Source organism: Candidatus Ancaeobacter aquaticus (genome assembly GCA_030765405.1).
Lineage (GTDB): Bacteria > Auribacterota > Ancaeobacteria > Ancaeobacterales > Ancaeobacteraceae > Ancaeobacter > Ancaeobacter aquaticus.
Genome location: JAVCCP010000071.1, coordinates 115,343 through 173,013 on the forward strand (window position 1 = coordinate 115,343; position 57,671 = coordinate 173,013).

A 57,671-nucleotide genomic window follows, 5' to 3' on the forward strand; every position below is an offset into this window, starting at 1 on the left:
TCTTATACTCTTCTTTAATATATCTTCTCGATTTCCAATTCAATCTCGCGGCAAGCAATCATTTTACTCACAATGGCGTTATTAAAACTGATCAGCTTACCGCTTTTTACGGTATGTTTGACGGTATTTGCATCTCTGTTGCACTTCTTTTCCAGTTTTTTCTTGCGCAACGGTTTCTAAACGCTATTGGTGTTGCTAATTCACAGCTAATACTTCCCTCGGTTTTAACCTTTGGTTTTAGCAGCATTATGCTTACTCTCTTTGGCATGGGCGGCAGAGTACCCATTCAACCGTTCCTTTCTACAATATTAACTCGCATGGGACAAAAAGTGACTTCAAGTTCTATTTATCGTCTCTCGTATAACCTGCTCTACAACCCTATATCTAAAGAAAGGCGTGGAAGGGCAAAAACATTCACTGAGAGTCTTGTTCAACCAATAGGTGTTTTTTTAATCGGCATTGCGATCCTTGCGATAAAAGGCTTAAGCCCTTTTGTTATATGTGGAATTTCAATATTCTTTTCCATATTATACATACTCAATTCTCTGCGGTTAAAAAAAGCATATATTCAGTCTGTGCTCTCAATGTTTGAAGCGAAAGATTACAGTCAACTCGAATCATTTGCCGGTTTATTCGGCAAATTAGGTGAAAAAGAAATATTTAAAAAATTATATCAAGCGCTCGATGATAAAGACTTTAATATTCGCTGCTTTATTGTTGATATTATCGGTGCGATTAACAATACGACCGCCCAAACCCCTCTTTCTAAAATGTATGAGAATGAAGATAATCCGCGAGTAAAAGCCTCCATCATCAAAGTACTTGGAAAGCTCGGCGGAACACAAGCTGCGAGCATCATTAAAAAATCTATTTCTGACAGTAATGCGCGGATCAGAGCCAACACAATAGAGGCGCTTGCACTACTTAATGTACCGCAATTTTACAGCCTCATTCCAGAGAGGCTAAATGATACTGACCATAGAGTACGTGCAAATGCAGCAATAATAATCTTTCAGCTTACAATGACCGAACACTATGAAAATGCGATACGCACATTAGATACCATGTTTAAAAATGGCTCTGAAGAAGAAAAAATATCATCACTCTACGCATTTGGAGAAATAAAAAAAGAAGATTACCTCTCCTATTTTGAAGAAGGGCTTCATTCTTCAGAACAAAAAATCAAACAAAGAGCAATCCTGTCACTGGGAAATATCCATTGCGTACGATCAGCGAAAATCCTCATCTCTATTTTACGCTCAAAGACAACCAGCACAATTAAAGATACCGCAACACAATCACTTATGCTTCTCGGAACCATTGGCCAACAACACATTGTGGAAGAATTGCAAAACAAGGATGTGTATGAAAGAAAGTTCCTCATTAAAGCAGTTGCAGTATCAACAGACAAAAACATCAAATCAATTCTGAAGCACACTGCTTTTGAAGAGATTAAAACAATTAAACAAAATGAGTTTTATATAAGTGCCTTCGAAACTATGCCTGTAAAAAATAGCGTTTTGATCTTAATTGATTCTCTCAAGGATCAAATAACTGAAGCGAAAGAAAATATTATCAGCATTATAGCCCTTTTGGGAGGAAATACTCAGTCAATTAAATCTATTGTACGAAACCTCAGTCACCCGAACCGCTTCTACCGTGCTAACGCTCTTGAAGCCCTTGAGCAAATAGGTGAAAAAGATATCTTAAAAGAAATCATTCCAATCATCGAAGAAGCAACAACAATGCCCCCGCCTGATCTAGATGAAAAGAAATGCAAAAAGCTTGTTGCGGAACTCCTCAAATCTCATTATGGATGGATCCGCGCATGCGCAATATTTTCTCTCGGAAAACTGGGTGCACTTAATTTTACCGAACAAATCGTTAGTATGCTTGGTGATCCGTACGAACTCGCTCGGGCAAATGCAATTGAAGCCTTGACTAAATTTAATGATGCGTCTTCTCTTACCTATTATAAGACCGCATTAAATGATGCAAGCCCGCTCGTCCGCTCATATGCAGAAGCAGCACTAAAATAATATCCCAGAAGAGACTGCCTCTTACGGTGTTCACGACACATTCTTTGATTTGCCACCAAAACGAAATATAATTATCATCCACAATGTGTGCAGCAATTTTATCGGGGTAAGATTTGACTGTCCTTTTTTTCTATCCTCAAAGATAATCGGTATTTCCTTAAATGTGACGCCTATATGACTGCACCGCAAAAGCACTTCTTCAACTATCGATGGGCCACTCGAGATTAAAGAATCAACACCAATTCTCTCTAACACGCTCCTTTTAAAACAGCGATACCCAGACGTGCAATCACGAACAGGTACATTAAGAAGCACTCGAATAATGATCTGAGCACATTTTGTAACAACTTGACGAGCTATGCCTCTACCAATTTCTTTTCCGTTAGGCACGGCACGTGAACCAATAACAACATCTGCGTGGATGCATTCTCGAAGCAAAGACGGAATATATTTTGGATTATGTGAAAAATCCGCGTCCATTTCAATGATAAACTCCGGCTGCATCTTGATCGCTTTTATAAACCCATCCCTGCCAGCATATCCTCTTCCTTTATCATGACTTCTTATCATAACATGCACACGAGGATTGCGCTCCGCTATTTCTCTTACAATGTGCGCTGTACCATCAGGGGAACTGTCATCAACAACAAGTATATCGCAATCAATGTGCAGCTTACCAATATCATTGATAAGTTCAGCAATATTATCAGATTCATTATAGGTAGGAATTACAATAACCGCTTTCACTTTTCCCCATATTCGTCAGGAGGTTACAATCAAACGTTCAAACCCAATGGTTCTTTCTCTTTATTATGCGGATATATCTCTATTCCTTTATACTCTGCAATAATAAAGAAAATGTCACTGCCAGCATTATTTTCACAGTATTTCTGCAATTCTAATGAAAGAATATCTTTAAGATTCATGGAAGAAGATTCAATGTTTTTTAACAACATATCCATAAGAGTTTCCACCCCTAAACGCTTACCGAGAATATCTTTTATATTGATAAGGTTTTGATTGCACATAATAATTTTATCGCCGGAAGACAGCGCAGCGCGACCTACGAGAGAACCTTCTACCTCAGCACTGTCAATCACTCCAGAAGCCCCTTTAGGTTTAAGAAGCATGAAACTCTTATCGCTCTTTTTCCACAATATAAGCGGATGCGCCATATTTCCATAATGCCTCAATGAATTTGTATTATGGTCAATAACCACAACAAGCAACGAAAACAATGCTTCCTCAATATTTTCTTTTACGCCTTTTACAATTTCATCATACATATCATTCGGCAATCGTTTCTTATGTAAGCATTCTTTTATAATGTTCCCGATAATATTTATTGCAGCGATTGATTCATAGCCTTCTCTCCCCGTATGCCCCATCACCATATACACGTACTCTTCTGATGGATAAATATAGGCAAAATCCGCATGAGAATCACTATAAGGAATATACTTCACTTCAGCATCCAGTTTTGAATGCCGAAAAGATTTCGGGATAAATTCTTTACATGCGGCGTTCAAAAATTCCTTTTGTTGAGCAGTCACTTTTTTATAGTCGCGGATTTTCACTTTTAACGTTTCTATTTCTTGCCTCAAATCTTTCACCAGATGAGATATGCGAAACGTAACATTAAAAAAATATCCAAAACGATGATAATCGGTTTCTTGAGCAATATTCTCTTCGGTTTCAAGTCGATATACTTGCGCTGACATTTTATCAGCTGCATCAATTAAAAAATATTTAACAACAAAATATATGACAAGCGCAATGCAGAGAATGATCGCTGTTGCAATCGCCATAAAAGAAAGTGCCTTCTCATATGAACGCTCAACTGCACGTATACCTTTTATCCCTATCGAAAGCACGCCATATAGCCCATATTCTTTCATCCGTAACGGTTGGTACACATAAAGGTTTGAATGGTTATGCAAAAACGTGACTTCTTCCTTTCCTGAGGTTAAGACTGTGCTCACACCACTTTCAGTAACTGCGTTTTCCCTCGGTGTTGGATCGCTGGTAAAAATCAGTTTTCCCTTTTTGTTATACAAGGAAAGAGATTTGATCCTCCCTTTACTATAGACATTTCTTAAAGTCTGATGTACATAAGATGCAGTATGAGAGGTCATTTCACTAATAATACGCGGTTTCAGCACGCTGGCGTAAAAACGCGCTTCGCTAACGGCTTCATTGATGAGCGATTCCCTGGTTTGTCTCGTAACAACAAAATAGATAATACTATTTATTAATACTAACGATAAAACAAGAGCAACCGTAATCTGTGTAATTATTCTTCTATTACTATTCCCTGCATGCATTCTTGACAATAAAAACCTTTAAAGTTAGGATCCCGCACAATATTGTTTTGCGCCTGTTTTTTTGATGTACTGCATCCTGCACCCATACCCACCAGCACAACGATTAGCACACATACCACACTATGTCGAACATGCTCACATTTCATATCAGCAGTATACAACAAACATTATTATATTTACAACACTCTCTTTAATAAAAATATATCCATAGGGATTGTGAAATGATACTATCCCCATATCATGATAAAATGATTGTTATTATTATAAAGTTCTGGTAAAAAAAGAGTGCGGTATTGAGAAGTAATAATACGACCAACTTGGAGGCGTGCATGATACAGTATAATGATGAACTAAAAAGCAAACTACTATCCATTGTTCAGAACAAATCCGTCATTATTAAAAACGTAACGCTTGCATCTGGAAAAAAGAGCAATTATTACGTGGACGGAAAACAGACGACACTGAGTAGTGATGGCATCGTCATAATCGCAAAACTTTTTGCGGATCTATTAACAGATGTGCAAGCGGTAGGAGGCCCCACCATGGGGGCAGATCCATTTGTCGGTGCACTATTATATGAATGTCATAATCGAAACATCCCTATGGCCGGTTTTATCGTGCGAAAAGAAATAAAACAACACGGCACAATGAAAATGATAGAAGGGCCAGTAGCACCCGGGACAGAAGTTGCCGTTATTGAGGATGTTATCACTACAGGGGGATCGGTACTTAAAGCAATAGAGATTCTCCAGGAAAATAACTGTACCGTCAAAAAGGTTCTTGCACTTCTCGACCGTGAGCAAGGCGGACAGGAACTTTTTGAGGAAAAAGGTATTCCCTATTATCCTATACTTACGAAGAGTGATTTAACGCTTCCAGCGTAACTCAATTATAGCGGATAGCGTTTAGATTTTGCTTTAGTTTTTAACTATACGCTAAGCGCTAAACGCTATCTAGAACACGTAATCTTCTCATAATCTTAGTGTAGAGCATATCAGCAAGAGCATTATATCCTTTCGTATCTTTTTCAGATACATACGGGATTTCTCCCAAGATCGGAACCTTGGAACATTCAGAAATAATGCGTGGGCTTGTCTTCTGAGCCAACCCTTTCTTTGTCCTTGTACAATCATTATATATAACACCAAGAATACTTATACCGCGACGTTCGAGCTCATTAATGGTAAGCAGTGTATGATTAATTGTTCCTAAGCTCGATCGGGCAACAATAATGACTGGAAAACCAATATCTTTTATGAGATTACTTACAAAATAGTCTTTCGTTATTGGAACAGACACTCCTCCAATACCTTCAACTATGATCTGGTCATAATTCTGTGCAGCATGCTCTACGCTTTTTAACACGTTTTTAATATTGATCGTTTTCTTTTCAATACGGGATGCCGAAAGAGGGGCAAGGGGCGCAGAAAAACAAACAGGGTTTAATTCATTTTGTTGTTGAGGTAGGTTGAGTTTCTTTTTTAAGTATAGTGTATCAGGAGATATGCATTGACCTTTTAGTTTCCGTCCACCTGTTGCAATCGGTTTTACTACGATCGTTCTTATATTTCTTCTCAGAAAAGCCTGCGCAATAAGTCCCGATACAAATGTTTTCCCGATATCAGTATCTGTACCTGTTGCAAATATCCCTTTATGCATATATGGGGTTCCTTACAATGAAAGATAACGAAGAGAGGAAACAGGATGTCCTATCTTATGAAGATTTTGTCACCTTGTTTATTGCATTATATGTTACATCAAGAAGGTCTTTTAGTTCACTTAAGGTAATCGATAAAGGAGGCATCAAAACGATAACATCCCCTAACGGCCTTAAAATAACACGATTTTTTCTCGCCTCCATAATAACGTTATGGCCCATTTTTTCTTCCATTAAAAATGATTCTTTTGTTTTTTTGTCTTTAACTAACTCTATCCCAACCATAAAACCACATAACCTGACATCGCCAACATGTCTCAATTTTGCAAAACGCATTAACCCTTTTCTCAAGGCCTTAATCTTCGGAAACAATTTTTCAACAACATGCTCATTTTTAAATACATCAAGATTTGCCAGTGCAGCAGCACAGCAAAGTTGGTTTCCTGTATAGGTATGGCCATGGTAAAACGTTTTCTTTTGACCATACTCTCCACAAAAAGCGTTATATATCTCTTGAGTGGTGAGCGTCGCTGCAAGAGGCAAATACCCTCCGGTAAGCCCTTTTGCTATAATCATAATATCGGGCGAAACATCTTCATGTTCACATGCCCACATTTTTCCTGTTCGGCCAAAACCTGTTGCAACCTCATCAGCGATCATGAGTACATTGTATTTACTGCACAGCGCCCTGATTTGAGACAGAAAAGTTTTTGGCGCTTTCAGCATACCGCTAGCACCTTGCACAAGGGGTTCTACAATAAGACCGGCAACAGTTTCAGACTCGTTTTTTAAAATTTCTTCTAAACGTTTTAGGCACTCTCCACCGCACTCCTCTTTGGTGTTTCCATACGAACATCGATAACAATAAGGTGAAGGCGTGGTAATGGTATCGAACAATAGTGGTTTGTAAATGCCATGAAAGAGAGGGATCTTTCCGACACTCACCGCACCTACAGTATCTCCGTGGTACGCGTTTTCAAATGAGATGAATTTTGTTTTTTTGCCGGAAGTGTCATCAATCTGCCTCCAGTATTGTAGAGCTATCTTTAAAGCGATTTCAACTCCTTCTGAACCACTGTCTGAATAAAATACCTTTTCTAGCCCCTCCGGGGTGATTTCCACTAACCGTTTCGCTAACGTAATGGCAGGAATATTTGAGAGCCCTAAAAGAGTTGAGTGCGCGATCAGTTTTAATTGATCGATAATTGCCCTATCAATCTCTTTTTTTCTATGTCCATGCACATTAACCCACAATGAAGACACTCCATCAATATACCTTCTCCCATAAATATCCCATAGATGCACACCACTGCCTTCTTTTACAATAAGCGGGATTTCATGCTCGTAGTCCTCCATCTGCGTAAACGGATGCCATACATAGCGTTTATCTTCAAATTCTAATAGACGATTTTGCGTTGTCATATATTCACCCTTATTACATACTTGTTCATATTACGAATAAAATTTTTGTTTAATTTTCTCGAATGCACTTAAGAGTTTAATAATATCCTCTTGAGAATGTGTTGCCATCATAGTGAGTCGCACACGCGCTTCATTCTTAGGAACAGTAGGATATCGTATCCCCGGCGCTAGAATATTATTTTCGTATAGAAATTTTGATATTTCCATTGTTTTCTTCTCATCACCAATAATAACAGGTATTATTTGTGTAGATGAAGCTCCCGTATTATACCCCATAGATTTAAGACCATTGCGTATATAAGTCACCATGTCCCAATATTTTTGTCTCCGTTCGGGATCATCTTCAATAATATTAAGCGCTTCAATTGAAGCAGCGCATACAGCCGGAGGAAGAGCCGTTGTATAAATAAAACTGCGCGCTTTATTTCGCAAGAATTCTATTAAATCACTTGATCCTACAACAAACCCGCCTAATCCTCCTACCGCTTTACTGAGTGTCCCCATTTTTATATCAATGGTGTCCTCTACCCTAAAGTATTCGCTTGCCCCTCGACCGTTTTCTCCCAATACACCTGTTGCATGTGCTTCATCTATCATAATAATAGCATCGTGTTTTTTTGCAACTTCGATAATCTGCGGTAGCGGTGCAAGATCGCCATCCATACTGAACACTGAATCGGTAATCACCAATTTTCTGCGATGTTTAGAATATCTTTTTAAAGCAGCATTAAGTTTTGCGGGATCACAATGAGGATAGACTGCAATCTTTGCTTTTGATAATCTGGCGGCATCAATAATGCTTGCATGATTTAATCTATCGAGGAGAATGACATCATTTTCATCAACGAGAGATGTAATTGTTCCCACATTGGCGGTATAGCCCGTAGGATACAAAATCGCCGCTTCTTTCCCCTCAAAAAGAGCTATTCTTTTTTCCAGCTGATCATGAAGCTCCATCGTTCCAGAAATAAGACGTGATGAAGCCGCTCCGCAGCCATATTTTTTGATTGCCTCAATGGCAGCGTCTTTCACCCTCTGGTGAGTGGCAAGTCCAAGATAATTATTTGAGCTAAAAGAAAGATATTTCTTTTTTCCAATAATAACTTGCGCTTCCTGACTTGAAGAAATAATACGCAAACGTCTATACAAACCACTTTTCTCTAATTCTTCAAGCTCCTTCGTAAGAAAAGACAATTTCTTCATACAATACCTCTTTATATGTTATTTTATATTTTTCGGGCAATAATCGCCCCAATATGTCCCCCAAAACCATACGACAAACTCATAACACTCGCAATGTCTTTTTGCACCCCTCTCAGCGCCGTATAGTCCAAATCACACTCCGGATCAGGATCCACGAGATTTATTGTTGGCGGCACATAATTATTCTTCATAGCCAAAAGTGATAAAATTAATTCAACACTTCCACTTGCACCAAGCAAATGTCCCGTCATTGGTTTTGTTGAGGAAAGTGAGACTCCATTCACTGAGCAGCCAAACCCATCCTTTATTCCTCTGGTCTCTATTGTATCATTTTTCTCTGTTGCTGTCCCATGACAATTTACATAATCTACAGCACCCAATGCTGACTCATGCAAAGCTTTTCGAATAGAATGCGCAATCTGCCGTGCATTGCAATCAAATGATGTGATATGATGAGCATCATTTGACATAACTCCCGACGTAATGTGCCCATACATAGCGGCATTTCTTTTTTTAGCATGATCCATAGATTCTAATACAACAACACCAGCCCCCTCACCAATTACAAATCCGGATCGATTTTTATCATACGGTTTAAAAATTGTCTCATTATGTGAGCATGGTTGTGCCAGCACCCCCATCTTCTTAAACCCTGCCATTATAAAATCTGACAGTGATGCTTCAGACGCTCCCGCTAGAACAATATCAGCATCTCCAAACTCAATCATACGCATACCCTGTATAATCGAGTGTATTCCCGTGGCACACGCTGAGGCTATATGGAGGACCGGCCCATTAAGACCACATTCTCGTGCAATCGCATTCCCCGGATAACAGGCATCAAGGCTACACCTATCAAAACTTCCCTCCCTTACTGCACTCTGAAATCGCTCAGCGATATGAACATTGATTTTACTTGAACTAACAACCGTGCCGCATATTTCTTCTTTATAGATATTCTCATTGAGTTTAGCATCGTCCAGTGCGCGAAAAGCAGCCATAAGCGCAAATTGCACATTACGATTATACAAACGATACGCATCCGGAATCTTTTCTTTTACTTCAGCGCCAACAGAAACATAATATTTTTGTCTGTCACCTGATAAAATCCCTACAGCAGTTTTTCCCGATGATATGTGTCTCCAAAAAACATCTGGAGCACCTCCTAATGGGGTAACCAATCCTATACCGGTAACAACAACTTTTCTTTTCATAGTATCCGACTGTCTAAATTATATACCTGACCAGATATATTGTTTTTTCCTGATAATTCATAGACACTTTCCGCTATTTCATCAAGATCAGATAACCGTTCTAAACAGTTATCATTTATTGTCTTTTCTAAATACATATGGGTATTATCGAGCCCCATATCCGTCTTAAGCAATCCAGGCAAAACAACATTGACCTTTATGTTATATTTGCCATATTCTTGTGCTGCAGATTTCGAGAGACCAATCACTGCTGCTTTACTCGCAGCATAATGCGACTGTCCTGAAGATCCCTTTACCCCCACAAATGAAGAAATATTGATAACATGCCCGGCCCTTTGGGCAATCATGAGGCGTAATGCCTCTTTCATAATAAGAAATGTCCCTTTAAGATTTATTGAAATCACCCGGTCAAACTCATCGCTGGTCATTGAAATAACATGTTTTTTACTTGTCACACCGGCATTATTTATAACTACATCAAGTTTACCGTACGTGTTCTTAATTACCTTAAAAAGATTTTTCACATCATATGCACGAGCAACATTCCCGCGCACAACAATTCCATCACCACCGCTTTTTTTTACTTTCCGAAGCACCGCTTGAGCCGCCTCATCATCATGTTGATAATTAATAATAACCGTGTCGCCACATACGGCACATTTTAGCGCAAGTGCACGCCCAATTCCTCGTGAACTTCCGGTTATAAGAACAATACGTTTTGTTTCCAAAATATATTCCTTTACATCCTACCTATACGGATACTTTATCCAAAGAAGAACCACAGGTTAACCCACAATCAGATATCATCTGCCAATCATCAGCAGGTGGCCTTCCCTGTGTTGTCAGATAATTGCCTATCATTGCCCCATTCGCACCAGCATAAAATATCCAGCTTTGCATATCCCTCAAGTTTTTTTCTCTTCCACCACAGATACTAATATCGGCAGATGGCATAATAAATCTATAGATACTGATAATTCTCAATATTTCTAAGGGATGTAACGGCGACGTACCCCCTAAAGGTGTACCCTTAATCGGATTAAGAAAATTTAGCGGCACTGCATCAACTTGCAAATCCCGTAATATAACAGCTAACTCTATTCTGTCTTCCCATGATTCACCGAGTCCAAAAATTCCTCCGCAGCATATTTCCATGCCTGCACGTTTAACAATTCGCACGGTTTCAACACGCTGATCATAGTCATGAGTGGAACATATGCGAGGAAAGAAACTTCTCGATGTCTCAAGATTATGATGAACCCTTTTCACGCCCATCTCTTTTAATTTTAAGGTCTGAATCTTCGTAAGAATACCTAATGATGCACAGACATCAAGACGCTCCTGAGGAGTAGCTTTTATCATTTTGCATATCTCTTCAAAATCCCGATCGGTAAGTGCTCCGCCACTTGTGACAAAGCCAAATCTATTGGCTCCACTGTGCTCAGCATCTTTACATGCATTCAAAGATTCACTGCCATTTTTTAACGGATACTGTTCAAATGATACGTTATGATGCACTGATTGAGCACAAAACTTGCAATCTTCTTTACATGCCCCGCTTTTTGCGTTAAAAACCGAACAAAGAGATACAACATTACCTTTAAAATGCAATTTTATCTTATGAGCCCAATACATAAGATCATACAAATCTACTTCACTTACTAAGCATGATATTTCATCCTGTGTGACAGATTCTCCTACTACAATCTGTTCAGCCAACTGGGCAATATTCATATTAATCTCCTATTGTCAACTATAACCCTTATTTTACTTTACAATCAATTCAAAAAATTAGGAAGCGACATATAGTCACCCCATGCAAAAAGTATACGACACGAAGTGTCCTTTTGCAATATAACTTTACACGTTATTCGCATCTCGTATCTCGTATTTCGTTGAAGGTGTTTGTTAAATATTTACATCAATCGAGATACGATTCACTATTCACGGATAAGTCGTAGACGTCTTCTTTCCTATCGAAACATACAGAGGTAAAGACTGGAGAATCATGTTGAGAATATTAAGGTATTATTTTGATTCAGGCTTGCTTTTTAGGAAAGGTTTTACAATTATATAGAAAATAGAACGAAACTTCATATAGCGTGTGAAGAGATATAGCAATCGTATGGTTTGAATAGGGAAGTAAATTATCTTGTGGATAAAAAGACGACAAAAACCAATCTTACGCTGCTTGTTAATTACCTCACTGGGAAGGCAGGTAGGATCGATATCAGAACATTTGAAGTATTTATACCAATCAGCCTTGTCATCTATCAAACCTCGTTTCGTATATTCATCCCAAAGCGGTGTGGTACGGTAGACACACAGGCGATTGAAGTTAAAAGTATCCAGCGGAAGCTTTGATGCAAAGTCAAAAGTTGCTTTTATATCTTCAATCTTTTCATCGGGAGTACCAACAACAAAAAAACCGTGTACGCGTTCAATGCCTGCGCGTTTGGAATCAATGACAGCACTCTTAATTTTTGCTAGTGTCTGCTTTTTGTTCAACCGATTAAGAACATTTTGGCTACCGCTTTCTATACCAAACATCATTGATTTACAGTTTGCCTTAACCATGGTCGGGAAAAGATGTTGTGCTGTTGAATCGACTCGTCCTTCACAACCCCATTCAATTGTAAGGTTATTGTCTTGAATGCCTTTACAGATTTCCTCGATCCGTTCAGGTTGTAGAAGAAAATTGTCGTCAACGAAGTATACCGCACCGTAACCAAGATCAGTCAGGTGTTTTAATTCATTTATAATATGTTGCGCACTACGGGGACGCCACTTTTTCTTGGTGAGAATCGGGATGTTACAATATACACATGCCCACGGACACCCACGAGAAGTTTGCATAGTTGTAAAACGTTTTTTTGATAAGACTACTGGCACGTCCAGAGGCATAGCTTCTACAAACTCTAAAGATAAACTTTCGCGATCGGGAAACGGCCATTGATCAAGATCAAAATTTAATTCCCGGTCAGGGTTATTTATTATTTGGCCGTTTTTTGTCCAAGTAAGTCCCTTGACACTTGCAAGATTATTAAGGTTCTTCAAAAGATCAAGAATAAGCTCTTCACCATCACCTCGGCAAATAAAATCGACATCAGGACACTGAGTCTTGATTTCTTTAGCGTTTAGCGAAGCAAAGACGCCTCCAAAGGCTAGCGGCACCTTTATATTAGCGGTTCGGATATCTCGAGCAAGAGTCTTCGCGTGTGGATAGCTAGTTGTACTCAAGAAGCTTAATCCGACAATGTCCGGTTTTTCTTTTTGAATTTTCTCAATGATTACTTTATTTGGTGTTTCCGGGTTAGCTTGGTCAAACATGGTGCACTCGTGACCAGCTTGCTTGAGCACTGCAGAAAGTGTCATGATTCCAAGTGGTGGTGATGCAATTATATTGATCTTCCCATTTTCTGCACGCGGCTCTGACGCAAGCGTGTGGAATTGGGGATCACGAATATAAATTAAGAATACATGCATACAAGCGCCTTACCCTATAAGTCTTTTTATACTTTATTTATCTTTAGTTTCTGTTTTATTGTACAGATTTGTGGAGAAATGTATCTAACATCTTTAGGTTTTCCCAACGATTGAAATTACTATAGTAAATGTACCCTACACGTAAAGCCGAACTTCATATAAGAAAATTATATTTGGTAGAATTTAAGTATAAGATACACGAAAGGTTATGATAATGGACGAATCATGGTAATTAATCAACTTAAAAGCAACAAATAAATACGGTAGATTCATCTCACAAGCCATCAATCAAAAAAAACAAATCGCACTTCAATATTCCTTATAAAGATTTCAATCCTGGAAATGTAACCATAGCCAGTATTAAACCAAGTACGATGAGTAAGATAATCAATATTACTACAGGCAGCCTCTCTGACCGTAACGGAGTGTAACCGAAGTCTTTTACGAACTGCGCTATTACATCCCTTCGTTCCTTGTGTGCCCCTTTAGGTAGATTTGGTTCATGTGTAAAGAGTCGTCCCAAAGTAGCACTTAGTCGCATCTGCACATTGACTGCCCAACCTGAGGCTTCCAAGAGGACACTCATATCTCTTTTGCGTATCTTGATAAAACCCACAATTATGCCTGGCAATAAAACAACGACTGCTATTCCTACTAATGCGACAAGAATATGCGTTGGACTTACTTGAGATAGGGATTTGGTAACATAAGCAAAGGATGATCCGAGAGCAGCAATTGCGATGCCTCCACCTAATAAGAGATCGCGGGTCATACCCGATGCGCTAGGGGCAGCAAAACTTTTCTCTAACTTACTCTCGCCGGACTTGGTAAATTTATCTATTTGCGTCTTTATGAAACTTGTAAATTGCTGAAAAGGCGCTTTCACTGATTCATAGATGCTTATAGGGTTTTTCACGATATCCACTATCTGGGCATCCCATTCTCGGTCATCTACAGTAAAAAAAATGCCGCGTTTACCAATGCGCAACCTACCTGCAGTACCGGAAGTTACCGCAGCTACAATCTCAAATTTAATATCTTTATCCTGGCGGCCGGTAACCTCCACATACAATAGATACATACAACTCTTTTTCGCTATCTTTTTGTGTGCCTGCCTATCCTTAACTTTCATTGTAAATGTAATTTGTCTTCCATCAATTACTAATGTACCCATTTCAATAAGGGACCGAGTTTTGGGACAATAAAGATTTGAAAAACACACAAAATTGTTTACCAATTCCATCAACCATCTTTGGTAAAGGATTAACTTTTCCAAATTATGTATCTCGTTTAAATCATTAGCTACAGCCACATCTTTTGCAATAATCTCACTCACACGATTTCTGTAGTGTCCATTAAGATAAGTACGCAGTTTATCCGTGTCTAGCTGTTCTACTTTTATGCCCTGTTTACTTTCTAACCACGTCCGGTATGAGGCAAAGACATCTTTTACCTTATCCCACTGTTTTTGGGTAAGATGCTTGACCGGTTCCTCAAGAGTGCGATTTAGAACCTTCTCCCTAAGACAAAAAAGGCGTTCAACATATAAGGGGTTGATTGTTCCCTCTAAATCCAAGATACCTTTTGGGTTAGGCGGAGCCAATGGGGCATCATTAATTCGGGCTTCCATTATTGATTTATCTGTAAAATCAATTTCTTCGAGCTCATTTTGGCGAAGCTGCATCTGAGCTTGAGCTTTTTTATCAAACTCGATCATTGCACACTGTATAAAATACTGCTCGATCTTTTCTTCCAGGCCAGTCATTAACTCATAAGCTTCTGGTGTTTCGGTACCCCAAGGCATGACCTCGGTGGTATTATCCCCATTAGGGGTTTCCCCTTTTTCTTTCCATGCAAGATATCCTTCCGTCTCATTAAAAAATATCTTAAGCTGTTCTTGGCCAATCCCTGCTTTACCGCTGGCATCAAGAACAGGGCCAACAGTCTCTATGACTGCTGTAATGAATTGAGATAAATCGGTCTCAGATGTGGCGTCCGGAGGAATAATCCCATCGCCATTATTCGCTGCGTTAGCCATGATGCTTTGCACGTCACGTACCTGAGCTAGACTAATCTTCTCTGCGCCTGGTAAATTAAGATTGGTTAAAATAAGCTCTGCAGCTGCGCGTAATTTTTTACCTTCAGGATGACTGGTATCAATATCGTTTAAATCTAAGACATCACTACCTTCGGACAAATGGCTGCGATTGGCAAGAAATCGAAATAGCCAAGCCTGTGCATCCTTGATTTCATCTGTTCTGATGCGACCGTTTTGATCAGTATCTACATAAGAAGTAAATGCGGGATCACAGTTGAGGGTGTTGATCGGAACGCTGGTAGCTGCCCAGTGCGTTTCATCAAGAACTTGTATCTTCTCCAAATCTTGAGCATCCTGGATTCTAAGCTGATAGCTTTTACCGTAATTTTTGAATATCAATTGAGACATAAACAAATCTCCCTGGTTAATATTTCGATGCCATTTTGCCCTATCTATAAAAACGTCCTTATTATGAAAATACTAACGTTTATAGTATCCATTTCGACAATTTTAGCAAGCTGAAAATACTCTACAAATACAATAAATAATTATCCTTAGTCAGGCGGCTGAATGGGGGCAGCCGTCTGACAAAAAATCCCAATTCCCATTCATTAAAAATTCCTTATATTGGGTAGTCGGGTGGGAAAAGATCCTCAATCCATTTCTTATTTCCTTGGGAGGACTTCTTGGCTAAACCATAGCGCCTCTGTCCCGCCTTGAAGGCAGATCGCTCCATGTGTTCACTCATCGGCGGTACAACTGAAACATGGTTTACACTTTTTTAATGTTACTTGATGACTTTGTTCTTGCTTATATCAATAGCTACTATTATTGGTTTTGCACGTTCTAAGGGTCGTCGAGTGTATTTTTAAACCCTCTATGAGATGTAGTTATGAATAGTATTTGAGATTATTATACTAACGGTTTGGAGTAAATTTAGGTCCGGAGGTGTTTCCAAAATACGAATATTGAGTTACGAGTCACTATCCACGAACACCGAACCACTAATAATATTCACTTCATGGCTCATTCATGATAGAATGCACTTATGGATAAAGTTACTCTCTTAAAGAAAGCAGCTACCGCACTCAAGCATGCAAAAGCGCCATATTCGTCTGTTAAAGTAGGGGCAGCGCTCCTCACAAAAGAAGGAAAGGTGTACACTGGATGCAATATTGAAAACTGTTCTTATGGACTCACCATGTGCGCTGAACGAGTTGCACTCTTTAAGGCATTAAGTGAAGGATACTCATCATTTCAATCTCTTGCTATCTTCAGTAATGATATCGATGACATTGTTCCCTGCGGAGCATGCTTACAAATATTATGTGAGTACGCGCCAAAACTTACTATTATAACTAAAGATCGTTCAGGAAAAATCAAAACAAGTAGAATCAATTCATTCTTACCAAAACCATTTTTACTCAATGATAGATAAAAAAACAAGAATTTTTCTTATAATATTAGATAGTGTAGGTATCGGAGCTCTCCCCGACGCTGAATCATATGGCGACAAAGGAGCAAACACCCTTTACAATATCGCAAAAAAAACTAAAGGGTTTAGTCTCCCCCATTTGCAAAAGCTTGGCCTCGGCAATATCACTCCATCAAAACATATAAAACAAACACCACGCCCGATTGGTTCGTATGGTTTAATGGCAGAAAAATCAGCCGGAAAAGATACATCAACCGGTCATTGGGAGCTCTGTGGTGTACTGACAAAAAAACCGTTTCCGACATACCCGAATGGTTTTCCCAAAGAAATCATCAATCCATTTAAGGAAAAAATAAAAACAGATATATTGGGAAACTGCGCTGCGTCAGGAACAGAAATCATTAAAGATCTCGGCGCCGAACATGTAAAGACCGGATATCCGATCGTATACACATCAGCAGATAGTGTTTTTCAAATTGCCTGTCACGAAGAAGTTGTTTCGGTAAAAAAACTCTACGAGATTTGTGAAATTGCCCGATCATTACTCAAGGGGAAACATAATGTGTGCAGGGTTATTGCACGTCCCTTTACAGGAAAGCCAGGTTCATTCACACGAACTGAACGTAGAAAAGATTTTGCTATTCCCCCTCAAGGAACAACACTTCTTGATCTTATTGCGCAGAAAAAAGGCACCACATTAGGAATAGGTAAAATTAGTGACATATTCTGCGGCAGAGGAATTACTCGATCTATCCATACCTCGTCAAATGCACATGCTATAGATGAAATTATGTTTTCTATACAGAAAAAACGCTACACGCTTACATTTGCAAACCTTGTAGATTTTGATACTGCATACGGACATAGAAATAATGTCGAAGGATACTACAAAGCCCTCAGACACTTTGACCGGAAACTCAACAATATTATGAACTCGCTTAAAGATAATGACATACTGGTCATTACAGCTGACCATGGATGCGACCCCACACACCCTGGTACTGATCACACCCGTGAATATGTTCCACTTTTGCTATACGGAAGAAATATACAACAAGGCATAGATATTGGAACACGTACAACCTTCGCTGATTGCGGGCAAACTTTAGCTGATATATTAAATGTTGGTAAGACAAAGATAGGTAAGAGCTTTAAAGACATGGTGGTCATTTCACGTTGAACGGTGTCCGTTTTAACCATTTTTATCTATGAACGATGAACCATGAACTATAATAAGGACTATTATTATGAAAAAAACGAGCATACATACATCAAAAATAATTTCATCGATCAAAAAGAAAACCTCTATCAAACCAAAGATAGGTATCATAAGCGGTTTTGATGTTCTTCCGTCACCTATACCGCTTTCCAATAAAACTATTATTCCTTTCTCTACTATTCCACAACTGCCAAAACCATCTGTTCCGGGACACTCCGGTCGTTTCGTTCTGGGAAATACAGAAGGAAAAGATGTTATTATTCAGGAAGGACGATTCCATGTATATGAAGGCACTCCACTAGACACCGTACGATTACCTCTGACAATTATGAAAAAACTTGGGGTTCAATCAGTAATAATTATTAATGCCGCCGGGGGGATACACCCAAAACTTACACCGGGAGACATAATGCTTGTCACTGATCACATCAATTTTATGGGCACGCACCCTCTGATTGGGCTGCGGGACAATGACAACGCAATTCCTTTTCTTGAGCTGACACATGCCTATAGCACCATACTCAGGAAGATTGCACAACAATCAGCGCGCACTCTTTCTCTACAACTAAAAAAGGGAGTCTACCTTGGAGTATCAGGTCCCACATATGAAACACAGGCTGAAATAAGAGCGTTTCGATCATTAGGTGCTGATTGTGTGGGCATGTCCCTTCCTTTTGAAACAATTTTCGCACGATTTCTTAATCTTCATGTATGTGGGTTATCTATTATTACCAATATTCACCACAGTCATACTAAAAAGAAGGTACACGCGTCTCATACTGATGTCTCACGTGTTTATAAAAACACTCAAAAGAAACTGTACCCGCTCATTCAATCAATCATAAGGAACATACAATGACACTTACCATGAAAGAATGGAACAGATACGAACAGGAATTTCTTGCACCCTACGCACAGAAATCAAAGAACTCCAAGGGGAGAATATATCCTGAATCAGCCCATGCGTTTAGGACTATTTATCAGCGTGATTGCGATAGAATTGTACATAGCAGAGCATTTAGGCGCCTTGAATATAAAACGCAAGTGTTTGTTAATCATGAAGGCGACCATTACCGTACCCGTCTTACCCATACCCTTGAAGTCGGTTCAATTGCCCGCACCATTGCACGCGCACTGAAACTTAATGAAGATCTCACAGTCGCAATTGCCTTAGCACATGATCTTGGGCATCCTCCTTTTGGCCATACCGGAGAACACGCACTTGCTGAACTAATGTCCGATCAGGAAGGGTTTGAACATAATAAACAGAGTCTTCGTGTTGTCGAAGTTCTTGAAAAAAAATATCCCACACACCCTGGCCTTAATCTCACATGGGAGGTGCGTGAAGGGATAATGAAACATAAAAGCACCTATGACAAACCCGATATGTCCGCTTTTAAAAAAGATACGTCTTCATCACTTGAAGCACAAGTTGTCGATATTGCTGATGAGATTGCCTATAACTGTCATGATGTCGACGATGGGCTTTCATCAGGTCTTTTAACAGAAAAAGAATTGCACTCCGTACCTTTATGGAATGCGTGCCTCAATGACATTAGAAAAGCGCATCCTCGCGCATCAGATGAAGTCATTCGTTATTTCAGTGTACGGGCTCTCATCGACACACAGGCAAAAGATGTGATATTTAATACCGAAAAATTAATTCGATCGTTACGCATCAAAAGTGCCAATGATGTACGCAACCATCACGAAAACATCGTTGTCCCGAGCAAAAATCTCCTCAAGGACGGAACTATCCTCAAAAAATTTCTCTTAAATAAACTGTACACACATCCTCGTGTACAAAAAATGAATAAGAACGCAACAAAAGTAGTTACATATTTATTTGAAACGTATAGAAAGAATGAAGAACTGTTGCCAGTACAAACAAAGAGAAAACACTCGGAAGAAACAAAAAAACGATTTATTTGTGACTATATTGCGGGAATGACTGATCGTTTCGCTCTCGATGAATATCGACGCCTCTCAAAGAAACGCTAACGCGCACTTCAGGATACCGTTACACCGGCGTACCCGACAACGGAACTATAATCACCTATGGCATCGCCACTATTCATATATGAGACAAGGTGTGCTTTTTTTGCGCCAAGTTCTTTCGCGGCAATAAGCATAATCGCCGTGGGGGCATACCCGCACATGGTAATATTATAATCACTTACTGTGTGCAGCATTTTCTTTTCATCGAGTTTTAATATTGCCTGCAAGGCCATTTCATCTTTTTCTTTTGCAGCTTCTGCCGACTCATAATGTGTCATGTCAGAGCTCGCAATAATTAATACTTTTGACTCCGTCTCTTTAATAGACTCAGCAATACATTTTCCCACACACTCAAACACCTCTTCATCATACCCACCAATACATATCGGTACAATCCTGACATCTTTTTTCACGTACTGCAAAAAAGGCACCTGCACCTCAAGTGAGTGTTCGTGTCGGTGAGCATCTTCGTCCTCTTTGATATAGGAGCACTTTTCTCTTATCTTATATGCAAGCGTTTGATCTATATCGACCGTGCCAAGAGGAGTCTGCCACTGACCTTCAGACATAATAGCATAATCCGATCCGAGACCCCGGTGATTTGGTCCAAGTATAATAACAGTATCAGGAACATGTATTTCGGAAAACAATTGCCCCGCAACCATTCCAGAGCACATATATCCCGCATGCGGACTCATAACCCCAATAACATTGCTCTTATCTTTTTTAGGATCAATATATTTTTCTATCTCAATTTTGAGTAATTTCTCAGTGTCTGGATAAAACTGACCGGCTACGGCAGGAAGACGTTTCATGCTATAAACCTTTCTTAAGCTATAAGCTGTAAGTTGTAAGCTTTAAGAAAAAAATAATACCTATAATTTGAGACTAAAGACCTCAGACCAGAGACTACAGACTAAAAACACAACATAAAAAAAACGCCTAAAATCTAGCCCCTAGCACAATCACTAACAACGTGTTATCCCCTTCGGAGACTAAACCCAGAGAAATTTATTTACAAATTTCGTGAGTACGAGTTACGGTCTTTTTCCCCATGATTGCCAGCTGCCGTTTGCTGGATACCCTGGTTCGGGCTTGGTGTAGGCATTCTTCGAGAACCACTCAACATGTCCGTCGGCAAAACCAAGATTGCTGCCACCTGTATGGCGTGGATTCGCATCATTGTATATAGTGTCAATTAAGAGCACCGTATGACTGAGTGCTATATCAGGGTTATCAGCTGCAGTATCAACCAAATGCGTACTCGGATTATAATCATAATGGGTATAGTTCCCATTTATCGGTCCTCTTTTTTCTCCCGCTTGATTACGAAAGCTCGGGCATTTGAACACATCATAACTCTCAACATAGGTTGGATATAAAGTACTGATTAACTGACCATTATTGGCAACTGTTGGGAATACCTTATGATCCTGCTCAAACAAATTTATCCCAATCAATATCTGACGCATATTTGATGCACATTTTGCCTGATTCGCTTTTTCTTTTGCAGAGAATATTGCTGGAAGAAGAAGCCCAACCAAAACCACTAAAATACCAACCACAACCAACAGTTCTACGAGAGTAAATCCTTTTTTATTCTTTTTATGTGTCATACGTATTCACCGTCAAAAATTAATACTAATTTTTGAAAATCCTTCCCTATTTATGAACTTTAAAGATATCTTCTTTCCTGCACCTGAGAATAATATTTTCTTATTATTATATAATACTGATTTAGGCTTAGATTGCAACTCAAGATCAAGCTCACCCTGTTCGGACGGAATACCTTTTACATCAATGATGAGTTGTGCTTTCTTTACTTTTGAATTATACACTTCAACTGTTGATGACACGATACGACCTTTCTCTTTTGGCAGCGGCAAACATACCGGTAGCATATATGCAGTCATGGGGGGAATTGTCATACGCCCCTTTTTCGGCAAACACAATTCTTTTCCTGTAATCGGATCCGTATAGAACACTTTCGTTGTATGTGCCATATTGTGGTAATTTATTATAAAAAGATACGCGTAATCAGTACCAAACCGCTGAACGACTCTTATATCTTCATTATCCGCATATGCATTTTTCTTTATATGGCCAAAACTCAATATTTTCTCGTATGCAAGCCTGTGTTCGTGAATGCAATTTGTAAAACCTGTTCCCAAAAAGAGAACCTTCCCTTTGCCACACTTAATATTAAACCCACATGGCTTACCATCATCGCTCACACGGGCAATTACTTTTCCTGCATTACTCTCATATTCGTTAATCCTTGAAAAAACATATTGATCAGTCATTCCCATAAAATCAATTTTTGGAGAAGCAGGAGTAATACTGGCAATCTCCTTAAGCTTTAAGGCATCCTTTAGAATTGTGCATTTATTAAGGAACAGGTCAAAATGCGGTACTGTAGGCATCAAAATAAGATTACCGCCGCGCCTTACATAATCGACTATTTTTCTCTGTGTCTCGGGGGACATATACTCAAGTGATACTACTGAGAGCTGCTTGTATTCCAACAATTCTTCAACCGTTGTTTTTTCAAGATCATATATATCGATGTCATAGTTAAGCATCTGTACCGCTTTTAAGAGTCCATCAAAATAAATTTGGTCCCGTACCGGCTTGGTATCATATTTCAATCCAATACCATATGGATCAAACAGAAAAGCACCGCCAAAAGGATGTGTGAACTCGGTTTCATAGTACGGAGCATAAAAACCTACCGCCATATTACTTTTTCTTTCCGAACGCAACAAGAATTGCCCGTTATAGCCTAACCAATACCCCATATCCTTAATTACAGAGTATAGCGGCAATTCTTTACCTTCTACATCAAGTGCGGTATCCCAATAAAATGTCGGGCCATAATGCCCTTTCCCTTGCGGATTCTTCCCTTGCGAGAACATATAAAAATTCATCCCGAAAAGCCCGTTACCTAAGCTTGATTTATAAAAGAGTTCTAATTCTTTCGGATATGTTCTCACGCAATACTCTCTTGACCCAGCCTGAAATTCAGCGGCAAAGATCGGTCCTTCTCTAAACCGCATCGCCTTTAATATTTCATTACAGGGGAAATCATCGTGCATATTCCGATATGAAGGGTTCTCAGGAATATGATCAACGCCAAAAACAACATCTTTATGTTTCTTGAATACCTCATCATACATAGTTATATTCAAAGGAAAATCTTTTGCGCGACTGTACACCCATCCGGGAACATTATGATAGAGCAGTACATTTACATCATGGCTGCGCACTTCATCGATAATCCAATCAAGATACAATGCATAATAATGACGATGAAATAAATGCCATTGCCTGTGTAAATTAAAATGATGTTTCGTACACGCAATCCCTGAAGGCGCTTCAACCTCATCAAATGTTTTGTAATGTGTAGACATTATCGAATTCATCTCGGCAATATCTTTATATTTATCTTTGAGGTATTGATGATAATATTGCAACGTGACAGGGCTGTAATCTCCTAACCCCCCAAGCCATTGATTAAGTCCAACTTCATTACATACCTGCAGCATGGCAATTGGCCCATTGTTCTCAACCTGATAGTCGCGCACAATCGCAAGCACTTTGTCATACCATCTTCTGATACACGCGAGAAAATCAGGATGCATATAGGAAACAATAAATGGAAATACATTTATTCCTTGTGGTGTTAATGCCAGGTGATCAGGATAGTTTTTTGACAACCAGAGAGGAAGACCCTGATTGATATATTCTGCAATAATGTACGGACCGGGCTTTATAGTCACATACAGATTCATTTTCTTAGCAAGTTTAATAAATCCGATCAAATCTCTTTCAGGAACCGTTTTCCCCTCGAAATCAAATTTACCTTCTTCATATTCGTGCCAATCCCATGGGACATAGGTTGACACAAAATCGCAATTTGCCTTTTTTAGTTTTTCGAGATGAACCCGCCATAATTTCTTTTTGATTCTGTAATAATGAATTTCTCCCGAATACAAACAATATGGTTTATCATTAAGAACAAAACTCTTGTTATTTGCAGTAAATTCCATGTATGCGTTTCCTCCTTACATGCACAATATAATAATTATCTTTATTGCTTCGCCTTATCCTTCTTTATAAATTCAATATCATCAATATATATCGTTCCTTCAGACGAAGTAACCTTATTCTTCTCAAACACAAGAATCAATTCTGTTAACGATGAGAGATCTTTCATTGGTTTATCTTCCCCGTCTCTAAACATTTTAAGGGGAATATAAAACCTTCTCCACCTTCCTTGTATGCCATCAATGTATAGCGATGCCTTCTCGCCAACATTATTCTTTATTTCAAATTTGCATACATGTGTATAATCTCTTTTCTTATCCCCTTTTATACCGATAGACATTTTATCGACATCTCTTAGATCAATTTTATCGAGCTTAAACCATACACCATTAAAGACAGGGTATCCTGTTGAGGGAATATCTTCTTCCGGATACGAAAGATCATAATCAACCTGCAAGACTTTACCCCTTTTGCGCGCTTCATTCTCGTTTTTTGGCGTTATAACGTTAGCATCAGCAATGTAACTCGGATGAGTTTCCCACGTGCCATATTCAATATTCTTCTTTTTTACAATATCATTTTCCTGAAAATCGTAGAGTGTTATTTTTTCCTCTGAAGCAGACATCGCCTCAAATGAACCAACAAAAAGAATACACACGCTACATAAAATATACATGGCATATTTTTTCCTCATACTATGAGCTCCTTCTCGTGAGCAAATATATGCTCAGGTCGTTTTTGTTATATTATTACACAAGAGTATTATCACATAAACTATCTGCAATATACACTCTACTTTTTACTGTTTTTCTTTTTATCCGCATAGGGATTTTTAAGTGTTTTTACGTTTGTATTCGATTTCGACGACTTAAAGCCGCATGAACGCAATGCACTTCGTACCGATTTATTTTTCATGAAATATTTCCAAATCATGCCCGAGCGATAATTTTCGATCATTAAAAGTATTGGGCCCTGATCAATACCGATATTCATTTTTGAAAACCATTTCTCTGAAGGATTAAATGCATCAATAAATCCGAACTTGCCCCATATTTTTTTGCCATATTTCTTGTACATATGCTTCATTGCAGATAGTGAATATTCTGGAGTGAACACAAAAGAACCCAGAGCAGCAGTTGGAGCTATTGTTCCGTCACAAAAACCGTTCGGAGCACCATATATCGCATATCCACGAGGACCATCAGACGCAGTAAGCCCCCAACAATCTTTTTTAAATCCCTTATAATAATCACTATTATCTATACACCACTTTCGGTTTGCCATTGTCGCAAGAATCGAATTTTCAAAATAGTCCATAAATGCATCTCTTTTATTCTTAAAATTAATCCATATATGAGAATATTGATGAGTAAATAAAGGTAAAATACCAACAAATGAGTACTCTCCATATTTCATTTCCGGTCTTTTTAATCGCATCCATGCATCAGCACTTATGGGGTGCGTTGGAGATCCAATAGCCAGAATATAGAGTATCGCTAATTCATTATATGAATCCCAACTATAACTGATCCGCTCTTCGTCACAGGTGTACCCCATTGATATAAACCCTTTTCTATTCATAAGCCAGGGCCACTCAACACGTTCATATAGTTTCTGTGCTAACTCTTCAACTTCGGTCCCCATATAATACTGCCCCGCAACAAGCGCACCTGCAATGAATAACGCCGTATCAATCGATGAAACTTCACACATGTTTTTTCGTTGGCCTGTTTTCATATCCAGGTAATGATAGTAAAAACCATGCACATCACATACATCGTTATAAAAATATTTGAGCGTTGTAAGAACACGGGAATATGCAGAGAAATGTGAAATCCATCCCCTTTCTTCAGCTACACATATAGCCGCGAGCCCAAACCCGACTGATGCAATACTGCACACATGATAATTGTCATCTTTAAATGCATGTGATATGTCTTTTATAAGCCCATTTTTTGGATTAGCCCCTTTCCAAAAGAAGAGAAATGCTTTCTTTTGAACAAAGTCCATGAACTCATCGTTCGTCATGTTTTCAACGTTTGGCTGCTCAATAACAACCTGGGGAGCTATCCCATTTAATATTCCTTCACCCTGCCGCACCAATTCAAAGTTATCAAAATATATCGTTCCGTAATTAGAGCTATCTTTCCCGTAATCAAATGTTATGGATATATTATCAAGTGAATGCCAATCATGTATGTCTGAGAAATCAGAAAGGGGAATAACGACTTTTTGCCACTCCCCAGTAATGCCGCTTTCAAGATATCTATCGATCGGTAATTTTGTTTCGAACCACAAAACATCTTTTATGCCAATAGTACATTTCTCTCCACCGAAATCTCCTCTCACCCAGAAAGAGAACGTATCATATGCAGAATAATCAGCTTTATTAAGAGCGGTCCACCACCCTGCCTCTCCACCCTTACTATCTACATCGTATTTTAATTTTAAGGCATATCCACTGAGAGGTTTCTCAAACAATACTATTTTGGTTTCATTCTTTTTATAGCCAGAAAGTATTTTGCTAACGCTCTTACACCATGTATCGGACGCGCCACCAACTTTGTTTGGGCCCCCACGAGAATTAAAATTATCTACACACAGTGTTTCTGATAATGCATGCTTTTGGCACAACATGACCAAAACAATAATACATATGCTAAAAAAACTCTGTCTCAATACTTTTTTCATACATCACCCTGATTAAAATAACCAAGAAACATTATATACTCATTCAAGTAATTTTTCCACTTCAAGTAATTTTTTTGCGTTGTTATTTACATCATCTTGAGCAAAACGTTTACGTATTGCCCCGTCATTCAAATAATTGTTAAGGGCGATAAGGATCATCCCTTGATCGAGAGCGAGGTACTTATACGAGACTTTCCCTGTATGGGGATCGACTGCATCATAAAAACCGCACTCGCCATATATATCATATAACTCAATCATCACTCTCATATTCTTTATGGCTTCTTTTGGAACAAATTCAAGCGCTAGAAATGTCACATGCGGCGTCACCACACCCGTTTTATATCCTCGAGATCCAAGTATAGGAACACCATACTCAGAGTATCCGTCGCCCGGAACACTTGACGGACTCATGCCCCATACAGGATATCCTAACTCTCCTAAAGCATATCGCGCATGCAAGAGCGCATGAACCTTATCGTTCATTCCCAATCCTTCAGGCGCTACTTGTTTCTCCTCTATCACCAAAGTTGGCATCAACGCTTCAAAGAGCGACCCCCCCCAGCTCGGAACATATTTTAATCCATCATACTCGTAGTATCCGCCATACATAGGCACACCAAGGTAAACTTTTTCGTGACGATTTTCGGGATCCATCTGCTGCCACTTATATTTTGCGGGAAAGGTTCTATGCAGCTTAAACCAATGTTCAATAGGGATATCACCTTTTCCAATAGCCATATAGCTCACTGCACGCGGTTCGGTATAAAATATGCCATAATTATATTCTGATGGATACTGAATGTTCGTATAATACCCGTGGCTCATATGTTGTTCTACCTCATCATAAAAAAAACTGAAGTCCATAGCATCAATAATTGATGTTGCTCTACCATACAACTCTTCTTTAAATGCGTTTCTTACCACATAGAGCCCTAACACAAGCCAGCCGGAATCAACAGATGAAATAAAGTAGCTTGTTCTTTCCAACGTAGACGTATCATAATAATTATAAGGAAAATTATTGCTATATTTTTCCATTTTCTCAACGGAATCAATTGTTTGTGTTATGCGTTTAATTGCTTCATCTCTAGAAATAAAACCTAGGTCGTGTGCGGAAACTATACACATCAGATATATGCCAATATTGGTAACATTCGTGTAATCACCTATTATGGTTTCATCTCCAAGCACTGTATCTTTTGTAAATACGATCGTATCTAACGGAAGGTGCGTATCCTTATCTACAAATAACTCAAAGTACTTCCAAGTATCGCGGGCAATTTCTTTCAGAAAAGCCCTATCATCGACCGAAAATTCTTTTTTGACAACAACTTGGGTTGGAAACTTTCCACCAAGTCGTTTCTCTATAAGGTACTTTGCCGTATCAATCTTCGATAGACCGCGGATACCCTTTTCTTGATGGCGCTTAACTTCATCATATATGCTTGGTCCCGGATCCCCGGTTTTTACAACTGCTATATCATCAATCAGGATCGTTCCAGTTTTTTTGTCACATAATCGATCTTTAAACACAATGACAAGCTCGTCCATCCCACTCCAGTGGCGGATTCCATTCATAACATTCAATGGAATACGTACTCTTTGCCACTGATCGGTAATTCCGGTAACAATATAGCTCCCTTTAACCCATTGGGGATCACCATATACCTTTTTCTTTTCTTCATCCTCATTTGCGATGCATTTTTTCTTACATTCAATCTTAAACGTCGTGGTATATCCCAATTCCTTATCACCCTTAACCCAAAACTCTAAATGATCATACCCTGACATATCGAATTTATTAAGCAGTGTCCAATATCCATTTGAGACAGGTATCGATGACTCAACGTCATAATCTAATCGTAAATATTTACTATCTTTGACACGAGGCTGAGCGGAAACAATCGATGCCCGACAATACTGCTCTCTATTCGAAGGATCTTCTTCCCATGCACCGGAATTCCCATTAAGATTATTCCCCATAACACCACTTTCAAAATCATCGATAATACATCTATCAGCATGATCATTTTGAAGGTTGCCAGCAGTTTCTCCGCTAGTGGTATTCTGAGTATCGGAAGAAGAGTTTTGAAGAAACATGGCCCCAATAATAATGCAAAAAGACAATACAATAGTGGCAAGATAGATATTCCGCATATGTCTGTTATTTTTTGCCATTTGAGACCTCAAAAGGGGTTAACCTGTAATTCTCAGGGGTTCTGCGTAAATATAAAAAAAGGCAGAAGGTGTAAAACCAACCTTCTGCCTTTTTTATCCACTGCCGCACGCGGCATAAGACTCTATTTATTCGAAATAAATATCATCGATATTGAGAGCACCATATCTTTCAGTACTGTTAATATCATCGAAAACAACTATTACTTCTGTTAACGCAGAAAAGTCAGTAAGACCTCTAAACTTCTTAATAGGAATTTTGATTTTCTGCCAAGAATCGTTAATACCAGTTACCAGGTATTTTCCAACTTCATTCTTATTCTTCAATTCTACTTTAAACTGTGAAGTAAAACCTTTCTCTGTATCACCTTTTACATACATGACCAAATATTTGTGCTTTCTTCCATCAAGATTATTAAGCTTCATCCAAAAACCATTATATGCAGGGTTTGGACTTTCAACATCATAGTCAAGTCTGCAAGAATAACCGCTATCGCCATGTTTGATTGTAGAATCAAATGACATTTGGCATCCCTGTGTTTGATCGTTAGGATCCTTATCCCATGAACCGAAATCTGCACCGAGCTTATTAGGCTTTGAACCAGTGTCAAAATTGTCGACCACGAGCGGACCAGCCTGCCCACAGCTTGCAACTAAAAGCATTAATGCCCCTACCATTAAAGAAACGACTGTTTTATTCATTCTGAACACCTCCTCCTTATTATTTAATGTTCTAAATTTTCTTCGTGGAATAACACCGTATTAAACCACCTCGTAATTATTGACTTACTCATAAGCTGGTAAGTCTGGAAACTATAGCACCTCCTTATTATTTTGTCAAAAATTATCTACTTTTTTATCTATTATTTATCTGTTTTATGAGTAACGCAGCAACTGCCTGCTGGGCCGCCTTTTTACTGCTTCCTGTCGCTTTGGCCTTATACTTATCAAGTATCGTTCCGCATACTTTGAACTCTTTTTTATGTGATGGGCCATCCTCTTTAAGTACCGTATATTCAGGTATTACCCCATATTCAGCTTGAGTTATTTTCTGCAATCTACTTTTACTATCGAGGTAATCACAACTCTGGCTAATCATATCGAGATCCTTTTTCATAAGGGCTACTATAACTCTTCGAGCTTCACTCAGCCCCCCGTCTAAATATATCGCCGCAACAAGAGCTTCATAGGTAGCTGCAAGAATCGTCTCCCTATGCCTTCCACCCAGCTTTTCTTCTCCCCTCCCTAATGAGATGTATTTTCCTAACGATATTTCACTAGCTATCTTAGATAGATATTCACCTCTCACAAGTCGTGATTTAATAATCGTCATTTCACCCTCGGAATAATCAGGAAAATATGTGTAGAGATATTCAGTTACCACCATCCCTATGACCGCATCACCCAATAATTCCATACGTTCATTAGAGGTTTCATGCGAGTCATTGAGCTCGTGGACATAGGAAGTATGAGTCAACGCTTGTTCTATGCATTTTCTGTCTTTGAATACATACTCGATCTTTTTTTCAAGAAGTGCGTACTGAGCACATTTCATATAAACCTCTCTCCCACAATAAATATCGAGACATCACTTAAGACGAAAGATATGCACAAATGTTCCCTGCTCTCATAACTACTTGTATATCAATGTATTGCAATTATCTACCGTTTTTTATTCAATGCGACCGCAATGCCGATCAAGATAAGAATGCTAATACCCAATAAAAGCCCTAAATCAGTTAAACAGAAAATCCCCGTACTAACGGTCCCAACAACATAGACTATTCCCAATATTAATAGAGGCAGAACAATAAATATCCCTATACCGAATTTCACACCATCTTCTACAGTTAAACCTTTTTGCTTACTGTTCTTATGATGATGTGTTTGGTTCTCATCATCAACTTCCCACTCAACGTTTATTTCTTGCTTTCTGACAAATTCCCCGCAATATCTGCATTTAATCGCCTCATCTTTTATTTCTTCAGCACAAAAAGGACATTTTCCCATATGTAATCCATTTCGTATAAATACTTGTTTATTCGATAGTAATGCGTTTATTCTGTTTAATTCCAGACACTTCTATCTAATGTTCTATACTGAATAGCCTCTGCAAGATGATAAGGTTCTATATCCTGACAATTATCCAAATCTGCAATGGTACGAGCAACCTTAAGAATCTTATCATAGCCGCGGGCGCTTAACCCAAGTCTCTCTTCAGCCTCTTTTAAAAGCACATGCCCTTCAGGAGCAATACTGCAATATTTTTTCATCTGCTTAGATTTCATATAGGCGTTAGAACGTATTGCCTCTCCCTTATAGCGATCACTTTGCTTAAGACGAGCTATCCCTACACGACGCCGAATAACGGTTGAGCTTTCACCCTGAGTATCTGCAGCCAGCTCATGATATTCTAAAGGAGGCACATCTATATGTATATCAATCCGGTCTAAAAGCGGACCTGATATTTTTGATACATACTTCTGTATTTGGTAAGGAGTACACCTACACTCATTTTTTGGGTCTGTATAGTGACCACACGGGCAGGGATTCATCGAGCATACAAGAATAAATCGTGAAGGATATGTTATTGTCCCTTTTATTCTTGTTATATTTACCTCTCTATCTTCAAGCGGCTGCCGCAACGCTTCAAGTGCATCTCTACGAAATTCGGTAAACTCATCAAGAAAGAGAACCCCATTGTGTGAGAGACTCACCTCGCCCGGCACTGGATATGAACCGCCGCCGATAAGCCCACCGGTTGAAACAGAATGATGAGGAGACCGAAAAGGTCTTTGGCTCACAACACCTCTCTTTGACTTCAACATACCTGCGACACTGTGTATATTTGTTACTTCAAGCGATTCATCAACGGTCATTTCAGGAATTATAGTACGAAATCTCCGAGCCAACATTGTCTTTCCTGATCCCGGAGGACCAATCAATATAATATTGTGACCTCCTGCAGCTGCTATTTCAAGGGCTCTTTTTACATGCGTTTGCCCTTTTACATCGATAAAATCTTCATCATATATTATATCATTCTCTGTATGTTCTTTTATTTCTGTTTTGACGCATTCAAGAGATATCGCCCCATGAAGGAACTGGACAACATCTTTTAAGGTATGTATTGGATATGTTTCGATATGAGGGACCATTGCTGCTTCACAATGATTCCCCTGAGGAACAACAATCTTTGAGATCTTCCATTTTTTCAGCCCCAACAATATGGGTAAAACTCCCTTAACCGGACGTATCATCCCATCAAGTGCCAGTTCACCTATAAACAAAAAATCGTGCAGAACATCTTGCTTGATCTGACCTGATGCAGCGAGAATGCCAATAGCAATCGGAAGATCAAATGAAACTCCTTCCTTTTTAATATCTGCAGGGGCTAAATTAATCGTGATGCGCTTATTTGGAAATGTAAAACCTGAGTTTATAATCGCTGACTTGACTCTATCTTTGCTTTCTTTAACTGCTTCATCAGGAAGCCCTACTATGACTGTATTTGGAAGACCTTTTGAACAATCCACCTCTATTTCTACAAGATAAGGATCAACACCATAATAGCTACCTGACTTGACTTTAGCCAACATAATCAATATCTCGCACTCATTTAGTGGCCCTTTTCATACGAAATGGCCCACCTAGGGGTTTAAATCTTTCAGAACCAACAATTATTTGATCGTCACCAGATGTATCCACGCTCTCCTGTGTTTGCGCACAACCACATAAAATAAATGAGAGTATAATAACAAGTAATGCTCGGTACATTATGGTGGCTATCCTCTTAGCATTTATACTATATAATCTTCGTCGCTCTAAAATTCCATCCGTATTTTTTTGTCTTTCTCAAGATTAACTTCTACGTCCTGCCCAAATACATCGACATTTCTCTTTTTACCCATCTCCTGACCTATACCAGTCACCGTCTGGCCAAAATCGTCTGCAGATTCCGTTGCTCCAACAGTTACATTTTCCACTGCACCTCCAGCTGTGTTTGCCGCACCATGAACCACTCTTCCCGTATCCCCAGTAACAGCCGCGACCACTTTTCCTGTTCCATCAGCGACTTCTCTAACAACTGTACCTGTACCATCAACAACACCTTTAGCAACTTCCCCACCTGTTGTGATTGTTCCCGAGACAATTTTATCCGGTGATGATCCACATCCAAATAAAAACACACCCGAAACACAAATAACCGCTACTAATAGACATATGTTTCTCAAATTCATTTTCCCCCCAATAGACCAGAAACTAGAGACCACAAACCGCAGACAGGTTATTGTCCATAGTCTTCGGTCTACAATCTGGGATCTGTTTATATATTTTTGTTATCAGCTTCGTCTTTTACCGCATAACCGGTCAGCTGTCGGTCGTGATTAACTTTATTCTTCTTAATATACGTATTACAAATGTCTTCAGAAGATAGCTCCAAAACCTGTGCTAAAGAAATCAAAAAGTGAAAGAGATCGACCACTTCAACACGTGCATTTTGTTTATCAAAATCCTGATACTTTGCCCACCATTTCCAAGGAACACTATCAACCAGCTCTGCTGTTTCCTGAGACAGTGCGCGACAATAATTTAATACCCACTGCTGCCTCTGGTCATCAGTCATCGTATCGGTATCTACACCAATACGCTTATTCAGCTCTTTTTGCATCTCAAACATAAGATCTAATTTATCTTTATCCATTCCCTTTTCCTCATTATTAAAAAGCATTTTTTATATGTGACAACTCAGACACTTCTCCACGCACCAATTGTATAGCAATGACATCAAAACGACAATCTCTATTTGTACATTTATAAGCGCTCAAATACAACTGGGCAGTGCGGGTAATTGTTCTTATTTTGCTTATCGTGATTGATTCTGTACCGTCTCCATATGCATCAGATGTTCTTGTTTTCACTTCTACAAATACGATTGTACCGGCTTCTTCCGCAACAATATCTATTTCACCAAAATGTGATCTAAAATTCTTTTCGCGTACACTATATCCATTTTTTTTCAAATATCGTTCGGCAATATCTTCTCCAGCTTTACCTATTTTCTTATTATGCACATTACCACTGACCTGGTTTATTTCACCCATTATATATACCACATAGTTTTCTTACGGGCTCATAACTTCTTCTATGTATCTGTGAAGGACCGTAGATTTTAAGCTGTTCATTATGAACACGCGTGCCATACCCTTTATGCTCCTTGAACCCATACTGCGGATATTTCTTATCATATTCGAGCATAATCGAATCCCTGACAACTTTAGCAACAATTGAAGCCGCCGCGATTGATACACTGACACCATCCCCGCCAATAATCGCTATTTGAGAAACAGTAACTTCAGGAATAGAAAAAACACCATCAACCAAAATCAGTTCTGGAATCTCAGGAAGATTGCCGAGAGCCTTTCTCATGGCAAGAAATGATGCTTGATGAATATTGATCCGGTCAATAACACCTTCAGGAACAACACCGATGCCTATCTGGATATCATCACAAGAAATCATTTGGCGATAAAGAGAATCTCTTTTCTTTGCGGAAAGTTTTTTTGAATCATTTATTTCTGATAAAAATGGGAGGTTTTGACTAAATACGGTCTCTTGCGGCAAGACTACAGCAGATGCAACAACAGGTCCTGCAAGACATCCTCTTCCTGCTTCATCTACTCCTGCAATGCACCTGAAACCTTTTTTGCATGCATCACGCTCAAATTTCAGCATATCTACAGATGGGGAAAGCTTATCTTTTTTCACTATTCGATTCACTATCTACTATCACACTACACAATAAGAATACATTCGATTGCTATCTAAAAGAACACAGTACCTGTGTGCTATACGACCAATACACTAAGAAACTTTCTTTTTTTCCTTAATCTTTGATTGTTTTCCGACCTTCCCGCGTATATAGTACAATTTTGCTCTTCGCACTCTACCTGATTTTACTACTTCAATCTTTTCAACGCGTGGAGAATGAAACTGAAAGACACGTTCAACACCTTCACCAAAAGAGATTCTTCTTACCGTGAAGGATTTGTTAATACCTGAGCCCTTAATTGCGATAACCGTTCCCGCAAAAAGCTGAGTTCGTTCTTTTTCACCTTCAATGATCTTTACAGATACCTTAACGCTATCGCCAACTTTACACGTAGGTACATCTTTTTTTAAAAACGCTGAATCCAATTTTTTTATTATATCCATTTATTCGCTCCTCTTCTTTTCTTCTATTATTCCTTATAGTTATATAGTTTTATTTCTTCTTTTAACAGAAATATTTAATTTATTTTCCTTTTCCACGGTTCTTTTTATGGCCTGCTGGCGTCTCCACGACTCAATTTTCTTGTGATCTCCCGAAAGCAATACACGAGGAACTTTTTCCCCTCGAAAAACCTCAGGCCTTGTATAATGCGGCCAATCCAAGAGAGCATCACTGAACGAATCCTGCTTAATCGATTCTTCGCACCCAACAACGCCGGGAATCAATCGTGCGACCGTGTCGACAACAACCATTGCCGCAAGAGCTCCATTGGTTAAAACATAATCGCCTATTGAAATCTCTTTATCGACAACACTTTTGACTCTTTCATCAAATCCTTCATAATGCCCACAAATAAAAATCAAATGTGTTTCTTTCGATAGTTCTTCAGCGCAAGGCTGGCAAAATGTTTCTCCTTCAGGAGTAAGAAGTATTACCTTCGTTTTTTTCTTACGCAACACCGATACAGCATTATAAATCGGCTCAGGCTTCATGACCATTCCCGGTCCTCCGCCATAGGGCCTATCATCAGTTATTTTATGCTTCCCTTCCGCGTAATCCCGTATATTATGCAGCTTTACATCAATGATTCCCGCAGAAAGAGCCTTACCGATAATACTTTCATGCAACGGCCCGTTACACATATTCGGGAAAAGCGACAGTACATCAATAAGTAATCGTGCCCGTTTTACTTTTCTTGTTTCTTTTCTTTTACACTTTTTGATTTTTTCTGAATTTCTCTCCATTCAGCCAGAATACCACACTTTCTTAACAATGGCTTCACATTCTCTGATGGTTGAGCCCCAACACCAAGCCAATGTATAATTCTTTCTTTATCAAAATTAATCGTATCTTTTTCTTTCAGCGGCTCATATAACCCGACTTTTTCAAGAAACGAACCCTGACGAGGTTTACGAGAATCACACACAACAAGTCTGTATGTAGGCTTCTTATTGCACCCCAGCCTTCTTAGTCTTATTACTACTGCCATCTTCCCCTCCATTCATTAACGTATTAACATCTATTCTACTCTTTTAATATGTGCACCTAATCTACTAAGCTTTTTTTCAATACCCTCATATCCACGATCAATGTGGTATACACGGTGGATCTCCGTCTCACCTTTGGCAACAAGCCCTGCTAAAACCAATGCGGCAGATGCCCGTAAATCTGATGCCATAACCGGTGCTCCGGAAAGTAAAGGTACCCCCTTAATAATCGCGCTTGCCCCTTCAATAGCTACGTTTGCAGCCATTCGATTTAATTCGGGCACATGCATATATCGTTCAGGATATATTTTCTCAGTAATGACGCTGATTCCATTTGTTACTGTCATGAGCGCCATCATCTGCGCCTGCAAATCAGTAGGAAAACCAGGATAGGGCAATGTAATGACATCAACCACTTTAAGTTCCCGATTTGCCGTGACACGGATATCTTTCGCTGACTTCTGTACTGATACTCCTGCCTCTTTTAATTTGTCGATAACCGCATGTAAATGATCAACACGTGCGCCGCGTATGCAAACATCACCTTGTGTGATCGCAGATGCCAGCATATACGTTCCCGCTTCAATTCTATCAGGAATAACACTATGACGAGCACCGTTTAACTTTTTTACACCTTTTATCTTTATCCTATGAGATCCCACACCTTCAATATGAGCTCCCATTTTCTTTAGAAATTCTGCTAGATCAACGAGCTCAGGTTCACATGCTGCACTTTCGATAATGGTCGTTCCTTTTGCTTTCACTGCCGCCATCATAATATTTGCCGTTGCAAGCACGCTTGAACCAAACCGACCACCCAAGAAGACATCTGCACCCTTGAGTCCTGTTGTTTTAACCATTACATAGCCGCTAGAAACTTCAGCTTTTACATTCAGTTCCTTGATGCCTTTTAAATGTAGATCAATCGGACGAGTACCAATAACACATCCTCCGGGCATCGATATCTTCGCCTTATTAAATCTTCCTAGTAGTGGACCTAAAACACATATAGAAGCCCTCATTTTACGAACAAGATCATATGGGGCAACAAAATGATTCAACCCGGAAGGATCGACCAAAATCTGCCCTTCGCCCGGATAGGTTACCCGTGCTCCCAAAAATTCTAATATCTGCACCATAGTGCTGATATCTGACAATGACGGCACATTCTTAATAAGCGATGGCGTGTCACCTAAAATAGTAGCAGCCAAAATGGGAAGCGACGCATTTTTTGATCCACTGATCGTTACTGTCCCTTTTAGCCTTTTACCGCCACGTACAATTATTTTATCCATATATTTTAGTCCAGCCTGTTATTTCTTCTGGGCAACAATAACTCTGTCGAGTTCATTGTAATCCTTGAAAGCAGTAATATTACTATATAATCCATTTTTTTTAAACAGTTTTTCGACATCTCGCATTTGAGCCTCATCCCCTACTTCGAAAGCACACAAACCTCCAGCACGCAAATAGTGCAAGCCTTTATCTATTATGCGTTTATAAAACTCAAGCCCATCATCATCTTTTGTGGTTAATGCTCTGCGGGGCTCATACGCAGCCACTTCATCAGGCAGTGTCGCAAATTCTCCTGGACGTATATATGGCGGATTGGAGACGATAATATCAAAACACGTATTATCATTGCACCAACTAAATACATCTCCAACAATGCACTGCACACTACCACTTACGCAATTTTTTTCAACATTCTTGAGAACAACCCGTATCGTTTCAGGCGATATATCAACAGCACTGACATGCGCGTTTTTAATATTATTTGCCAAGCTAATAGCAATATTGCCGGATCCCGTTCCAATATCACAAATATGGAAATCACGAGCTGGATGTTTTACACACCACTCTAAAATATGCCCGACCAGCACTTCTGTTTCCGGCCGGGGAATAAAACAATCCTTGTTAACAACAAGATCAAGCCCGTAAAAACCACTGCTTCCAACAATGTACTGAAGAGGTTCGTGCTTTAATCGTCTGTCTATATCATTTTGTATATGTAAATACTTCCCATCATTAACGACTGTATCGTGATGAAGATGTAAGTCCAACCTCTTAATGTTCAGCCTATACTCTAAAATACATTCAATATTCAATCGAGGATTTTGAATATTATTTTCGGAAAAGCTTGCCTTCCCTATCTCTAAAAGATCACGTATTGTATTACATTCTTTCACTACTAGGCACCTCTAGGATTGCGGAATGATACTATGATTCTATATGTTTTAACTTTGTTTCAATGTCTTTATTTATTAATGCAGTAATCATCTCGTCTATTTCACCTTCAAGAAATTCACTCAAATTGTGCAAGGTAACTCCGGCACGATGATCAGTAACACGGCTCTGCGGATAGTTATATGTTCTTATTTTCTCGCTCCTATCCCCTGACCCAACCTGCTCTTTTCTGTTTTTTGATAGTTTTGCATGTTCTTCTTGTGTTAACTTATCGTAAATACGCGCCCTTAAAACACGCATCGCTTTATCCTTGTTTTTATGCTGTGATTTCTCATCCTGACACTGGACAACAATACCCGTAGGTAAATGTGTTATTCTCACAGCTGAATCAGTCGTGTTAACACTCTGCCCGCCCGGTCCGGAAGCTCTAAATACATCAACTCTCAAATCATTCGGGCTAATATCTACATCTATCGCATCTATTTCAGGGAGTACCGCTACCGTGATTGCTGAGGTATGTATTCTTCCGCCAGCTTCTGTGACAGGTACACGTTGAACCCTATGCGTGCCGCTCTCATACTTAAATTTTCTGTACACATCATTTCCCGATAACGAAAATATCACTTCTTTAACACCTTTAAGACCCGTCATATTTGTATCCAAAGTTTCAACTTTTAAACCATGTTTCTCGGCATATTTAGAATACATCCTAAAAAGCTCCGCTGCAAAAAGTGCCGCTTCTTCTCCACCGGTTCCCGCTCTGATTTCAACAATAATATTTTTATCGTCATTTTTATCTTTTGGTATGAGTAAAACCTGTAACTCTTGTTCAATAATTATCCGTCTCTCGGCTAGATTATCGTTTTCAGCTCTTACCAAAGATAAGAATTCCTGATCGGCTTGTTCTTCCTTCAATAAATCTTCATTTGCCTGCGTTTCTTTCAATAAAATATCATATTCATGATATTTCTGAACAACTATTTGCAGCTGAGAATGTTCTTTGGAGTATTCCTTGTAATTACTATTATGTGCGATAATGGCCGGATCGCTTAATAATTTTTCCAGCTCTTCTAACCGCGACTGACAATGTTTTAGTTTCTGAAGCATTTTTCTATCCTATACATAAACATACTACATTTTGCCACACATATCCCTATTGCGAATGCAATACAAGTAACGCAATACTAGGTATATATGCACATTAAAAGCAAGCATAGCACACGTACACACTATGCACACATTAGGAAATTCTGCAGGTTAAGAAAGTGAGTATACTACAGGCGATTACAATGAATTACTTAACACCATAACGTTTATTGTATCTTTCAACACGACCAGCAGTATCAACAAATTTTTGTTGTCCAGTAAAGAACGGATGGCACTTAGAGCATATTCCTACGTGAATACCCTCTACAGTTGACCTGGTTTGAACAACCTCCCCGCACGCGCAGGAAATAGTTGTATCAAAGTATTTTGGATGAATCTTCTTTTTCATTATTCTGTTACCTCCACTTTAAAAGGGGGCTATATTAGTATAAACCGCAAAAAAACACAAGGTTTTTTTATAGTATATTGTTTTTTCAATACTTTACAACAATACTCTAGGGTGTGTAAAGTAACCCATAGCCATTATTTGTTGTCTTTTTTCGGTAATACATTAATTATTGTCAATTCTACCGGTGGATACTTCACTATTACTTCATCAATGTTTTTTTTCACCGGCATTGCATCAGAAATGACCTTAGACTTATATGTGCCTATCTTTAAGGCATACGTACCCGGAGGCACCTCTAAGGGAACATAGAGCATATTAAGCTCTCGCACAACCTCATCAGTTTTCCACTTAATATTCGGGTACACACCATAACAAATCGGTCTTTTATACTCTAAAACAACAGTACCTTCACGATCAACTAGCTGGGTATACATCCCATAGTTCACATTCTCCACAACCTTGGCCCCTGCAAGATGCGGATTGTTTTGACCAAGATATGTTTTAAACGTGAGCACATTACCAGGGATGACGGCAGTACTATTAATATCAAAGCCCATACATATTATCCTCGGATTTAACTGAACAATAAGCGGATACTGTATTGACGGCTCATTAACGACACTGTAGAGATAATCACCACTTCGCGCCTGTTTCCTAAAGAGAAAACACGAATTAGCCCCTTCGATCACTTTCCATTTGCCATCATCAAAAAACCGGCGCATGTTGCTATCCCCAACCGGTGAAAAAGTAGCCCAAAAAATATTTGTATCATCAAAATTTATTGCCGCATACATCACCTTGTCCGGTAAAACAAATTGTTTTTGCGTTAACTGGTCAAAACCCCAATAAATATAATGAAACGAATACAGTCCCTCTCTAGATGATAGCACAGGCAATAAATCAAACGTAGCAACACACTCAGCACCGGCTGGTATATTCGAAACAATCTTGTTTCTCACTATCACCATATCGTCATCATCAAATAATGCGTGTTTTTTTGGTAGATTCATATGGGGTCCATAATACCAGTTAGTAAAAAGAGCAATCGAGATAAGATACACAGTCAGGATTTTTTTTACATATGTTCTTTTACCGTGAGGTTCAGCACCCCCTGTTAACCGTACGATCTTATCCACCGTGATTATCATTCCTGTAAATAAAAAGGGAAGCAAGAGTGCATTATAATGTGTATAGATCTGCGGCACCCCACGGGCAAAAGAAAGCATTATCTGAAGAAATATGGGTAACGCCGGGAGCAATACAAAAGGTGAAAAAAGAGATAAGTAGCCAAACTGTATAAACACATTTGATAGATACTTGAGGTTTGGGAATAAAGTTAGTACCTTGATCACCGTTAAAGGCTGAGTAACCATAGTGCGGACCATCTCAGTAAACGATGATCCCAAATAATCATACAGCAAGAAATATGAATAATTACCCTTATTAAAAAATGGGATTATTATTTTAAAGCTTATCAAAAACCACGCCGCACTCAATAGAAATGTCCCGAGATACCATTTAACACTTTTCTTTGCCGCAATAACCCAGAAACCGAATAGAAAAACAATAAAAGACACATTTTCTTTGCAGCATAGGGCAAGAACAATAAAGCACATGAATGCTTTAAACTGGTTTTTATAAAAGAAATATATTGCAAACAAAAGCAGTGGCGCTACCGCAACCTCAGGGTGGAATTCAAATAGATTTATATATCCAACTATTGGGTTAAAAAGATACATGCCGGCAAAAAGAAGGCCAAAGATCCGCCCGCATCTTAATGAACCTATAAGAAAAACCGGAAATGCTCCACATGCAAGCACAATACTCTGTAAAACTAATATGTTTCGCGGATCAGGAAAAAGCATATAGAAGGGAAGGTACAGATAATAGATCGGCCTAAAATGATCGCCAAGAAAATTCCCACCTCTTATAGAGCACTCCATTGATCCATGGAGAATATTCCAGAGAACCTGGTTACCGATAGCAAGATCAAAACTCTCAAAATCAAAATGACTGTACCGCCAAATGCTCGCCCAAGAAAAATAAACTACATATATAAGCACACAAAGAACAACTAATCTGAATGCATTCTTATCTATGAATGATCGTATGTTTTCTTTACGAAACATAATCCTCCCCCATACTATCAAGGAACACAGAAGTGCTCGGTGCGCACTCCAATACTACCAAGGAGCACACACTACCACCCATCATGCTAGAAATTCATAGACTTAAGAAAATCAGCATTTGACTTGGTTTTACGAACTTTCTCAACAATAAGTTCCATTGCTTCAACCGGATTCATTGAGCTTAATGCTTTTCTTAACAGCCATATTTTATTCAAATCATCACTTCCTAAGAGAAGCTCTTCTTTACGTGTCCCTGATCTCAACATATCTATCGCGGGGAATATTCTCTTATCAACAAGTCGTCTATCAAGGTTGAGCTCCATATTTCCCGTTCCTTTAAACTCCTCGAATATCACTTCATCCATTCTGCTGCCTGTATCAATAAGTGCTGTAGCCATGATGGTTAAGCTTCCACCTTCTTCAATATTTCGTGCTGCACCAAAAAATCTCTTTGGTTTATGTAACGCATTAGAGTCAACACCACCTGATAATATTTTACCGCTATGAGGCTGCACGGTATTGTACGCGCGCGCTAAACGCGTCAAGCTATCGAGTAAAATAATTACATCAACACCAGTTTCAACTAAACGCTTTGCTTTTTCAATCACCATTTCAGCAACCTGAACGTGTCTTTCAGGCGGCTCATCAAACGTTGAGCTTATAACTTCGCCGCGCACAGACCGCTCCATATCGGTAACTTCTTCCGGACGCTCGTCAATTAAAAGTACTATTAACTTAGCAGTCGGTGTGTTTACCGCAACGCTGTTAGCAATCTTTTGCAAAAGCATTGTTTTTCCGGTTCGCGGCGGAGCAACAATAAGTCCCCTCTGGCCTTTACCAACCGGTGTCAATAGATCCATTATGCGCATCGACGGATCATCACCTTTAGTTTCAAGCACATAGCGTTCATCTGGATACAGTGGCGTTAAATTCTCAAACAAGATAATGTCTTTTGCTTTTTCTGTATCCTGAAAATTGATCCCCTGTACTTTTAAGAGAGCAAAATATCGTTCTTTATCTTTCGGCGGCCGAATCTCTCCGCTTACGGTATCTCCTGTTTTGAGACTAAATTTCCTTATTTGTGATGGACTTACATATATATCTTCCGGGCAAGGAAGATAATTATAATTTGGAGATCTTAAAAAACCAAATCCATCCGGAAGGACCTCTAATACACCTTCGCCATACATAAGCCCATTCTTCAATGCATTTACTTTAAGAATCTCAAAAATAAGATCATGTTTTTTCTTACTGCTTATATATTCGATCCCAAGCTCTTTTGCCATTTTGGCAAGATCAGTCATCCTTTTATTCTGGAGCTGTGTAACATTGATCTTTATTCCTTCACTTGAAGAACCATTCGTATCACTTACTCTCTTTTCACTGCTTTCTTCCGATGCAACAGGTTTTTCACTCCCCTTACTTACACTTTTTTCTCTAGGCATAAATCCTCCTCTATAAAATATTTACCTATTAATTATTTTTATTTCTATATATTCTGCATTGCACTTCTTCTGTGAGTGCACATACTTGACTGCGCGTATGTTTCTTTGATCCGTTATTATCGATAACAAAATCGGCATACTGTAATTTTTCTGCAAGAGGCATCTGCATAGCCATCCTCTTTCTGATACCAGTTACTGATTCACCTTTTGACGTTCTACATCTTTTAACCTGCACCTCCTTCTTTATTTTTATCACAACAATAAAATCACACATATTCTGCATTCCCGCTTCACAGAGCAAGGGAGCGCTGATCACTACAGGCAATCTATTCCTTTCGTTTAAATTTTCTTTTATTATCTTTTTTATTTTTCTTATAACAATAGGATGCACAACAGCGTTGAGATATTCTAATTGTCTTTTATCATTAAAAACTATTTCAGCAAGTTTTTTTCTATCAATCGTTTTCTCATTTGCAAGAATTGCTACCCCAAAATGATCAACGATTTGGTTATAAACTTTTGTTTTAGGAATAAGGGCATTTCGCGCTATTTCATCTGCATCAATAATGCACCAACCGCACTCTTGCATAATCGCTGAGACAGTACTTTTTCCTGCCCCATAGCCTCCGGTCAATCCTATGATTACAGCCTTATTTTTCATGATCCGTTCACCTTTTATTAAGAGTCATTCTTTCTTTTGTTGTGTCTCAATCTTACGAATCCCCATCTTACTGAACATTATTGTCGCTACCCGACGGGCCATTTCTTCATCTCCTGAAGCAGAATATGCATATATGAGACGAGCATGCGCCTTTAACAATCCCGGATTAATAGTAATCGCTTTAACAAGATCCCCGATTGCATCTTTTAGGTTCCCATTAGCAATTTTTCTATTGGCGTCTGCATAAAGGTCTCCCGCTTCGGCTACATCAGCCCCATCAACTATCTTATACACCAAATATCCATCATTTTCGTACAGTTTCCTATATTTTGTTAAGAGAAGTGGAGCAATCTCAAATTTATAGGCGTTTGTTTTATACGAGGGTTGCATAACCCCAGCTAAATACCGTCTTCCATTTATCGATCGATCAGTAAATGTTCCCCGAGAATGGATATAATGGGTTACATCATATTTTTTACAGATCTTATAAAAATCGTCTTCAGATGTACTGAAGATCATTGTGTCATATTCCTTTACTTTTTTACGTATTGCAGCATCCTCATATTTCGGGTGAAGCACAATTGCCCGTTTACCGTATGCAAGCAGTGATGGAGATAAGCCAAACGTTGCAAGACATACAGAATCAGCTGGAGTTCGTGCCTCTATCCAATTTGTGAGACTGACAAGAGCCGGATAGTTGACATTTCTTCCCCACTGCGGCAAACCCGCATACGTTCTATCAGCCTCATACAAAAAGCACAAACCAAGAATGACCAACAGTACATACTTCAGTCGCGGAAAATACTTTGTACCCAGCGCATATACTCCACCAATAAGAATACAGGAAAAATATGCGACAAATACCTCTATACGAGAAAAAAGAATATAGAGTGGAATAAATAATGCTGTCAGTGTCAGTATAAACAACCATGCCACCGGCAATCGCTTTTTCGAAACCTCATATACAAGAAAACACCATGAGACAAATACTAACGGTACCATTGATGCAAAAAACCGTAGAGCATCTTTTATCCCAACAGAATGAAGAGCCGGCACCCATAGGCTTCTTACCGTATAGGGTAACAGTAACGGGTCAATAGGTTTTGTATTCCAGAACCTTATTTTATACCAAAAAAGCTGCATAAAATGGCCGTAATGGTCCCCGTAGAGTGTTACACAATACGATATATATATAGCTGCGAGCACTATCAAGATAAAACACAATTTTCTCAATCGGGTTATCACGTAGTTGCTTCTTGTAAAAGGCGTCATAATAATCAGTGAGTATCCCACCACCATGGGATAGCTCCATAGATACTCATGCCATCTCAGATAGGGATTGGCCAGACCCGCTACAACGAGACCTGCTATACACACACAAAAAGAGAATGCAAAATGATAATACTTTCCCGACGTAAAAAACAGTATCGTTACAAAAAGAACAAAAATATAAATGTATATTTGCATCATATCCCAACACACCAAGCTTAATGCTAAAAATCCAGCTGCACAAAGCGCATAAAGCCATTTTTTAACAGTATACTCATTCATTTTTATAGACATTGTCAGTGCCCACATATGGAAAAAGAATAAAGGCAGACCGCAATTCTCTCCCATAATCTCCTGTCCGGTCGACCGGATAACACACGGAATGCATACCGCGTAAAAGAGCGCTGATAGAACGCCTGCAAATGCATTTTCGGTGAGGCTATACACGAGCAAATATACCGCACATATTGACAATGAGAAAAACAAAGCGCTGTAGAGCCTAATAAAATCATGAAATCCTATTGCACTTTTAAAAAACAATCTATAAAGAGTTCCCATTACATATTCTTGGCTAAGTGAAAGGCGCTGTCTGACATTCAGTCCTTCCGGATACTGCGCCTTAATGTCATTATCGGGAACAGTCTCACCCCGTGAAATGGTGTCTGCATAGTTATAGAGCAGGGCACTTTCCAACGTAAACGGAAGCACTGTGCCACTCTGCGATCCTTGATAGTGAGCTATTTCATACCGCGAGTACACAGCAATTAAATAGATCGTAACAAGAAGAACCCCAATAATTATCTTTTTTGTCGTTCCTGTAAGAACCACGAATATTTCTCCGTTTATATTTGGGCCCAATTCTTTCCTGACGCAATATCGACTGTTATGGGCACATCAAGATGCACTACTTCTTCCATAACATGGGTAACAGTGTGCATAAATTCTTCGCACTCCTTTTCCGGCACTTCAAAAACAAGTTCATCGTGTATCTGCAAGAGCATTCTGCTCTCTAATTTTTCTTTCATAATAATTTTACTGAGTTCTATCATCGCAAGCTTGATAATATCAGATGCTGTTCCCTGTATGGGAGTATTCACCGCGGTACGTTCACTAAACGTTCTTATCGTGAAATTTGCACTCGTTATTTCAGGAATATACCGCTTTCTATTAAACAACGTTTTTACATACTTATCTTTGCGCGCTTTTTTAATAGTATCTTTAATATAGTTATCCACTCCCACATATCGCTGGAAATACTGATTAATAAATTCCTTTGCTTCGCCTTCTTTCATCCCAAGATCTTTAGCGAGTCCATATGAGCTCATGCCATAGATTATCCCAAAGTTAACAATCTTTGCCCTGCGGCGCATATCTGGCGTTACCGCTTCAGGATCCGCACCATAAATAAGTCCAGCGGTATAGCTGTGAATATCAACATTATTTCTAAATGCGTTTATAAGCACAGGATCTTGTGAGAGATGCGCAAGTATGCGCAATTCGATCTGCGAATAATCGGCACCAACAAGATACCACTGCCCTCTATCGGCACGCGGCACAAATGCGCGTCTTATCTCCCGCCCCATATCTGTCTTAACGGGTATATTCTGCAGATTTGGATCACTACTCGAAAGACGGCCTGTTGCAGTAACCGTCTGATTAAACGAGGTGTGTATCCGTCCAGTTTTCGCGTTAACCAAAGTTGGCAAAACATCAATGTATGTCGATTTCAGTTTCGCAAGTTGCCGATAAGAAAGTATTTCCTGCGGGAGCTCATGATACTGGGCAAGTGCCATTAATACATCAACATTCGTTGAATACCCTGTTTTTGTTTTCTTTTTCGATGGTAGATTTAACTTATCAAACAAGATCACCGCTAAGGATTTTGGAGAATTAATATTAAACTCCTCCCCGGCAAGTGTATATATACGCTGCGTGAGAGTATCCAGAGTCCCATCAACATGTTTTGCCATATCACTTAAAAACTCTTGATCTATGGCTATCCCCTGATACTCCATTACTGTTAATACATCTATTAATGGTATTTCCATATCCTTAAATAATGTGAACAAGTCTTTCTTATGTAAAATATCATCAAATATATTCTTCAATTTATATATTATCAGAGCATCTTCACATGCATAGTTCGTCATGTCTTCAAGGGCTACCTCACGAATAGATATTTTATTCTTACCGGTGCCAATAAGCTCTCGCAAAGAAGTCATTTTATAATTGAGATACTCAAGGGCTATTTCACTCAGACTATGTCTTGTCTTTGAAGGATTTATTAAATAATGAGCTATGATCGTATCAAAAGAAACACCTTTAAGATCAATACCAGAGTTCAAAAGAACTATCTTATCATATTTAATATTATGGCCATACTTCTTAACCGTATCGTCCTCAAGAACCGCGGTAAGCTTATCCTTAAAATCACTCAAAGAAATTCCACTCCCCAGAGATACATAATACGCGGTATGTTCATCCCAGCAAAATGAAGCGCCTACCAACTCTGCTTGCATAGGATCAATATGCGTCGTTTCAGTATCTACAACAAATCCTGTTACTTCTTTTATCTTTTCACAAAATGATTCAAAACTTTTCTTATCGGATACACATTCATACGAAGCATCTTTGACCACTGTATGTTCAAGCATGTCATTTACGAGTCCGGTAAACTCGCATTCTTTAAAAAGTGACACGAGCTTTTCTTTATTCGGCCCGGCATATTGACATTGAGGTATATCTATAGTAAGACCAACATTATCTATTAACCGTACAAGATTCCTATTGGTCATGACCGTCTCTTTGTGTTCAACAAGTTTGGCTCTTATTTTAACGTTTTTCATGGTATCTATTTGAGAATACATCTTGTCAATAGAGCCGTATTCATTAATAAGACGACCTGCTGTTTTAATCCCTATCCCGGGAACACCGGAAATATTGTCTGAAACATCACCGGTCATACTTAACAGGTCAATAATCTGTTCAGGATATACTCCATACTTTTCGTTTACCTTATCTCGGTCGTAGAGAACCGGCTCTTTTCCTCCTACCATGATCTTAACGTTAGCATCAACTATCTGCATCATATCTTTATCCGAGGTAAAGATAATCGATTCAATATCTTGCGCGGCTGCACGACGCGCCAATGTAGCGATAATGTCATCTGCTTCATATCCTTCTTGTTCAATTAGAGGAATACCATAGGCATCTATAACTTCTTTAATAACTGGTATTTGCACAACGAGATCGTCAGGTGTCGGCTTGCGATGCGCTTTATACTCTTCATATTCAATATGCCTGAATGTCGGTTTTGGCAGGTCAAAACATACTGCAATGTAATCAGGTTTTTCTTCCTTAACAATCTTACTCAGCATTCTTACAAAACCATATACAGCATTTGTCGGCTGTCCTTTAGAATTCATCAAGGACTGTATGGCATAAAAAGCACGGTATGCATAGCTGGGACCGTCAATAAGAATACATTTTTTGGGTTGTTTCATTGTTGTTCCATGTAAGGATAGCGAATACTGTGGATTCTCACGTTAAAGGTTTTTCTTTAGATACATTTCTTCATTATTGTATATCTGCACGGAAATTTGTGAAAAGATAGCAGAACCTATATAATTTTAATCTATTGGATTGTACGCCACGTTTACTTCTTAGTGGAGCACAATGTATATGCTAGAATAATTGAATAAATATAACGGGATAATAATTTTGACATCACACGTATTTTTGAAAAATTACTCAGAATTATTCCTGCCTCATGTTTGTTATGAGGCAGGAATAAACAAATTAGATTTACGGATTAAAAACTTTTGTTTTCTTTAATTTAGGATCACGAATTCTGTCACCGGTCGGTGTTAAAAGGTGAGCAGTAACAAAAATAAGAAGATTTCTCTTTTCACTAATTTCAGCTTCAACCCTAAACGCTCTGCCAATAAATGGTAAATCGCCGAGAACAGGGATCTTATCATTGGTTCTTATAGTGGTATCTCTAATTAAACCACCGAGAACGACCGTTTCCCCGTCATTTATGATAACACTGGTTGTTACATTTCGTGTTTCAAAAAACGGCTGAAGAACCGGAACTGCATTAGCAATAACGTTACCGGCAGCATTTAACGTCGCAGGTATACCGTAATCCATCCAGCTTGCAAGCTCACTCACCTCAGGAATCAAAGTAAGATTAATGGTCTTTCTGTCAGCACCAACACTCGGCGTCACTTCAAGAATAATACCTGTGTCACGTGTTGTAAACGCACTAGGAATAACTACCGCAGGGGTAATAACGTTACCATTATTATTTGTTGTCGGCGGCGTAATCTCAAACTCGCTCGGATAAATAACTTCAGTGACCACTTCGATACGCGCCTGCTGATTATTGATAGTTGTTACCTTTGGAGCGGAAAGAACATTTGCTACATCGCATTGATCAAGCGCATGCAAAATAAATTGCATCTGTGGCTGTGACAACGTTGCAAAACTAAATATTCCACCAGTTGATCCATATATACCACCGGCACTACCAGGAATCGCCATGTTTCGTAAGAATCTGAGCCCGTCAGTAAAACGAGCATCTTGGTTAGGATTAGATGAATTTGGTCCGGTATTAGACAAAATCGCAGAGCTTGGATTATTTGCACCTGGCAAATTCGTTCCCGTCCCTGTACCACGATATTTATAATTCGTATTAAAATTCTGATTCAAGAACGCTTCGATACCAAGTTCCTGCATCACTCCTTCTGCAACCTCAACAAACTTTGCTTCTATAGCAACCTGAAACGGCGGCACATCAAGTGCCCCAAGAATCTTCTCTACAATCGCCAAATTTGCTGGGGTGTTTCTTGCAATAAGCGTACCTGTTCTTTGGTCAAGAAAGATCTTGCTTCCCGGAGGAAACGGCACACCGCTTTGTTCAAGAACATCTTTCATGGTCATTGATGTTTCTGCATCAGTACCGCGAGAAAGAAGCGCTTCATCGCCTTCATCGGTCACTTCTTTTCTGCTCATCGATGTAAACACACCAGATCCGCTTGAAAGATGATAATATCTTGTCTCCATTTCAACATTCTCTAGGCGTGAAGGCGTTGAAACAAGGATTGCATAATCATCAATTCTGTACTTTAAACCTTTAGACTGTAAAATATACTTAAGCGCTTCAATAAGCGGTAAATTTTTAAGATGGATGGTAACGCGGTCTGAAGCTATACCACCACTTCCAGCACCTTCATATCTTCCTTCTTCACCAACACCTACTTCATCAATTGCTTCAACCTTGCCTCGTCCTCCTTGTGCAACAAGATCTGCATCAAGGATAATATTGATACCGCTCATCTTTGAGAGATAATTGATCACATCTGAAAGACGCGCGTCATTAAAATTGATCTCAGGAATAATTTGCTGTGATTTTTCTTCCATAATCAACCGCTCTTTGGATTTTGCCCTCTTTGCACCAAAAGATGTGTCCTCTGTTGATTCCCCCCTGTTTGATTGCGGCGGAACCCATGCTCTTCTTACGTCAAGAACCATGTCTTTCTGAACAAGAGCCTGGTCGCGAGCAGCTGCTCTTCTTTTCTCAACAATGATATTCTTAATATATCTTTTAACCGTATAATTCTGCTGATCTTTTCTCTGTATATCTTCGAAAATAGACAGTGCTTCGTTAAGTTTTCCTTCATTGTACAGCTTTATTGCTAAATCAATCCTGTTTGTCGGCTTTACCTTCACTTTCGGGGCAAACCATTCTTTTGATCCCGTTTTACCCGTCTTATTTTCGACAAGCGTTTTGGCGCCGGCCGTTGAGGTGAAACTTGATAATACAAAAAGTATCACTACAGAAACAGACAGAGACACCAAATGCTTCAAGATACTTTTACTTGATTTATCCATTCTTTTAATCTCCTTCGTTTATTGACTATTCACACTTTTTAAATGTAATTTCTCTCCATTTGGCCGGGATAATATCACTTCTCTCTCAGTTATGTCAAGAACTTTATGCCCATCATACACAGAACCAACATGGACCGTAATTGCCTTTAGTTTCTTCCTGTCGAACAATTTAGCAAACAACTCTTTTTCGGTTATCAACTTTCCTCTTTCAAGGGTAACCGAGGTTCCGTCACCTTTTTTTATTTCCACTATAGATTTATTAACTCTTATCTGGACACCTGATGGTAACTCTTCATTGAAGAAACGCTGCTGGAAATTACGGATTTCGTATCCTCTGATAGTTTCTCCTATCTTTTTAAAATCCGTTTTGCGCCCCCAATTAATCTGTATACTGTATACTCCGCCAGGAAGCTGCATATATCCCTTAAATAGCAGTTTTACCGGTTGGCGGAAAATCTTCTCAAGCCTAAACTGCTCTCCTTTAGCGACGGCATCCTCTTTAACTATCCGCTCTACCTGCACAGGTTCACCTTTGTGTTCAGTAAATATATCCCTTTTATAATACAGGGCTAAATCCTGTGGATTTTTGACCTCATCAATCAGAAGCGCAACACGATCAAAGTCCACATAATATTTCTTGTTTGATATACTATCGCTGTAGGGAAAGTAATTTACGCTCCCTCGCAGCGTAGTAAGTAGCTCGCTACCGTTGACACAGAGCAATATGATATAGAGCACAAAAAAAACAAAAAAGAGTGTTTTCTCATAATTCTCTTTTACCCATTCGCTACTAACTGACATTTTTTTCATTGTGTACCTCACCTGCCACATGTCACATAAAAGAATAACTTAACCATCTATTTTCTATAAAAATACGAGACCGCTTATTACTAATTTGATTACATATTTTGATTCGGAAACATATTTTACATTTATATTTCTGACTACGAAGAATTCTTTTGCTGTCATAAGAGCTGAAAGGATATCAACGAGTGCCTGCTGATCGGATTCAAATTCGACTTCAAATTTGTATTCATTATAAAAATATGATGTGTCTTTAGGGGTTACTTTTTGAGGTGAAACACCATGCCTCGAAACACTCAGAATCTCACGAACACCGTTTATCATTACAATATTCAACAGAATTGATATTTTATCTAACTGATCTGAAAGCACCGGAATTTCTTTATAGGCCGGAATTTTTTTTCCAATAAATTCTCCAAAGCCAATACCATCAGGTATCTTTACCCCCGTCTTGATCGATTTATCTAAATAATATCTTCTCAGTTTTAATAATTTCCCCTTAAACTCCATCGGATCGGAAACCGTTGGCGGCTTTCCTTTACTCAACGATTTTTCAAGCTCTTTGAATTGTTTTTTTAAAACAACTTTATCACTCTCCAAAGTTCTTAAAGCATCAATCGTCGGGATGCTTTTGCCAAAATCAACAACTGTATTTAATCTATCAAACAGTCTGTCATATTCCTTGCAAGAATTCTTTTTCATGTTCAGACCACTTAAAGCATAGTAGATACTGATACTCATAATAAGCGCCCCAACAACAAGAATCGCAATAAGCGTTTTCTTCTTAAATATATATATGCGATTAATATCTTTTACGCTGCCTATGATTTTTTTCACGTTACCAGCCTATTGTTTTTTCTGAAGTTTTAAACGTATTACAAAACTAATAAGACTATTCCGCAGTTCTGCAGATACTATTTCTACATCTTTAAATAATGGCGATTTCTCAAGCGCATGCTGAAACAGGGGGATGTCTTTTTCAATAGACCCCCTACCTTTACCCTCCAAATAAACGACACTGACCTCTTCGAACATAGCTTTGTCGCCTGATCCCTTATTTCTGCCTTTTCTTTTTCGCATGTTTTTTTTAGTCTCAACTTTGAGTTCCTCAAGATTGCTTGAAATATTTTCTATCCATATGTTCGGAGCCATAACATTCTGTATTTCTATAAATATTCGGAGCCACAGATCACGATCATAAATAAGCTCATTTAACATATTCAGCTTATTGTTAATAACTGCTACCCCGTCATTGATTTTCTTAAAATGAGTGTTCAATACCTCAATATAGCTGATATAGGAGGAAAGATCTTTTGCTCTGATAATGTTCGCACGAGCAATCTTTGTAGAGCACACTCGAACAGAGAAGAGTGTCAGAAGTATAACTATAAAGGTCACGACATAATATGCAAACTTCTTCACAAATCCTCTTTGCTTCAATATATCAGAAGGAATAAGATTAACAGAGAGCTCCGTACGGGTAATCCCTCTTAATCCAAGTCCTATTGCATTGGCCAAAAGATGTTTTGTTTCAGTAAGCGCCCCCGCTTTTTGTTCATCCTTAACCGCGCCAGTTATCTTCTGTAAAGGATCAAACTTCTCTACCGGCATTTTAAAACGTTCTGACAGTGCTTCTTCTATATTTTTCAACTTGGACCCGCCACCGGTAATAAAAACCTTTTTTATGGGGGTGCCGCCAAATTGCGACTTGTAATATCCTAGCGAACGACTTATTTCTGCAAAAAGTCTACTTGCGCCTCTTTCAATAGCCCCGCGAAGCTCCGGTATTTCTCCCTGTCCAAAACCAACGGATCGTTTAAGGTTTTCAGCCTCAGGCTCACTTATTTTCATATCGTCGACAATACATTGCGTTAAGGAATTACCCGCAATAGGAATACTCCGTATCCAGAGTTCATCACCTCCGGTCACAATCAGGTTGGTTGTCCGTGCTCCTATATCAACAACAAGAGATGCTTCATCTGTTAATAATCCATTGTATGCAAAACAGTTATATAAGGAGAGCGGTAACACATCAATCACTTCAGGCATTAACCCATTCTGGTATACGCTTTCAACTAACGTCCTTACAATATCCTGCTTTATTGCAACGAGCAATATGTCTCTTTCTTCAAGAGCCCCATTACCTAAAAGCTGATAATCCCATCTGACTTCTTCTATAGGAAACGGAACCTGTTGCTGTGCTTCATACTGCACAATCTGATCCATCTTTCTTTTTTCCACTACAGGTAGTTTTACAAAACGGATAAAGACCGCTTGGCCTGAAATACCGACAATACAGGAATTATTTCTAAATATTTTTGAGTCTACGAATTTGGTGAGTTTTTCTAAGAGCGCATTTTGACGGTCATCATCAGTTAAGCCTTTTCCTAAACCATCATCGCACTCAATAACCTCATAGTTGAGCAGTCGTACCTCGCCACTCTTCTTTTCGAGCTCGACAATTTTTAGAGCACTTTCACCAATGTCAAGACCAATAATTCTGTTTTGATATAAAAACATAGTACCTCAATACTCTTATATTACTGTCGCTTTATCTTTGCAAATATATATACCGCTACAATAATAACCATTCTGGAAAATAAGAAACATACGGAATTAGCCGATTTTTACTATTCTGATAATGTCGGGACCTTTATTGCTTCTTCCTTTACTTCATAATCAAGTAAAAACGGAGTAATAAAACGAGGCCTCAAAATCCCATTTATCGCCTTTACTTGTGTCCACCAGCGTTTTGTGGTTTTTGTAGGCCATTGCGCGGATGTTATAAGGATACCCTTGTACCAGATTTCAACCATGATTCTTTTTATCTGCCCGTATCTAATAAGCGCATTGGGATGAATAAAAATCTGTGCCGCGTGACCGATTCCCTTCGGAACAGAAACATATATCTGGTGCCCGGTAAATAAGTGATATTTTTTTCTTTTATCTCTTGTTAACACATAATATTTTACATCAACATCATCTGCCCATGAAGGCTCACTATCATAAGAAACAGTAATAACGCCCCATTGCTGATGTGCTGTTCCACCAATGTTCCCCAACCCTTCGAGCCCTGAAGAAAATGCACCGGTGACACTGGTCATCTTTTTTTGATATGAAATTTTACGAACACTGAATAGATCATCAGCGGCCGCATTGCTACCGGTAACAAGCGCAAAAACAATATACGCCACTATCACGGCTATCGGAGCTCGGCAGTTCTTTAAAAAAGACATATTTCCTCCTTTATCGATAAGAAAAAAAATCTTTAACATTTTATCACTAAGTTATTTAATAAAATAATTGTAGAGAGTGTATCAAAAAACTCTCTCAACTGTCAAGAAAACACTCGCCTAAGAACATATACCGATCTTTACAACAAGAATCATTATTACTTATTTTTTTCTTTGTTAGACAGTTCCAAGAGTACTAATAAGAGAAACAAGCGGCAAAAATAATGATATTACTATACTCCCTACAATAAATGCCAGAGTGATAATAAGTACAGGTTCCAACATAGAGGTTAAGGACCCAATAGCTATATCAACATCATCATCATAATTATCAGCAATTTTCATTAACATCTCATCGAGTCTTCCCGTTTCCTCACCAACATCTATCATATTAATAACGATCGGACTAAAAACCTTGTGCTGCTTCAACGGCCCCGCGATTGACTCCCCTTCCCGAATACTGTCTGAAACCTTGCTCACCGCCATTGCAACAACATCGTTACCGATAACGTCTTTTACAATGTTAAGAGCCTTTAGAAGAGGAACGCCACTTGAGACAAGTGTTCCCAATGTGCGTGCAAAACGCGCTATGGCAACTTTTTGCACAAGAATACCAAACATAGGGAAATACAACTTCACATAATCAATCCTGTATCTACCGGTAGCGGTTCTTTTAACAAGATAATATAAAAAAAAGAGCAATGCGAAAAACCCTATTATAAAAACCCACGTATACCACAGGAGCATTGCATTCGTAAGACCTATGAGTATCCGTGTTGGCATCGGCAGCGCTACGCCCATATCTTTAAACATTTCAGCAAAGCGCGGTATTATAAAGAGCACCAAAAAGAGCAACACTCCAATTGCAGCACAAACCACTATTATGGGATAAATAAGCGCGGATTTAACTTTTGCTTTTATCTTATAGCTCTTCTCATAAAAATCAGCAACTCTGAGTAGCACAATATCCATGGCTCCCGCTGCTTCACCGGCGCGAACCATATTGATAAATAACTTTGAGAAAACATTCGGATGCTTAATAAGTGACTCTGAGAGCGTACTCCCATTTTCAACTTGATCAGTAATGTTTTCGAGTGTTTTTTTCAGTGTTCCTGCCTTCTGCTGCTCCCATAACACCTTGATGCTTTTAAGGAGCGGTAACCCTGCATTAATTAATGTCGCAAACTGCCGAATAAACATAACGAGTTGCTGGGGTTTGACACTTTTATTCGTAAAAAGACTGAGCTCCATATTTAAAGAAAATTTTCCCGCTTTCTTTTTCGGCATACTCTTTTTTGTTGTCTCAGCCACTTTAATAGGATAGAGCCCCAATTCACGGACCTTATTAAGCGCATCAGTATTCGTTGCCGCTTCTATAATATCAACAACATCTTTTCCGCGCTTATTGACTGCTCTATATTCATAAAATGGCATATACACACCCCTTAAAAAGTTAAAAGTAAAAATTCAAAAGTAATAAATTTGAACTTATTGTAGCTCTACTTAGTTTTTAATTTTACCTTTTTCGTTTTTAATTTTGACTTTATTTTATCTTTCCTTAGTTTTGCCTTTTTAATTTTTTATGTTTCTCGGCCAACTTCCTCTGCCGTAGTTACCCCCTGAAATATCTTCTCTATTCCATCATCCCACAATGTTTTCATCCCGAGCTCAATTGCTTTTTGCCGAATAATAACTGACGGAGCCTTGTCAAGGATAAGCGCTCTTATCGGATCGGATATCTCTAAATATTCAAATATCCCTATGCGTCCTTTATACCCCGTATTATTACATTTCTTACATCCTTTTCCATAATAGAATTTCTTGTCACCTACATCCTGCGGGGTAAGATCTACATCTCTTAACACCTCTGGAGTAGGGCTGTAGGATGTTTTGCAATCAGAACAAATAGTTCTCACCAATCGCTGTGCAAGTATCGCTTCCAAAGTCGATGTAATTAAAAAGGGCTCTACACCCATATCAATAAGCCTTACAACAGCACCCGCGGCGTCATTGGTATGCAACGTTGAAAACACTAAGTGACCGGTAAGAGACGCCTGTACGGCAATCTCTGCAGTTTCATAATCTCTCACTTCACCGATCATTATTATATCGGGATCTTGACGCAAAATACTTCTTAAGCAATGTGAAAACGTCAGGCCTATTTCTTCATTTATATTAATTTGCATAATTCCTTCAATATCATATTCAACAGGATCCTCAGTTGTTATTAACTTAGAATCAAGTTTATTCAACAGCTTTAAACTAGAGTACAGTGTCGTTGTTTTACCGCTTCCCGTTGGACCTGTGACAATAACAATACCGTTTGGCTTTTCTAATACGTG

General features: G+C 38.9%; 50 protein-coding genes (2 of these 50 running past the window's edge). 6 read left to right on the forward strand and 44 right to left on the reverse strand.

Going from position 1 to position 57,671, the window contains the following annotated elements; genetic code table 11:
* Positions 1-2,039 carry the 3' portion of a HEAT repeat domain-containing protein gene (locus tag P9M13_09865; GenBank protein ID MDP8263587.1) on the forward strand. 730 nt of this gene lie to the left of the window's left edge, so only the last 2,039 of its 2,769 coding nucleotides appear in the window; its start codon lies beyond the left edge, outside the window; the stop codon is at positions 2,037-2,039.
* Positions 2,040-2,069: 30 nt separating this feature from the next.
* Here the strand turns inward: P9M13_09865 and P9M13_09870 are convergent, their stop codons facing one another.
* From P9M13_09870 to P9M13_09880, 3 genes are read right to left on the reverse strand one after another with little or no spacing between them, the layout of a single operon-like run.
* Positions 2,070-2,786, reverse strand: a complete 717-nt coding sequence (locus P9M13_09870) for a polyprenol monophosphomannose synthase (protein ID MDP8263588.1) — start codon at positions 2,784-2,786, stop codon at positions 2,070-2,072.
* Positions 2,787-2,815: 29 nt separating this feature from the next.
* Positions 2,816-4,363 carry a SpoIIE family protein phosphatase gene (locus P9M13_09875; GenBank protein ID MDP8263589.1) on the reverse strand — a complete coding sequence of 516 codons (1,548 nt, stop codon included), beginning with the start codon at positions 4,361-4,363 and terminating at the stop codon, positions 2,816-2,818.
* Complete coding sequence (locus P9M13_09880; GenBank protein MDP8263590.1) at positions 4,333-4,509, reverse strand: hypothetical protein; 177 nt, start codon at positions 4,507-4,509, stop codon at positions 4,333-4,335. Before P9M13_09880 ends, P9M13_09875 begins: the two co-directional genes overlap by 31 nt.
* 183 nt (positions 4,510-4,692) lie before the next feature.
* Between P9M13_09880 and pyrE the strand changes: the two genes are divergently transcribed.
* Complete coding sequence (pyrE, locus tag P9M13_09885) at positions 4,693-5,247, forward strand: orotate phosphoribosyltransferase (protein ID MDP8263591.1); 555 nt, start codon at positions 4,693-4,695, stop codon at positions 5,245-5,247.
* A 58-nt stretch (positions 5,248-5,305) separates the two neighbouring features.
* On the opposite strand, the gene bioD is transcribed toward pyrE, so the two are convergent.
* The 8 genes from bioD to P9M13_09925 all read right to left on the reverse strand — a co-directional run bounded on the left by bioD (position 5,306) and on the right by P9M13_09925 (position 15,791).
* Positions 5,306-6,022 (reverse strand): dethiobiotin synthase, encoded by a 717-nt coding sequence (gene bioD / locus P9M13_09890; GenBank protein MDP8263592.1) that lies wholly within the window; start codon positions 6,020-6,022, stop codon positions 5,306-5,308.
* A 55-nt stretch (positions 6,023-6,077) separates the two neighbouring features.
* Positions 6,078-7,442, reverse strand: coding sequence for an adenosylmethionine--8-amino-7-oxononanoate transaminase (bioA, locus tag P9M13_09895; protein ID MDP8263593.1), 1,365 nt, complete (start codon positions 7,440-7,442; stop codon positions 6,078-6,080).
* A 30-nt stretch (positions 7,443-7,472) separates the two neighbouring features.
* The gene (gene bioF / locus P9M13_09900) at positions 7,473-8,645 is read right to left on the reverse strand and encodes an 8-amino-7-oxononanoate synthase (GenBank protein ID MDP8263594.1); all 1,173 of its coding nucleotides are present in this window, start codon (positions 8,643-8,645) and stop codon (positions 7,473-7,475) included.
* Positions 8,646-8,668: 23 nt separating this feature from the next.
* Positions 8,669-9,859 (reverse strand): beta-ketoacyl-[acyl-carrier-protein] synthase family protein, encoded by a 1,191-nt coding sequence (locus P9M13_09905; GenBank protein MDP8263595.1) that lies wholly within the window; start codon positions 9,857-9,859, stop codon positions 8,669-8,671.
* Positions 9,856-10,587, reverse strand: a complete 732-nt coding sequence (locus tag P9M13_09910) for an SDR family NAD(P)-dependent oxidoreductase (protein ID MDP8263596.1) — start codon at positions 10,585-10,587, stop codon at positions 9,856-9,858. The genes P9M13_09905 and P9M13_09910 overlap by 4 nt, the downstream gene beginning before the upstream one ends.
* 22 nt (positions 10,588-10,609) lie before the next feature.
* Positions 10,610-11,593 (reverse strand): biotin synthase BioB, encoded by a 984-nt coding sequence (gene bioB / locus P9M13_09915; GenBank protein MDP8263597.1) that lies wholly within the window; start codon positions 11,591-11,593, stop codon positions 10,610-10,612.
* Positions 11,594-11,887: 294 nt separating this feature from the next.
* Positions 11,888-13,345 (reverse strand): radical SAM protein, encoded by a 1,458-nt coding sequence (locus P9M13_09920; protein ID MDP8263598.1) that lies wholly within the window; start codon positions 13,343-13,345, stop codon positions 11,888-11,890.
* A gap of 319 nt (positions 13,346-13,664) precedes the next feature.
* The gene (locus tag P9M13_09925; GenBank protein MDP8263599.1) at positions 13,665-15,791 is read right to left on the reverse strand and encodes a hypothetical protein; all 2,127 of its coding nucleotides are present in this window, start codon (positions 15,789-15,791) and stop codon (positions 13,665-13,667) included.
* 640 nt (positions 15,792-16,431) lie between these two features.
* Between P9M13_09925 and P9M13_09930 the strand changes: the two genes are divergently transcribed.
* The 4 genes from P9M13_09930 to P9M13_09945 all read left to right on the forward strand — a co-directional run bounded on the left by P9M13_09930 (position 16,432) and on the right by P9M13_09945 (position 20,038).
* Complete coding sequence (locus P9M13_09930) at positions 16,432-16,821, forward strand: cytidine deaminase (protein ID MDP8263600.1); 390 nt, start codon at positions 16,432-16,434, stop codon at positions 16,819-16,821.
* Positions 16,811-17,998, forward strand: coding sequence for a phosphopentomutase (locus P9M13_09935; GenBank protein MDP8263601.1), 1,188 nt, complete (start codon positions 16,811-16,813; stop codon positions 17,996-17,998). The genes P9M13_09930 and P9M13_09935 overlap by 11 nt, the downstream gene beginning before the upstream one ends.
* Positions 17,999-18,065: 67 nt before the next feature.
* On the forward strand, positions 18,066-18,896 hold the full coding sequence (locus P9M13_09940; protein MDP8263602.1) for a purine-nucleoside phosphorylase: 831 nt from the start codon (positions 18,066-18,068) through the stop codon (positions 18,894-18,896).
* The gene (locus P9M13_09945; protein ID MDP8263603.1) at positions 18,893-20,038 is read left to right on the forward strand and encodes a deoxyguanosinetriphosphate triphosphohydrolase; all 1,146 of its coding nucleotides are present in this window, start codon (positions 18,893-18,895) and stop codon (positions 20,036-20,038) included. The genes P9M13_09940 and P9M13_09945 overlap by 4 nt, the downstream gene beginning before the upstream one ends.
* Positions 20,039-20,046: 8 nt before the next feature.
* Here the strand turns inward: P9M13_09945 and amrB are convergent, their stop codons facing one another.
* The 33 genes from amrB to gspE all read right to left on the reverse strand — a co-directional run.
* Positions 20,047-20,850, reverse strand: a complete 804-nt coding sequence (gene amrB, locus P9M13_09950) for an AmmeMemoRadiSam system protein B (protein ID MDP8263604.1) — start codon at positions 20,848-20,850, stop codon at positions 20,047-20,049.
* Positions 20,851-21,072: 222 nt separating this feature from the next.
* Positions 21,073-21,651, reverse strand: a complete 579-nt coding sequence (locus P9M13_09955) for a prepilin-type N-terminal cleavage/methylation domain-containing protein (GenBank protein MDP8263605.1) — start codon at positions 21,649-21,651, stop codon at positions 21,073-21,075.
* 12 nt (positions 21,652-21,663) lie between these two features.
* On the reverse strand, positions 21,664-24,084 hold the full coding sequence (locus P9M13_09960; protein MDP8263606.1) for a beta-galactosidase: 2,421 nt from the start codon (positions 24,082-24,084) through the stop codon (positions 21,664-21,666).
* A gap of 41 nt (positions 24,085-24,125) precedes the next feature.
* The gene (locus P9M13_09965) at positions 24,126-24,776 is read right to left on the reverse strand and encodes a hypothetical protein (protein MDP8263607.1); all 651 of its coding nucleotides are present in this window, start codon (positions 24,774-24,776) and stop codon (positions 24,126-24,128) included.
* 98 nt (positions 24,777-24,874) lie between these two features.
* Positions 24,875-26,773 carry a glucoamylase family protein gene (locus tag P9M13_09970; GenBank protein MDP8263608.1) on the reverse strand — a complete coding sequence of 633 codons (1,899 nt, stop codon included), beginning with the start codon at positions 26,771-26,773 and terminating at the stop codon, positions 24,875-24,877.
* A gap of 39 nt (positions 26,774-26,812) precedes the next feature.
* Complete coding sequence (locus P9M13_09975; GenBank protein ID MDP8263609.1) at positions 26,813-28,954, reverse strand: glucoamylase family protein; 2,142 nt, start codon at positions 28,952-28,954, stop codon at positions 26,813-26,815.
* A 126-nt stretch (positions 28,955-29,080) separates the two neighbouring features.
* Positions 29,081-29,653, reverse strand: a complete 573-nt coding sequence (locus P9M13_09980) for a carbohydrate binding domain-containing protein (GenBank protein ID MDP8263610.1) — start codon at positions 29,651-29,653, stop codon at positions 29,081-29,083.
* 154 nt (positions 29,654-29,807) lie between these two features.
* Entirely contained in the window at positions 29,808-30,506 is a 699-nt protein-coding gene (gene rnc / locus P9M13_09985; protein ID MDP8263611.1) for a ribonuclease III, read from the reverse strand.
* A 107-nt stretch (positions 30,507-30,613) separates the two neighbouring features.
* Complete coding sequence (locus P9M13_09990; GenBank protein MDP8263612.1) at positions 30,614-30,961, reverse strand: hypothetical protein; 348 nt, start codon at positions 30,959-30,961, stop codon at positions 30,614-30,616.
* A gap of 56 nt (positions 30,962-31,017) precedes the next feature.
* Positions 31,018-32,550, reverse strand: coding sequence for a YifB family Mg chelatase-like AAA ATPase (locus P9M13_09995; protein MDP8263613.1), 1,533 nt, complete (start codon positions 32,548-32,550; stop codon positions 31,018-31,020).
* Positions 32,551-32,775: 225 nt separating this feature from the next.
* Positions 32,776-33,192, reverse strand: a complete 417-nt coding sequence (locus P9M13_10000; GenBank protein ID MDP8263614.1) for a hypothetical protein — start codon at positions 33,190-33,192, stop codon at positions 32,776-32,778.
* An 86-nt stretch (positions 33,193-33,278) separates the two neighbouring features.
* The gene (locus P9M13_10005; protein ID MDP8263615.1) at positions 33,279-33,656 is read right to left on the reverse strand and encodes a dUTPase; all 378 of its coding nucleotides are present in this window, start codon (positions 33,654-33,656) and stop codon (positions 33,279-33,281) included.
* A 16-nt stretch (positions 33,657-33,672) separates the two neighbouring features.
* Positions 33,673-34,056 carry a YraN family protein gene (locus P9M13_10010; protein MDP8263616.1) on the reverse strand — a complete coding sequence of 128 codons (384 nt, stop codon included), beginning with the start codon at positions 34,054-34,056 and terminating at the stop codon, positions 33,673-33,675.
* On the reverse strand, positions 34,049-34,732 hold the full coding sequence (locus P9M13_10015; GenBank protein ID MDP8263617.1) for a ribonuclease HII: 684 nt from the start codon (positions 34,730-34,732) through the stop codon (positions 34,049-34,051). The genes P9M13_10010 and P9M13_10015 overlap by 8 nt, the downstream gene beginning before the upstream one ends.
* An 84-nt stretch (positions 34,733-34,816) precedes the next feature.
* Entirely contained in the window at positions 34,817-35,167 is a 351-nt protein-coding gene (gene rplS / locus P9M13_10020; GenBank protein MDP8263618.1) for a 50S ribosomal protein L19, read from the reverse strand.
* Positions 35,168-35,206: 39 nt separating this feature from the next.
* Positions 35,207-35,968 (reverse strand): tRNA (guanosine(37)-N1)-methyltransferase TrmD, encoded by a 762-nt coding sequence (trmD, locus tag P9M13_10025; GenBank protein MDP8263619.1) that lies wholly within the window; start codon positions 35,966-35,968, stop codon positions 35,207-35,209.
* A complete protein-coding gene (gene rpsP, locus P9M13_10030; GenBank protein MDP8263620.1) occupies positions 35,911-36,213 on the reverse strand; it encodes a 30S ribosomal protein S16 in 303 nt (100 codons plus the stop codon). Before rpsP ends, trmD begins: the two co-directional genes overlap by 58 nt.
* 30 nt (positions 36,214-36,243) lie before the next feature.
* Entirely contained in the window at positions 36,244-37,506 is a 1,263-nt protein-coding gene (gene murA, locus P9M13_10035; protein ID MDP8263621.1) for a UDP-N-acetylglucosamine 1-carboxyvinyltransferase, read from the reverse strand.
* 18 nt (positions 37,507-37,524) lie between these two features.
* On the reverse strand, positions 37,525-38,400 hold the full coding sequence (prmC, locus tag P9M13_10040) for a peptide chain release factor N(5)-glutamine methyltransferase (GenBank protein ID MDP8263622.1): 876 nt from the start codon (positions 38,398-38,400) through the stop codon (positions 37,525-37,527).
* A 31-nt stretch (positions 38,401-38,431) separates the two neighbouring features.
* Positions 38,432-39,505 carry a peptide chain release factor 1 gene (gene prfA / locus P9M13_10045; protein MDP8263623.1) on the reverse strand — a complete coding sequence of 358 codons (1,074 nt, stop codon included), beginning with the start codon at positions 39,503-39,505 and terminating at the stop codon, positions 38,432-38,434.
* 187 nt (positions 39,506-39,692) lie between these two features.
* Positions 39,693-39,893, reverse strand: a complete 201-nt coding sequence (rpmE, locus tag P9M13_10050; GenBank protein MDP8263624.1) for a 50S ribosomal protein L31 — start codon at positions 39,891-39,893, stop codon at positions 39,693-39,695.
* Between the two features lie 134 nt (positions 39,894-40,027).
* Positions 40,028-42,022 carry a DUF2079 domain-containing protein gene (locus P9M13_10055; protein MDP8263625.1) on the reverse strand — a complete coding sequence of 665 codons (1,995 nt, stop codon included), beginning with the start codon at positions 42,020-42,022 and terminating at the stop codon, positions 40,028-40,030.
* A gap of 86 nt (positions 42,023-42,108) precedes the next feature.
* Positions 42,109-43,356, reverse strand: a complete 1,248-nt coding sequence (gene rho, locus P9M13_10060) for a transcription termination factor Rho (GenBank protein MDP8263626.1) — start codon at positions 43,354-43,356, stop codon at positions 42,109-42,111.
* Between the two features lie 139 nt (positions 43,357-43,495).
* Complete coding sequence (gene coaE / locus P9M13_10065; GenBank protein MDP8263627.1) at positions 43,496-44,128, reverse strand: dephospho-CoA kinase; 633 nt, start codon at positions 44,126-44,128, stop codon at positions 43,496-43,498.
* A 24-nt stretch (positions 44,129-44,152) separates the two neighbouring features.
* Positions 44,153-46,225 carry a hypothetical protein gene (locus tag P9M13_10070; GenBank protein ID MDP8263628.1) on the reverse strand — a complete coding sequence of 691 codons (2,073 nt, stop codon included), beginning with the start codon at positions 46,223-46,225 and terminating at the stop codon, positions 44,153-44,155.
* 14 nt (positions 46,226-46,239) lie between these two features.
* Positions 46,240-48,900 (reverse strand): DNA polymerase I, encoded by a 2,661-nt coding sequence (polA, locus tag P9M13_10075; protein ID MDP8263629.1) that lies wholly within the window; start codon positions 48,898-48,900, stop codon positions 46,240-46,242.
* Between the two features lie 301 nt (positions 48,901-49,201).
* Positions 49,202-51,292, reverse strand: coding sequence for a hypothetical protein (locus P9M13_10080; protein ID MDP8263630.1), 2,091 nt, complete (start codon positions 51,290-51,292; stop codon positions 49,202-49,204).
* An 18-nt stretch (positions 51,293-51,310) separates the two neighbouring features.
* A complete protein-coding gene (locus P9M13_10085) occupies positions 51,311-52,102 on the reverse strand; it encodes a hypothetical protein (GenBank protein ID MDP8263631.1) in 792 nt (263 codons plus the stop codon).
* 54 nt (positions 52,103-52,156) lie between these two features.
* The gene (locus P9M13_10090; GenBank protein ID MDP8263632.1) at positions 52,157-52,933 is read right to left on the reverse strand and encodes an Amuc_1100 family pilus-like protein; all 777 of its coding nucleotides are present in this window, start codon (positions 52,931-52,933) and stop codon (positions 52,157-52,159) included.
* Between the two features lie 9 nt (positions 52,934-52,942).
* Entirely contained in the window at positions 52,943-54,616 is a 1,674-nt protein-coding gene (pilM, locus tag P9M13_10095; protein ID MDP8263633.1) for a type IV pilus assembly protein PilM, read from the reverse strand.
* A gap of 110 nt (positions 54,617-54,726) precedes the next feature.
* Positions 54,727-55,332 (reverse strand): hypothetical protein, encoded by a 606-nt coding sequence (locus tag P9M13_10100; GenBank protein MDP8263634.1) that lies wholly within the window; start codon positions 55,330-55,332, stop codon positions 54,727-54,729.
* Between the two features lie 174 nt (positions 55,333-55,506).
* On the reverse strand, positions 55,507-56,763 hold the full coding sequence (locus tag P9M13_10105; protein MDP8263635.1) for a type II secretion system F family protein: 1,257 nt from the start codon (positions 56,761-56,763) through the stop codon (positions 55,507-55,509).
* Between the two features lie 146 nt (positions 56,764-56,909).
* Positions 56,910-57,671, reverse strand: partial view of a type II secretion system ATPase GspE gene (gene gspE / locus P9M13_10110; GenBank protein MDP8263636.1) — the 3' end only. The gene runs 942 nt beyond the window's last position; only the last 762 of its 1,704 coding nucleotides appear in the window; the start codon falls outside the window, past its right edge — the gene reads right to left on this strand; its stop codon occupies positions 56,910-56,912.

What these genes read in the sequence shown, in the direction of transcription:
- bioB (MDP8263597.1), bottom strand. Translation starts at nt 11,593, where the DNA reads ATGAATATTGCCCAGTTGGCTGAACAGATTGTAGTAGGAGAATCTGTC.
- coaE (MDP8263627.1), bottom strand. Translation starts at nt 44,128, where the DNA reads ATGAAAAATAAGGCTGTAATCATAGGATTGACCGGAGGCTATGGGGCA.
- P9M13_09920 (MDP8263598.1), bottom strand. Translation starts at nt 13,345, where the DNA reads ATGCATGTATTCTTAATTTATATTCGTGATCCCCAATTCCACACGCTT.
- rnc (MDP8263611.1), bottom strand. Translation starts at nt 30,506, where the DNA reads ATGAAATGTGCTCAGTACGCACTTCTTGAAAAAAAGATCGAGTATGTA.
- murA (MDP8263621.1), bottom strand. Translation starts at nt 37,506, where the DNA reads ATGGATAAAATAATTGTACGTGGCGGTAAAAGGCTAAAAGGGACAGTA.
- amrB (MDP8263604.1), bottom strand. Translation starts at nt 20,850, where the DNA reads ATGAAACGTCTTCCTGCCGTAGCCGGTCAGTTTTATCCAGACACTGAG.
- pyrE (MDP8263591.1), top strand. Translation starts at nt 4,693, where the DNA reads ATGATACAGTATAATGATGAACTAAAAAGCAAACTACTATCCATTGTT.
- P9M13_09940 (MDP8263602.1), top strand. Translation starts at nt 18,066, where the DNA reads ATGAAAAAAACGAGCATACATACATCAAAAATAATTTCATCGATCAAA.
- P9M13_10100 (MDP8263634.1), bottom strand. Translation starts at nt 55,332, where the DNA reads ATGTCTTTTTTAAAGAACTGCCGAGCTCCGATAGCCGTGATAGTGGCG.
- P9M13_09970 (MDP8263608.1), bottom strand. Translation starts at nt 26,773, where the DNA reads ATGAAAAAAGTATTGAGACAGAGTTTTTTTAGCATATGTATTATTGTT.
- P9M13_09925 (MDP8263599.1), bottom strand. Translation starts at nt 15,791, where the DNA reads ATGTCTCAATTGATATTCAAAAATTACGGTAAAAGCTATCAGCTTAGA.
- polA (MDP8263629.1), bottom strand. Translation starts at nt 48,900, where the DNA reads ATGAAACAACCCAAAAAATGTATTCTTATTGACGGTCCCAGCTATGCA.
- P9M13_10085 (MDP8263631.1), bottom strand. Translation starts at nt 52,102, where the DNA reads ATGAAAAAAATGTCAGTTAGTAGCGAATGGGTAAAAGAGAATTATGAG.
- P9M13_09990 (MDP8263612.1), bottom strand. Translation starts at nt 30,961, where the DNA reads ATGGGAAAATGTCCTTTTTGTGCTGAAGAAATAAAAGATGAGGCGATT.
- P9M13_09905 (MDP8263595.1), bottom strand. Translation starts at nt 9,859, where the DNA reads ATGAAAAGAAAAGTTGTTGTTACCGGTATAGGATTGGTTACCCCATTA.
- P9M13_10000 (MDP8263614.1), bottom strand. Translation starts at nt 33,192, where the DNA reads ATGAATTTGAGAAACATATGTCTATTAGTAGCGGTTATTTGTGTTTCG.
- P9M13_09975 (MDP8263609.1), bottom strand. Translation starts at nt 28,954, where the DNA reads ATGGCAAAAAATAACAGACATATGCGGAATATCTATCTTGCCACTATT.
- rplS (MDP8263618.1), bottom strand. Translation starts at nt 35,167, where the DNA reads ATGGATATAATAAAAAAATTGGATTCAGCGTTTTTAAAAAAAGATGTA.
- bioA (MDP8263593.1), bottom strand. Translation starts at nt 7,442, where the DNA reads ATGACAACGCAAAATCGTCTATTAGAATTTGAAGATAAACGCTATGTA.
- bioF (MDP8263594.1), bottom strand. Translation starts at nt 8,645, where the DNA reads ATGAAGAAATTGTCTTTTCTTACGAAGGAGCTTGAAGAATTAGAGAAA.
- rpmE (MDP8263624.1), bottom strand. Translation starts at nt 39,893, where the DNA reads ATGAAAAAGAAGATTCATCCAAAATACTTTGATACAACTATTTCCTGC.
- prfA (MDP8263623.1), bottom strand. Translation starts at nt 39,505, where the DNA reads ATGCTTCAGAAACTAAAACATTGTCAGTCGCGGTTAGAAGAGCTGGAA.
- P9M13_10005 (MDP8263615.1), bottom strand. Translation starts at nt 33,656, where the DNA reads ATGGATAAAGATAAATTAGATCTTATGTTTGAGATGCAAAAAGAGCTG.
- P9M13_09935 (MDP8263601.1), top strand. Translation starts at nt 16,811, where the DNA reads ATGATAGATAAAAAAACAAGAATTTTTCTTATAATATTAGATAGTGTA.
- P9M13_09930 (MDP8263600.1), top strand. Translation starts at nt 16,432, where the DNA reads ATGGATAAAGTTACTCTCTTAAAGAAAGCAGCTACCGCACTCAAGCAT.
- trmD (MDP8263619.1), bottom strand. Translation starts at nt 35,968, where the DNA reads ATGGAGAGAAATTCAGAAAAAATCAAAAAGTGTAAAAGAAAAGAAACA.
- P9M13_09955 (MDP8263605.1), bottom strand. Translation starts at nt 21,651, where the DNA reads ATGACACATAAAAAGAATAAAAAAGGATTTACTCTCGTAGAACTGTTG.
- P9M13_09945 (MDP8263603.1), top strand. Translation starts at nt 18,893, where the DNA reads ATGACACTTACCATGAAAGAATGGAACAGATACGAACAGGAATTTCTT.
- P9M13_09875 (MDP8263589.1), bottom strand. Translation starts at nt 4,363, where the DNA reads ATGCATGCAGGGAATAGTAATAGAAGAATAATTACACAGATTACGGTT.
- P9M13_09960 (MDP8263606.1), bottom strand. Translation starts at nt 24,084, where the DNA reads ATGGAATTTACTGCAAATAACAAGAGTTTTGTTCTTAATGATAAACCA.
- P9M13_10055 (MDP8263625.1), bottom strand. Translation starts at nt 42,022, where the DNA reads ATGTTTCGTAAAGAAAACATACGATCATTCATAGATAAGAATGCATTC.
- P9M13_09995 (MDP8263613.1), bottom strand. Translation starts at nt 32,550, where the DNA reads ATGTTGGCTAAAGTCAAGTCAGGTAGCTATTATGGTGTTGATCCTTAT.
- P9M13_09880 (MDP8263590.1), bottom strand. Translation starts at nt 4,509, where the DNA reads ATGAAATGTGAGCATGTTCGACATAGTGTGGTATGTGTGCTAATCGTT.
- P9M13_09980 (MDP8263610.1), bottom strand. Translation starts at nt 29,653, where the DNA reads ATGAATAAAACAGTCGTTTCTTTAATGGTAGGGGCATTAATGCTTTTA.
- P9M13_10080 (MDP8263630.1), bottom strand. Translation starts at nt 51,292, where the DNA reads ATGGATAAATCAAGTAAAAGTATCTTGAAGCATTTGGTGTCTCTGTCT.
- pilM (MDP8263633.1), bottom strand. Translation starts at nt 54,616, where the DNA reads ATGTTTTTATATCAAAACAGAATTATTGGTCTTGACATTGGTGAAAGT.
- P9M13_10105 (MDP8263635.1), bottom strand. Translation starts at nt 56,763, where the DNA reads ATGCCATTTTATGAATATAGAGCAGTCAATAAGCGCGGAAAAGATGTT.
- rpsP (MDP8263620.1), bottom strand. Translation starts at nt 36,213, where the DNA reads ATGGCAGTAGTAATAAGACTAAGAAGGCTGGGGTGCAATAAGAAGCCT.
- bioD (MDP8263592.1), bottom strand. Translation starts at nt 6,022, where the DNA reads ATGCATAAAGGGATATTTGCAACAGGTACAGATACTGATATCGGGAAA.
- P9M13_09965 (MDP8263607.1), bottom strand. Translation starts at nt 24,776, where the DNA reads ATGAGGAAAAAATATGCCATGTATATTTTATGTAGCGTGTGTATTCTT.
- P9M13_10010 (MDP8263616.1), bottom strand. Translation starts at nt 34,056, where the DNA reads ATGGGTGAAATAAACCAGGTCAGTGGTAATGTGCATAATAAGAAAATA.